The organism is Flavobacterium sp. AK-301, from assembly GCF_058310215.1.
On the sequence record NZ_JBZEES010000003.1, the window covers coordinates 173015 to 230685 of the forward strand.

The 57671-nt window shown below is 33.8% G+C and carries 46 protein-coding genes and 1 riboswitch (2 of these 47 running past the window's edge); of the genes, 25 read left to right on the forward strand and 21 right to left on the reverse strand.

What is annotated here, in order from left to right:
* The 5 genes from AC4FQX_RS06650 to metG all read right to left on the reverse strand — a co-directional run.
* Nucleotides 1-185, reverse strand: partial view of a hypothetical protein gene (locus AC4FQX_RS06650; RefSeq protein ID WP_491166898.1) — the start only. The gene continues 1288 nt to the left of window position 1, outside the view; only the first 185 of its 1473 coding nucleotides appear in the window; its start codon is at nt 183-185; its stop codon lies off the left edge, out of view.
* Between the two features lie 208 nt (nt 186-393).
* Entirely contained in the window at nt 394-1866 is a 1473-nt protein-coding gene (locus tag AC4FQX_RS06655) for a hypothetical protein (protein ID WP_491166899.1), read from the reverse strand.
* 483 nt (nt 1867-2349) lie between these two features.
* Nucleotides 2350-2979, reverse strand: coding sequence for a CatA-like O-acetyltransferase (locus AC4FQX_RS06660; RefSeq protein ID WP_491166900.1), 630 nt, complete (start codon nt 2977-2979; stop codon nt 2350-2352).
* Nucleotides 2976-3665: an HAD family hydrolase gene (locus AC4FQX_RS06665; RefSeq protein ID WP_491166901.1), complete on the reverse strand. Its 690-nt coding sequence runs from the start codon at nt 3663-3665 to the stop codon at nt 2976-2978. Before AC4FQX_RS06665 ends, AC4FQX_RS06660 begins: the two co-directional genes overlap by 4 nt.
* Before the next feature lie 57 nt (nt 3666-3722).
* Nucleotides 3723-5783 carry a methionine--tRNA ligase gene (metG, locus tag AC4FQX_RS06670; protein WP_491166902.1) on the reverse strand — a complete coding sequence of 687 codons (2061 nt, stop codon included), beginning with the start codon at nt 5781-5783 and terminating at the stop codon, nt 3723-3725.
* Nucleotides 5784-5913: 130 nt separating this feature from the next.
* Here metG and AC4FQX_RS06675 point away from each other — a divergent pair, with 130 nt between their 5' ends.
* The 3 genes from AC4FQX_RS06675 to AC4FQX_RS06685 all read left to right on the forward strand — a co-directional run bounded on the left by AC4FQX_RS06675 (nt 5914) and on the right by AC4FQX_RS06685 (nt 8021).
* Complete coding sequence (locus AC4FQX_RS06675) at nt 5914-6924, forward strand: S66 peptidase family protein (RefSeq protein WP_491166903.1); 1011 nt, start codon at nt 5914-5916, stop codon at nt 6922-6924.
* Between the two features lie 2 nt (nt 6925-6926).
* On the forward strand, nt 6927-7286 hold the full coding sequence (locus AC4FQX_RS06680) for a YraN family protein (RefSeq protein WP_491166904.1): 360 nt from the start codon (nt 6927-6929) through the stop codon (nt 7284-7286).
* A gap of 75 nt (nt 7287-7361) precedes the next feature.
* A complete protein-coding gene (locus AC4FQX_RS06685; RefSeq protein WP_491166905.1) occupies nt 7362-8021 on the forward strand; it encodes an aspartate kinase in 660 nt (219 codons plus the stop codon).
* Between the two features lie 63 nt (nt 8022-8084).
* Here the strand turns inward: AC4FQX_RS06685 and mfd are convergent, their stop codons facing one another.
* Together mfd and AC4FQX_RS06695 are read right to left on the reverse strand one after the other, a co-directional pair.
* Nucleotides 8085-11402 carry a transcription-repair coupling factor gene (mfd, locus tag AC4FQX_RS06690; protein WP_491167151.1) on the reverse strand — a complete coding sequence of 1106 codons (3318 nt, stop codon included), beginning with the start codon at nt 11400-11402 and terminating at the stop codon, nt 8085-8087.
* Nucleotides 11403-11675: 273 nt separating this feature from the next.
* The gene (locus AC4FQX_RS06695) at nt 11676-12248 is read right to left on the reverse strand and encodes a hypothetical protein (protein ID WP_491166906.1); all 573 of its coding nucleotides are present in this window, start codon (nt 12246-12248) and stop codon (nt 11676-11678) included.
* A 245-nt stretch (nt 12249-12493) separates the two neighbouring features.
* Between AC4FQX_RS06695 and AC4FQX_RS06700 the strand changes: the two genes are divergently transcribed.
* From AC4FQX_RS06700 to AC4FQX_RS06730, 7 genes are all read left to right on the forward strand, one after another.
* Nucleotides 12494-12844 (forward strand): hypothetical protein, encoded by a 351-nt coding sequence (locus AC4FQX_RS06700; RefSeq protein ID WP_491166907.1) that lies wholly within the window; start codon nt 12494-12496, stop codon nt 12842-12844.
* Nucleotides 12845-12913: 69 nt separating this feature from the next.
* Nucleotides 12914-13228, forward strand: a complete 315-nt coding sequence (locus tag AC4FQX_RS06705; protein WP_491166908.1) for a hypothetical protein — start codon at nt 12914-12916, stop codon at nt 13226-13228.
* Between the two features lie 200 nt (nt 13229-13428).
* Nucleotides 13429-14370 carry an L-threonine 3-dehydrogenase gene (locus AC4FQX_RS06710; RefSeq protein ID WP_491166909.1) on the forward strand — a complete coding sequence of 314 codons (942 nt, stop codon included), beginning with the start codon at nt 13429-13431 and terminating at the stop codon, nt 14368-14370.
* A gap of 89 nt (nt 14371-14459) precedes the next feature.
* Nucleotides 14460-14667: riboswitch (cobalamin riboswitch) on the forward strand.
* A 145-nt stretch (nt 14668-14812) separates the two neighbouring features.
* Complete coding sequence (locus AC4FQX_RS06715; RefSeq protein ID WP_491166910.1) at nt 14813-16876, forward strand: TonB-dependent receptor plug domain-containing protein; 2064 nt, start codon at nt 14813-14815, stop codon at nt 16874-16876.
* Nucleotides 16877-16879: 3 nt separating this feature from the next.
* Nucleotides 16880-17995, forward strand: coding sequence for a DUF5074 domain-containing protein (locus AC4FQX_RS06720; protein WP_491166911.1), 1116 nt, complete (start codon nt 16880-16882; stop codon nt 17993-17995).
* A 20-nt stretch (nt 17996-18015) separates the two neighbouring features.
* Nucleotides 18016-18945: a PKD domain-containing protein gene (locus tag AC4FQX_RS06725; protein WP_491166912.1), complete on the forward strand. Its 930-nt coding sequence runs from the start codon at nt 18016-18018 to the stop codon at nt 18943-18945.
* Nucleotides 18946-18973: 28 nt separating this feature from the next.
* Nucleotides 18974-20377 carry a DUF5074 domain-containing protein gene (locus tag AC4FQX_RS06730; RefSeq protein ID WP_491166913.1) on the forward strand — a complete coding sequence of 468 codons (1404 nt, stop codon included), beginning with the start codon at nt 18974-18976 and terminating at the stop codon, nt 20375-20377.
* Nucleotides 20378-20668: 291 nt separating this feature from the next.
* On the opposite strand, the gene AC4FQX_RS06735 is transcribed toward AC4FQX_RS06730, so the two are convergent.
* Both AC4FQX_RS06735 and AC4FQX_RS06740 read right to left on the reverse strand, forming a co-directional pair.
* The gene (locus AC4FQX_RS06735) at nt 20669-23119 is read right to left on the reverse strand and encodes an AsmA family protein (RefSeq protein ID WP_491166914.1); all 2451 of its coding nucleotides are present in this window, start codon (nt 23117-23119) and stop codon (nt 20669-20671) included.
* A gap of 77 nt (nt 23120-23196) precedes the next feature.
* Nucleotides 23197-23664, reverse strand: coding sequence for a copper resistance protein NlpE (locus tag AC4FQX_RS06740; protein WP_491166915.1), 468 nt, complete (start codon nt 23662-23664; stop codon nt 23197-23199).
* Nucleotides 23665-24220: 556 nt separating this feature from the next.
* Between AC4FQX_RS06740 and AC4FQX_RS06745 the strand changes: the two genes are divergently transcribed.
* The 4 genes from AC4FQX_RS06745 to AC4FQX_RS06760 are packed head-to-tail and all read left to right on the forward strand — an operon-like array spanning nt 24221 to nt 30477.
* Complete coding sequence (locus tag AC4FQX_RS06745) at nt 24221-24709, forward strand: GbsR/MarR family transcriptional regulator (RefSeq protein ID WP_491166916.1); 489 nt, start codon at nt 24221-24223, stop codon at nt 24707-24709.
* Nucleotides 24710-24752: 43 nt separating this feature from the next.
* Nucleotides 24753-25877 carry an efflux RND transporter periplasmic adaptor subunit gene (locus AC4FQX_RS06750; RefSeq protein WP_491166917.1) on the forward strand — a complete coding sequence of 375 codons (1125 nt, stop codon included), beginning with the start codon at nt 24753-24755 and terminating at the stop codon, nt 25875-25877.
* Nucleotides 25878-25880: 3 nt separating this feature from the next.
* Nucleotides 25881-29069 carry an efflux RND transporter permease subunit gene (locus AC4FQX_RS06755; RefSeq protein ID WP_491166918.1) on the forward strand — a complete coding sequence of 1063 codons (3189 nt, stop codon included), beginning with the start codon at nt 25881-25883 and terminating at the stop codon, nt 29067-29069.
* 10 nt (nt 29070-29079) lie between these two features.
* Entirely contained in the window at nt 29080-30477 is a 1398-nt protein-coding gene (locus AC4FQX_RS06760; RefSeq protein ID WP_491166919.1) for an efflux transporter outer membrane subunit, read from the forward strand.
* A 207-nt stretch (nt 30478-30684) separates the two neighbouring features.
* Here AC4FQX_RS06760 and AC4FQX_RS06765 read toward each other — a convergent pair whose 3' ends face one another.
* On the reverse strand, nt 30685-31164 hold the full coding sequence (locus tag AC4FQX_RS06765) for a CYTH domain-containing protein (RefSeq protein WP_491166920.1): 480 nt from the start codon (nt 31162-31164) through the stop codon (nt 30685-30687).
* Nucleotides 31165-31255: 91 nt separating this feature from the next.
* Here AC4FQX_RS06765 and AC4FQX_RS06770 point away from each other — a divergent pair, with 91 nt between their 5' ends.
* The gene (locus AC4FQX_RS06770) at nt 31256-33313 is read left to right on the forward strand and encodes a site-specific recombinase (RefSeq protein ID WP_491166921.1); all 2058 of its coding nucleotides are present in this window, start codon (nt 31256-31258) and stop codon (nt 33311-33313) included.
* Here AC4FQX_RS06770 and AC4FQX_RS06775 read toward each other — a convergent pair.
* Nucleotides 33310-33975 carry an NAD(P)H-binding protein gene (locus AC4FQX_RS06775; RefSeq protein WP_491166922.1) on the reverse strand — a complete coding sequence of 222 codons (666 nt, stop codon included), beginning with the start codon at nt 33973-33975 and terminating at the stop codon, nt 33310-33312. The two genes, AC4FQX_RS06770 and AC4FQX_RS06775, sit on opposite strands and share 4 nt — an antisense overlap.
* A gap of 41 nt (nt 33976-34016) precedes the next feature.
* On the opposite strand from AC4FQX_RS06775, the gene dinB reads away from it, so the two are divergent.
* Nucleotides 34017-35099, forward strand: coding sequence for a DNA polymerase IV (gene dinB / locus AC4FQX_RS06780; RefSeq protein ID WP_491166923.1), 1083 nt, complete (start codon nt 34017-34019; stop codon nt 35097-35099).
* An 81-nt stretch (nt 35100-35180) separates the two neighbouring features.
* On the opposite strand, the gene AC4FQX_RS06785 is transcribed toward dinB, so the two are convergent.
* The 6 genes from AC4FQX_RS06785 to AC4FQX_RS06810 form a co-directional block, all read right to left on the reverse strand.
* Entirely contained in the window at nt 35181-35951 is a 771-nt protein-coding gene (locus tag AC4FQX_RS06785; RefSeq protein ID WP_491166924.1) for a Bax inhibitor-1/YccA family protein, read from the reverse strand.
* 127 nt (nt 35952-36078) lie between these two features.
* Nucleotides 36079-37509, reverse strand: a complete 1431-nt coding sequence (gene pyk / locus AC4FQX_RS06790; protein WP_491166925.1) for a pyruvate kinase — start codon at nt 37507-37509, stop codon at nt 36079-36081.
* 5 nt (nt 37510-37514) lie between these two features.
* Entirely contained in the window at nt 37515-38003 is a 489-nt protein-coding gene (locus AC4FQX_RS06795; protein WP_491166926.1) for an IPExxxVDY family protein, read from the reverse strand.
* A gap of 112 nt (nt 38004-38115) precedes the next feature.
* A complete protein-coding gene (gene rnc, locus AC4FQX_RS06800) occupies nt 38116-38856 on the reverse strand; it encodes a ribonuclease III (protein WP_491166927.1) in 741 nt (246 codons plus the stop codon).
* Nucleotides 38857-38863: 7 nt separating this feature from the next.
* Nucleotides 38864-40117 carry a beta-ketoacyl-ACP synthase II gene (gene fabF, locus AC4FQX_RS06805; RefSeq protein WP_491166928.1) on the reverse strand — a complete coding sequence of 418 codons (1254 nt, stop codon included), beginning with the start codon at nt 40115-40117 and terminating at the stop codon, nt 38864-38866.
* 217 nt (nt 40118-40334) lie between these two features.
* Nucleotides 40335-40571: an acyl carrier protein gene (locus tag AC4FQX_RS06810; RefSeq protein WP_491166929.1), complete on the reverse strand. Its 237-nt coding sequence runs from the start codon at nt 40569-40571 to the stop codon at nt 40335-40337.
* A 175-nt stretch (nt 40572-40746) separates the two neighbouring features.
* On the opposite strand from AC4FQX_RS06810, the gene purN reads away from it, so the two are divergent.
* The 4 genes from purN to AC4FQX_RS06830 all read left to right on the forward strand — a co-directional run bounded on the left by purN (nt 40747) and on the right by AC4FQX_RS06830 (nt 44831).
* Nucleotides 40747-41325, forward strand: coding sequence for a phosphoribosylglycinamide formyltransferase (purN, locus tag AC4FQX_RS06815; RefSeq protein WP_491166930.1), 579 nt, complete (start codon nt 40747-40749; stop codon nt 41323-41325).
* On the forward strand, nt 41315-41794 hold the full coding sequence (rnhA, locus tag AC4FQX_RS06820; protein WP_491166931.1) for a ribonuclease HI: 480 nt from the start codon (nt 41315-41317) through the stop codon (nt 41792-41794). The genes purN and rnhA overlap by 11 nt, the downstream gene beginning before the upstream one ends.
* 140 nt (nt 41795-41934) lie before the next feature.
* Entirely contained in the window at nt 41935-42864 is a 930-nt protein-coding gene (locus AC4FQX_RS06825) for a PfkB family carbohydrate kinase (RefSeq protein WP_491166932.1), read from the forward strand.
* A 68-nt stretch (nt 42865-42932) separates the two neighbouring features.
* Nucleotides 42933-44831: an amidophosphoribosyltransferase gene (locus AC4FQX_RS06830; protein ID WP_491166933.1), complete on the forward strand. Its 1899-nt coding sequence runs from the start codon at nt 42933-42935 to the stop codon at nt 44829-44831.
* A 150-nt stretch (nt 44832-44981) separates the two neighbouring features.
* On the opposite strand, the gene AC4FQX_RS06835 is transcribed toward AC4FQX_RS06830, so the two are convergent.
* Nucleotides 44982-45590: a superoxide dismutase gene (locus tag AC4FQX_RS06835; RefSeq protein ID WP_491166934.1), complete on the reverse strand. Its 609-nt coding sequence runs from the start codon at nt 45588-45590 to the stop codon at nt 44982-44984.
* A gap of 194 nt (nt 45591-45784) precedes the next feature.
* Here AC4FQX_RS06835 and AC4FQX_RS06840 point away from each other — a divergent pair, with 194 nt between their 5' ends.
* The 4 genes from AC4FQX_RS06840 (at nt 45785) to AC4FQX_RS06855 (ending at nt 54535) form a co-directional block, all read left to right on the forward strand.
* Entirely contained in the window at nt 45785-48937 is a 3153-nt protein-coding gene (locus tag AC4FQX_RS06840) for a UvrD-helicase domain-containing protein (RefSeq protein WP_491166935.1), read from the forward strand.
* A 59-nt stretch (nt 48938-48996) separates the two neighbouring features.
* Entirely contained in the window at nt 48997-50196 is a 1200-nt protein-coding gene (kbl, locus tag AC4FQX_RS06845) for a glycine C-acetyltransferase (protein WP_491166936.1), read from the forward strand.
* A 105-nt stretch (nt 50197-50301) separates the two neighbouring features.
* Nucleotides 50302-51702 (forward strand): OmpA family protein, encoded by a 1401-nt coding sequence (locus AC4FQX_RS06850; protein ID WP_491166937.1) that lies wholly within the window; start codon nt 50302-50304, stop codon nt 51700-51702.
* Nucleotides 51703-51766: 64 nt separating this feature from the next.
* Nucleotides 51767-54535: a PD-(D/E)XK nuclease family protein gene (locus AC4FQX_RS06855; protein ID WP_491166938.1), complete on the forward strand. Its 2769-nt coding sequence runs from the start codon at nt 51767-51769 to the stop codon at nt 54533-54535.
* Here AC4FQX_RS06855 and AC4FQX_RS06860 read toward each other — a convergent pair.
* Entirely contained in the window at nt 54528-55313 is a 786-nt protein-coding gene (locus AC4FQX_RS06860) for an alpha/beta fold hydrolase (RefSeq protein ID WP_491166939.1), read from the reverse strand. The genes AC4FQX_RS06855 and AC4FQX_RS06860 overlap by 8 nt on opposite strands.
* Nucleotides 55314-55403: 90 nt before the next feature.
* Here AC4FQX_RS06860 and AC4FQX_RS06865 point away from each other — a divergent pair, with 90 nt between their 5' ends.
* Nucleotides 55404-56024 (forward strand): Type 1 glutamine amidotransferase-like domain-containing protein, encoded by a 621-nt coding sequence (locus tag AC4FQX_RS06865; RefSeq protein WP_491166940.1) that lies wholly within the window; start codon nt 55404-55406, stop codon nt 56022-56024.
* Nucleotides 56025-56180: 156 nt separating this feature from the next.
* Here the strand turns inward: AC4FQX_RS06865 and AC4FQX_RS06870 are convergent, their stop codons facing one another.
* Nucleotides 56181-57473 (reverse strand): aminopeptidase P family protein, encoded by a 1293-nt coding sequence (locus AC4FQX_RS06870; RefSeq protein WP_491166941.1) that lies wholly within the window; start codon nt 57471-57473, stop codon nt 56181-56183.
* Nucleotides 57474-57502: 29 nt separating this feature from the next.
* Nucleotides 57503-57671 carry the 3' end of a hydroxymethylglutaryl-CoA synthase family protein gene (locus AC4FQX_RS06875; protein WP_491166942.1) on the reverse strand. It continues 1193 nt past the right edge of the window, so only the last 169 of its 1362 coding nucleotides appear in the window; its start codon lies off the right edge, out of view; its stop codon occupies nt 57503-57505.

The following is a 57671-nucleotide window of genomic DNA, read 5'->3' on the forward strand; positions in this document are numbered from 1 at the left end:
ATAAAGCTATTCTCATTACCAATTAATAAAGCTGTTTCTGAAGTTGTTTCATTAACAAGAGGGAAAGCCTCCTGGTAAGTTTTCCATTTCGATTTTAATAGAACTGAATGAGTGTTTAAAATTTCTTGTGAATAAGAAGAGATACAGAACACTAAGAATAATAAAAGGGAAATATTCTTTCTCATAATCACGGGATTGTTTTTCAATTATAAAAGTAAGTTATTTTCTTTATTCTTTTGAGAAAGGATAGAACTATTTAAAAAGTTAGATTTATAGGTTTCTTTGTCATCATTCCATTCCTAAAAGAGGCTGCCTTTTTTAGACAGCCTCTAAGGATAAACGTAGATTTGTATACATTAGTCAACTTAATTTGGAACCAGACAGAATAAAATTTTAATCCATAAACTTTCTTAAAATATATTTTTCATCATAGGTGTCATAGTAACCTATTACAAAAGTATCATTATGTTTAAAAATCGTTTTAGCAGAAATCAGAGATTTTTCATTTCGATAAAACTGATTAATTTTATCAAAAGCAATAGGCTTTATTTCAGTAGGTTTATGATTCATGTTTTTATCAAATAAACAGTCAATGTAAACACTTTTTTTATTAATATAAGATTTGTAGTTATGAGAAGGGGTATTAAAATTAGAGCTGACAGGCGCATTTATAATTGCTTTTGCTGATTTGGATCCCGTCATTCCTAATGCTTTTCCTGTAGAGGAGATAGATGCAGAAGGGGTTCGTGTACTGCCAATTTTCACAATAATATCTTGAGGAGTTTCATAAACAGTAACGGCAACATTTAGTGTGATAATCTTTTTTAAAAACTGATTAGTTGTTTTTAAATTTCTATTAGAGCTAAGAAAACCATTTTTCTGTATTATATCAGAGTTTTTAAAATTTATAGTGTCGTTTTTCCCAATATAATATTCTTTAAGGATTGTTTCCTCATTGTAGTCTTTTACAGAAAAAACTAAATCTTCTTTACTGGAGATGATTTGATAGAGTTTGTTTTTAGATAAAAAAGAATTAGATTTTATAGAAGTTTCCGTTCCGGTTGTTTTTAATTTAGGTTGTATGAATTTTTTTTCAGTAACAGAGTAGGTGTTTAAATTTATAACAAAAGCTTGCGTATAGTCTGGAGAATAATCAAAAGTAAGAATTAGTTGATTATCTATGGAATACATTTTTTTTGTTTTGGCAGCTTTAGAAAGAGAATTAGGACTTTGAAGATTCATTTTTTCAATGCTTAAAGTAGGAGTAGTTCCCATATTGAAGACCTGATCTAATGAAATTTGTTGATGTTTTGAATTAACAAAAGAGAAAGAAGAAAAATCTAAGGGATGTTCTGTATAATGACCTGTATCATCAAAAGAATATAGTTTCATCTGATTTTTGTTTTTTAAAAGGCTCAATAAATAAAAATTATTGTTTTGATTGAAACTTTGTAAAATGTTTTCTTCTTTTAATGGTAGTTTTATTGTTACCGAAGAGGTTTTCTTTGTTTTGAAATTAAATGTTTCAGAATGTATTTCGGAATAATTAGAGGTGGCAGAATAAACACTATAATTAGCATTAGCATCACTTATTGCACTGCCAATAAGGCTAAATCTTTTAGAAGGCTTTTCGATGAACATAGAATCAATAATTTTGAAATTTGGTAGATACTTGTAAATCGTATACTTCTTTTTATCACCTATCAATAAGACAATCTTTTGATTTTCTTCATTAACAATAGGAAAGACTTCTTTGTAATTATTCCATCTTGAGTTTAATGAAAAAGAATGGGCGTTTAGAATATTTTGTGAAAAAGAATTTGTGCAGAATAATAGAAAGAGTAAAGAGAGGATGTTTTTTTTCATAATTATAGATAAAGAATTATTTCTGTGTTTATTTTGAGTCTGCTAAGTTATGTTAATTTATGTTTTATTTTAAATTTTTTACTACAAATAACACAATAAACCTGTCTTATTTACAATACACACAACTCATAGTTCAATTTATTGCACTTGTATTAAAAAAAAATAAAAAACTAAATATGGAGAATAGCAGGTTTCCCTGATCTGAGGAAATTCAATTAAAAAAAGAAGTAATTATACAAAACAAATAACTTTTTTAATGTATTTTTCATTAATAAGTATACAGAAGCATTTTGGCCTGTAAAAACAGAAACAGAATAATAATAATTAGCTTATTTATGCTCTGTAAAAGATACAGAATATCGAAAGTTCAGAAAGAACCTTTTGCTAAATTTATTTTTTAGCGGAAAACATAATGTTGTTTGTATGTGGAGAATTGTTTAACGGATCATTTATTTGAGTCTTAAATTTAAAAGTACGAATATATTATGAATTCATCAGTTTTTGAAAATACTCTATAAATTGTCCCAGATGATACCCATCCATTAAAGCATGATGCACATGAACAGAGATAGGGAACTGTTTATTTCCGTTTTCATCTGTAATCATTTTTCCAAAAGAGATTTTTGGACAGCTATCCGGAAAAGAAAAGTTTCTTGCGTGTGACAGGGAGGTAAAATGAACCCATGGCACAGAAGAAAAATGAATATGATTAATAGCACTAAAATCTCTTGTAATAAGTCCGGGTGTATTGCGAACTCGTTCAATTTCTTTTTGAGTTGCTTCTGCAAATATTTTGATGTCTTCCGAGTATTCAATTAAAGAAAATCCAAAAGTAGTATCCTCTCTCAAGATGGTTGAAGAAACATCAATTCGGTCAAAAATAAGAATATCTTCTCCACTGATGCGATAACGAAAAGGTTCAATGGCATGTACTGCAACTAAGGTCTTATGCATATAATAAGTGAAGAAAGAAACTCCCTGTTCTTTTGAAGCAACATAAGCTTTAGTACAGTCAATATTTGCAGCCATTCCGAAAAAAGGCTCATCAAATTTTCTGAAAAACTCAAAATGTTCTTTTCTATTCCAGTTTGAAATATCTAATTTTTGTATCATCTTAGTAAAAGAGGCAATATATTATTGATTTTTTCTATCATTTTAAATTTAGGATGTTCCACTTTATGATTGATACGTTCATGTTCCCAAGTAGTGTGAAAAGGAATATGTACAGCATAACCACCTATTTCCAGAACCGGTAAAATATCAGATTTCAGTGAATTTCCGATCATAAAAAATTCTTCTGGTCTAATGTCCAGTCGGTTAATTAGTTTTTTATAATCGATTTCCTGTTTATCAGACATCACTTCAATATGATGAAAATAATGACCTAAGCCAGAATCATGTAGTTTTCTGTGTTGGTCTTTCAAATCTCCTTTAGTAGCAACGACTAAACGATATTCTCCTTTTAATATTTCCAGAGTTTCTTCTACACCGTCCAGTAGTTCAATAGGTTTTTCCAGTAGTTCTTTTCCAAGCTGAATGATCTTCTCAATACACTCAATATTCAGCGTATTATTAGAGATTTTCATAGCAGCTTCAATCATGGAAAGAATATATCCTTTGATTCCGTAGCCATATAATGGCAGATTCTCAATTTCAATTTTAAATAGTTCCTGTGATAACCCCTGATGAGATAAATAATCCTCCATTAAAACACAGAATTTTTCTTCTGTTTCCTGAAAATAAGGTTCATTAACCCAAAGGGTGTCATCTGCATCAAATGCAATAACTTTTATATTCATTGTACTATATATATTATAACACCCAAAGTTTTAAACTTTGGGTGTTATTAAAAAAATCTAATTTATAGTTTCCCCGTTTCCGACATTTTCTGCATCCGGATTAACGAAGACCAGTTTACCTTCTGCATTTTGCGTCATTAATATCATTCCCTGACTTTCTGTTCCACGTAAGTTTCTTGGTGCCAGATTAGCTAAAACCGTTACTCTTTTACCAATGATCTCCTCTGGGGTAAAACTTTCTGCAATACCTGAAACAATAGTACGAACATCAATACCGGTGTCAATTTTCAGAACAAGCAGTTTATTTGCTTTTGGCATTTTTTCCGCTTCTATGATGGTTCCTACTCTCAGATCCAGTTTTGAGAAATCTTCAAAAGTAGTTGTTTCCTTTTGAGGAGTTACGATTCTGTTTTCTGCACTATTTGATTTTTTTGTTGCTTCCAGTTTGTCTATTTGTCTCTGTACCTCTTCATCTTCGATTTTTGCAAACAATAATTCAGCTTCACCGATCTGGTGTTTAGCTGGAATCAGATCAGAAGTATTTGAAATACTGTTCCATGAAACAGAATTATCCTGTTTCAAAATATTTTTCAGTTTAGCGGTAGTAAAAGGCAAGAAAGGTTCTGCAAGAACACTTAAAGCACCCGCTATCTGTAATGCCACATACATTTGTGTTTTTACTCTTTCTGGGTTATCTTTAATTACTTTCCACGGCTCTTCATCTGCCAGATATTTATTTCCTAATCTGGCTACATTCATTACTTCACCTAAAGCCTCTCTGAATCGGTAACGTTCCAGTGAACTTGCAATTACAGTAGGATAAGCTTTTAATTCAGTTAAAGTTGCTTCGTCTACTTCATTGAATTCATTGGGTTGTGGTACAACACCTTCATAATATTTGTTTGTTAAAACCACAACACGGTTAATGAAGTTGCCAAAAATAGCAACCAGTTCATTGTTATTTCTTGCCTGAAAATCTTTCCAGGTAAAGTCATTATCTTTTGTTTCCGGAGCATTAGCCGTTAAAGCATAACGCAAAACATCCTGTTTTCCCGGGAATTCTTCTAAATATTCATGCAGCCATACTGCCCAGTTTTTTGAAGTGGACAGTTTATTTCCTTCTAAATTAAGGAATTCATTAGCAGGAACATTATCCGGTAATATATAGCTTCCCTCCGCCTTTAACATTGCTGGGAAGATAACACAGTGAAAAACAATATTATCTTTACCTATAAAATGTACCAGTTTGGTTTCTGGGTCTTTCCAGTAAGGAGTCCAGTCTTTTCCTTCTCTTTTTGCCCATTCCTTAGTAGAAGAAATATAACCGATAGGAGCATCAAACCATACATACAATACTTTTCCTTCAGCACCTTTAACCGGTACAGGGATTCCCCAATCCAGATCTCTGGTTACTGCACGAGGTTTTAGACCATCATCCAGCCATGATTTTACCTGACCGTATACATTTGGTTTCCAGTCGTTTTTATGACCCTCCAGGATCCACTCTCTTAAAAAAACATCATACTGATCCAGAGGTAAGAACCAGTGTTTTGTTGATTTTAAAGTAGGAATACTGCCTGTTATAGTCGATTTAGGGTTGATTAAATCTGTTGCATTCAGGGAAGAACCACATTTTTCACACTGATCCCCATAAGCCTCTTCATTACCGCATTTTGGACAAGTTCCGATTACGAAACGATCTGCCAGAAACTGGTTTGCTTTTTCATCATATAGCTGTTCTGTCACCTCTTCGATGAATTTCCCATCGTTGTATAATTTCAGAAAAAACTCAGAAGCAGTGTCATAATGGATCTTTTCAGATGTCCGGGAATAATTGTCAAAAGAAACCCCAAAATCTTCAAAAGATTTTTTTATGATCGCATGGTATTTATCAATGATTTCCCTTGGAGTAATACCTTCTTTTTTCGCTTTCATCGAAATAGCTACACCATGTTCATCACTTCCACCGATAAAAGCAACATCTTTACCTTGTAATCTCAAGTAACGTGCATAAATGTCTGCAGGAACATAAACACCTGCTAAATGACCAATGTGTATCGGACCATTTGTATAAGGCAAAGCTGCCGTAATCGTGTATCTTTTTGGATTTTGTAACATTTGATTTCTTTATATATAGTGCAAAAATAAGGAATAGGATTGATAATGAGATAAAAATTGAGAATTCGTTGATTTATTAAAGATTTAAATGATTAAATTTGTTTACACTAATATTTCTAGAAAAGAATTGATGAAAAAAGAAGTATTTATATTGTTTTTTTTCAAAAAACTTTTAGAAAAGAAGGTAGTTTTCTTTTTTATTATTATTTTACATTTCAATACCACCATTGCACAGGAAAAAATGATCATACCAAATTATTTACATAAAGGAGACTCTGTCGCTATTGTAGCAACTGCCAGAAAATACGTACTGGAAGATTTACAGCCTGCCATGGAATTATTAGAAAACTGGGGGTTGAAAGTAATCATAGGAAAAACGATAGGATTAGAAAATAATCAGTTGGGCGGAACCGATATAGAACGAGCAGCCGATTTTCAGCAAATGATTGATAATCCTGAGATCAAAGCAATTTGGTGTGTCAGAGGTGGATATGGAACTGTAAAAATGATTGATCTTGTCGATTTTACACATTTTAAAAAGCAACCTAAATGGATTATTGGTTTTAGTGATATAACCGTTTTACACAATCATGTTCACAATATAGGAGTAGCTTCAATACATGCAATCATGCCTATAAATGTGATGAGTACTTGTGAAGATTCAAAAGAGACTTTGAAAAAAGCATTATTCGGAGAACCTCTGAAATATGAGTTCTTTTATAGCAGTTATAATCGTCTAGGGAAAGCAGAAGGAGAAATTGTAGGAGGGAATTTATCTGTGCTATACAGTTTATTGGGTTCAAAATCAGAAATAGACTGTCGAGGTAAAATTCTGTTTATTGAAGACTTAGATGAATATCTGTATCATGTGGATCGAATGATGATGAATCTGAAACGGAATGGTTGTTTTAATGGTTTGAAAGGTCTCATTGTAGGCGGAATGACAGATATGCACGATAATGAAATCCCATGGGGGAAAAACGCGATGGAAATTATACAGGAGATCACAGCAGAGTATGATTTTCCAATTGGTTTTGATTTCCCTGCAGGACATATAAAAGATAACAGAGCAATACCACTTGGAAAAGAAGTAGTGCTGGAAGTAAATGAAACCGGAAGTATTCTGAAAATAAAAGAATAAATATGGCTGAACATAATGATCTGGGAAAATTAGGAGAAAAATTGGCAGCAGATTATTTACAGGAGCGAGGATATACTATTGTAGAAAAGAATTGGGTTTTCCGGAAAGCAGAAATTGACATAATAGCTCAGAAAGAAGGAATATTAGCAGTTGTAGAAGTAAAGACCCGCTCATCACTGGATTTTGGTAACCCACAGGATTTTGTAAATCCCAAGAAAATAAAGCTTTTAGTAAAAGCAGTCAATCAATATGTAAATCAGAAAAATTTAGAAATAGAAGTGCGATTTGACATTATTGCTATACATAAAGAAGGCAGAAAATACAAAATAGAACATTTAACAGATGCATTCTATCATTTTTAACAATGTTACACATGTAACATTTTGTTTATTTAATTAAATTCGTGTTATTTTAACGAGTTATAAAAATCATTATTTATGAAAACGATTTCATCAGTAGTAGAACATTACATCAAAACAAAGCCTTTCTTACTAAGTGCGTTGTCACAGGGAATCATTAATCTAACCTCTTTGTCACGCAATATGATACCTGAATTAGAACAGGAATTAGGTAAAGAAGTAAAACAGGGCGCTATTGTAATGGCATTGAAACGGCTTTCAGAAGATTTGGATTTTAGATTGAATCATAAAATTTTAAAAGTTTTAAAGAATATAGGAGAAATAACCGTTCGCTCCTCTTTGATAGACTATACGTACGGAGTTTCGGATACTATATTGAATTCTCAAGCTGATTTGATTTCTGAGATTAACGATCATTCTGATATCTTTTATACTTCCTCAAGAGGAGTAGGAGAGACGAATATTGTAGTAAGTGAATCAGTAAGTCATTTGGTAGATAAACATTTCAAAAACGAAAAATTGATACAGAGGCTGGATGATCTGGCTTCCATTACAGTAAAACTCCCAAAAGAAAACATTTCGGTTCCGGGAATCTATTATTTTATCTTTCAGCGTCTGGCGTGGGAAGGAATTATAATTAACGAAGTTATCTCTACCTCTAATGAGTTTACCATTTTAGTGAGTGAAGAAGAAGTAGATATTGCTTTCAGAGTTATTAAGGATATGAAAAGTTTATAGATAATATTTAAAACAATCTTTTAGTAGAGCCGCACAGCTGTGCGGCTCTACTAAAAGATTGTTTTAAATATTTTTCATCATTTCCATTAACTCCAGTGCTTTTTTGATTGATTTTACATTTTCGAAGGTCAGCAGAAGACGCAGTCCTTTCTTTGTTTGTTTCTCTTTCATTTTACAGATGTTCGGATATTTCTGAACGAACTGTAACACTTTATGGAAAGTACCGGACTGATAATATTCAGATTGCTGATCCGCTACAAAATACCCAACCATTTTATGATGCTTGAATACCAGTTTTTCAATTCCCATCTGTATAGCGATCCATTTGATATGAATACTGTCCAGTAAAGCAATGGCGGGTTTTGGTAAAGCTCCAAAACGGTCGATTAGTTTCTTTTCATAAGAAAGTAAATTCTCTTCATTTTTAATAGAGCTCAGTTCATTATAGAGGTTCAGTCTTTCCGAGATATTGTTGATATAATCATCTGGGAATAATAGTTCAAAGTCAGAATCAATCTGTATCTCTTTTACATATTCCTTCGATGTACCATTTTTCTCTTCAGCATAAAGATCCTTAAACTCATTTTCCTTTAGTTCCTCGATTGCTTCATTCATGATCTTCTGATAAGTATCAAAACCAATTTCGTTGATAAATCCACTTTGTTCACCACCCAGCAGATCTCCGGCACCGCGGATTTCAAGATCCTTCATGGCAATATTAAATCCACTTCCCAATTCACTGAACTGTTCTAGTGCCTGAATACGTTTTCGGGCATCATCAGTCATTACAGAATGAGGAGGTGTAATAAAATAACAGAATGCTTTTTTGTTACTTCGCCCTACACGTCCGCGCATCTGATGTAGATCGGATAGACCAAAATTATTTGCATTATTAATGAAGATTGTGTTGGCATTAGGTACATCCAGTCCGCTTTCAATAATAGTTGTTGCAACCAGTACATCAAAATCTCCGTTCATAAAGGCAAGCATCAGTTCTTCCAGTTTTTTACCATCCATTTGCCCATGGCCGATACCTATTCTTGCACCTGGAACCAGTCGTTGGATCATTCCTGCTACTTCCTTAATATTTTCAATTCGGTTATTGATAAAGAATACTTGTCCACCACGCTGAATTTCATACGAAACAGCATCACGGATCGTTTCTTCATTAAAGCCGATTACATTAGTCTCTATCGGGTAACGATTGGGCGGAGGAGTTGTAATAACCGATAAGTCACGTGCAGCCATCAGAGAGAACTGTAGTGTTCTCGGGATAGGAGTAGCCGTTAAAGTCAGCGTATCCACATTTTGGGCTATTGTTTTCAGTTTGTCCTTAACATTGACCCCAAATTTTTGCTCCTCATCAACGATCAGTAATCCCAGATCTTTGAAAACAACATTTTTATTGACCAGCTGATGCGTACCAATAACAATATCCAGTTTTCCTTCCGCAAGATTCTTTATGGTTTCAGCTTTTTGTTTTGCCGTTCTGAAACGATTGAGGTAACCGATGGTTACCGGCATATCTTTTAAACGTTCCGTAAATGTTTTATGATGTTGAAAAGCCAGAATGGTGGTAGGAACCAGAACAGCAACCTGTTTTCCGTTATCGACAGCCTTAAATGCTGCACGAATAGCAACTTCTGTTTTTCCAAAACCAACATCACCGCAAACCAGACGATCCATTGGTCTGTTGCTTTCCATATCTGCTTTTACTTCCTGAGTGGATTTTATCTGATCCGGAGTATCTTCATAAATAAAAGAAGATTCCAGTTCATTCTGTAAATAACTATCCGGAGCATATTGAAATCCTTTTTCCAGTCTTCTCTTGGCATATAGCTGGATCAGGTTAAAGGCAATATGTTTAACCCTTGCCTTTGTTTTTTGTTTTAACGCTTTCCAGGCATTAGAACCTAGTTTGTAAATCTTAGGCGGAGTACCATCTTTACCATTATATTTAGAGATTTTATGTAAGGAATGGATACTTACATATACAATATCATTATCGGCATAAACCAGCTTGATGGCTTCTTGCATTTTACCTTCTACCTCGATTTTCTGTAAGCCACCGAATTTCCCGATGCCATGGTCAATATGAGTAACATAATCCCCAACGGACAGGGTGGTCAATTCCTTTAAGGTTATAGTTTGCTTTTTTGAATATCCATTTTTAACATTGAATTTATGATAACGTTCAAAGATCTGATGATCTGTATAAAAGGCAATCTGAAGTTCTTCATCAATAAATCCCTGATAAAGAGGAAAAACAATTGTTTTATATTGTTTGCTAACATCTTCCTCTTTTTCTTCATCCAGAGATTCGAAAATATCAGTGAAACGTTTTGCCTGCTGGTCATTAGAACAGAATAGATAGTTCTTTATATTGTCCAGACGGTTTTCCTTTAAGTTATTAAGCAACAGATCGAACTGTTTATTAAAAGAGGGTTGAGGTAATATATAAAATTCAAATGTTTTTTGAGTAGAGTAAAGATTCTTGGTGCTTAATTCAACAATTGAAAAGTCCAGTGATTTTTTTATAAATGCTTTCTGATTTAAAAACAATTCTTCCGGTGTAGCATGTTTGATTTCTTTAGATAATTTATCAAAGGCTTCATATGCTTTTTCGAAGAGTTTGTCTAACTGATTGAATAAAAGATCACTGTTCTGAATAAAGAGAATTGTATTTTCACTGATATAATCTAAAAAACTTTCTCTATTAGTTTGTAGGAGCTTATGTTCCACATTAGGAATAATTGTTATTTTTTTTTGTTTATCCAGTGACAATTGTGTTTCCACATCAAAATCTCGGATAGAATCTACCTCATTACCAAAAAACTCAATACGATAAGGATTATCATTAGAAAAAGAAAATACATCTATAATTCCTCCACGAACAGAAAATTCTCCTGGTTCCGAAACAAAATCAACTCTTTTGAACTGATATTCAAATAATACTTCATTGATAAAATCGATTGAAATAGCATCGCCAACCGCTACTTTCAATGTGTTTTTGTCCAGTTCTTTTCGGGTCACTACCTTTTCAAAAAGAGCTTCCGGGTAGGTAACAATAATTGCCGGTTTTTTTCTGGAATTGATTCGGTTCAGAACCTCAGCACGAAGCAGAACATTAGCATTATCCGTTTCTTCTATCTGATAAGGACGACGATAAGAACCCGGATAGAATAATACATCCTGTTCACCGATCATTTGTTCCAGATCATTCAGATAATAAGCCGCTTCCTCTTTATCCTGAAGGATTAGCAGAAAAGGTTTTTCCGTTTTCTTAAAAAGTGATTGTACAATAAATGAAAAGGAGGAACCAACAAGTCCTTTAATATGGATTTTCTGCTCTTGTTTTTCCAGACTTTCAGCAATCTGAATAACTTTTGAAGACCGATCGTATTGATTAAGGATAACTGACTTACTCAAGATTTTGTTTTTTTTTACAAATATAAGTTTTTAGAAGATTAAAGCCTTAAAGTTATTTTAGTTGATCGTTTTTGTAAAATGTAAAAAGTGAAATGACGATAAATTCCCCTCTTGAGGGGTCCCTGAAAGGCGAGGTGGTATTTTAGCTTTGGATAGTTGATAGTTTTGAATACTGTGTACTGAATATTGGGAACTGATTACTGTGTACTAATCACTGAGAACTCTTTACTTTCCTTTCTGAGCTAAAGTATCCGCCAATGATTTCAGCATTTCAGCCTCACCTTCTTCAAGATGAGAGTTTGCTCTCATGGTTGTGATTTGCATTTGTTCCTGTAAAGCTACAATTTCAGTATTAATATCAGATATCAGCGTAATTATTTTTTTATCAGGGATATTATCCAGGCTGATAAAGGTTTCCAGTGCTTTTATTTTAGTTACCAATGCTGTTATTCTGCTTCTGATTGGAGGTATATTAAAGGTTTCCGGAATATTTTTATTCAGTTGATCTGCCTTAATCGCAATTGCTTTTGCTTTCTGCTGAAAAGCACTGATCGTACTTTTTGGCTTCTGAACTAATTCAGACTGAAAACTTTTCCAATCATTCCAGTTATTGACAATAGACTGAGTTGTAGGATTAAAAGGCTTGTTGGAAAACTGCCATGCAGTATTAATATTGTTAAAAATAGAATCCTGTTTCTGACTAGCTCTTAAATTCTCTGCCTCTTTTTCTTTTGAATTATCTTTACAGGAGATCAATAGTCCCAAAAAAGCAGTAAAATATAGTAGTTTCAGTTTCATTTCAGTTTCATTTAGTGCCACAAAGTTACAAAGGAATATTTTTAATATTGTAAAATGTTTTAAATGAGAGGTAAAATGTATTGCGAAATATAAATCAGGAGCTATAAGTAAAAGGATTTTTTTATCTAAAAATATCTATATAAGATATGTTTTAAATATAAAATTATATCAATACATCTTTAAATTGGTATAGAAGTTGGTAAGAGAAAGAAAAATACATTATTTTACATCTTACCTAAAAACAAATGGAGCATTTAGAAAAAGAGCAGAATAAAGAAACAGAGACATGGAAGTATATCAGTGTTCGGTTAGGCAGTTTGCTGGTTGGAGTTTTCTTCTTTTCAATCTGTGTACCCTTTCTGATTGATCTGATAAAAAAAACAGGAAAACTATCCGGTATATTTAATGCCTATAGTTTATTTCTCACATTAAATATTGTATCTTTTATAGGGTTTGTTTTTCTTCTTTGCTGGTTTGCCTTTATGATAACCGAGTCAGTACTTTATATAACCAATCGAAAAATGCCGTTTTTCTATTTAAACTCTCTTTTAATACTGGTAGTTTCAGTAGGTTGTTATTATTTTTATTCTGATTAATAAAAAAGAATAGAGATATAAAAACCGGATTAAAATACTTTTCACCTCTTTTAAAACTTTTATTTAAACATGATAGATAAAATAAAATACGGGAAATATATAGGTCTCCGACTAGGGATTCTTATTATAGCAATTATAGTTGTTAATTCTATTGTAGAAGCAACACAGACTCCTGTTAGAGGTCCCTCAAGTGGAATGGCAAATTTGACAAACTGGATATTTTATGTGGGAGGGACTTTTTTAATTTGGCTGTTATATCTGACAACAGAATTAGTATATTATAAAATAAAAGGTAAAAAAGTATATTTTAAAATAAATGTCATTTTAATCTTATTACCCGTAATAATATTAGCAACTTGGTTGTACAGTATCTGGTCGTTTTAGCATTTAATTGATCGTTAATTTCAATGAAATATCTTTAATTATAAGACTAATAAAGATTTTTAATAATATTGTATAATTTTTTATTTTTTAACTCTTGGTTCTTTCTTCTAAATATGGTGTATCATAATTTTTTTACACTGTTAAAGTAACACTATTTAAAGGGTGAAAGTACTATATTTGTGCATCTAAAATCCCGTTAAATGAATACCACTATTTTGATTATCGGAGCCTGTGGTCAGATTGGAACAGAGCTGACCATGAAATTGCGAAGTGTATATGGTTCCGATGCTGTAATAGCATCAGATATAAGAGAAGGAAATGCAAAAATGATGGCTTCCGGACCCTTTGAAGTTGTCAACGCAATGGATTATAATCAAATTGAAAAAATAGTGGATAAATATAAAGTAGATGAGATTTATTTAATGGCAGCGATGCTATCCGCTACTGCAGAAAAAAATCCGGCAATGGCATGGGATTTAAATATGAACTCCCTTTTTCATGTACTGAACTTAGCCAAAGAAAAAAAGATAAAAAAAGTCTTCTGGCCTTCAAGTATTGCTGTTTTCGGACCAACAACTCCCCGTATAGATACTCCGCAGTATACCGTAATGGAACCCTCAACCGTATATGGAATTAGTAAACAGACCGGAGAAAGATGGTGTGAATACTATTTTAAAAATTATGGAGTAGACGTAAGAAGTATCCGGTATCCCGGTTTAATAAGCTGGTCTACCCCTCCCGGAGGAGGAACGACAGATTATGCTGTGGATATTTATTATAAAGCATTACAGGATAAAAAATATGAATGTTTCTTATCTGAAAACACAGGACTTCCTATGATGTATATGGATGATGCTATCAAAGCGACCATTTCCATTATGCAGGCTCCCGCTGAAAAAATAAAGATCAGATCCTCCTATAATTTATCCGGAATGAGCTTCACTCCCGATGATATTGCAAAAGAAATCAAAAAACATATTCCCGAATTTACTATTAGTTATTCTCCCGATTTCAGACAAAAAATAGCAGACAGCTGGCCGCAGAGTATTGATGACTCATCAGCAAGAAAAGACTGGCAGTGGCATCACGATTTTGACCTGGCTTTAATGACTACAGATATGCTGGAACATCTTAATCGTTAGTTTTCAGTATTCAAAACTGAAAACTGCGACTGAGTACTGAAAATCGAATACTTCTCTCTTTAAAAAGACCTTTATCTAAAAAAATATGTATTTTTGCCAGTGATTATGGTATTGCAAATTATCAGAATATATTTTGATAATTTGCAATAAAAGGGAATCAGGTGAGAATCCTGAACAGACCCGCTGCTGTATGCTCATAAAATGATTTTGAACAATTCTTTTGCCACTGTTTTATAAAATGGGAAGGCCGTTCAAAGTTGAGTAAGTCAGAATACCTGCCATAATGAAGGATTCCGTTTCAGTTTTAACGGAGATCCAGCAATAAGTTTAAAGCTTTCGAGGAATGGAGCTTAAGCATAACATAGATAGAGAGATTTCTTTATTTCTGCTGTATATTTATTCTAACAAAAGCTTTTTGATTTTTTAATATCAAAATGGCACAATGTATTTTAGTAGTTCAAAAATTTATTACAGTATTGTTCTGAGTATTCTTTCCGTTGCTTGTTTTTCACAAAACAAAACAGACAGTATTCATCAGATGAAAGAAGTAATAATAAAAAAGTATGCAGAAGAGAGAGCAGCCCGCTCAACAACTCCGATGCAGATACTTACATCTGATGCTATTGAGAAGTTAAATGTATTGCAGTTATCCGATGCCGTTAAGTATTTTTCCGGAGTTACGATAAAAGATTATGGAGGAATCGGAGGACTTAAAACAATTTCAGTACGAAGCCTTGGAGCAAATCATACCGCAGTCAGTTACGACGGGATTACAATAAGCGATGCTCAGACCGGGCAGATTGATCTGGGGAAATTCTCTCTGGACAATGTTGAAAGTATTTCGTTAAATGCTGGGCAAAGCGATAATATATTCCAGACCGCACGATTATTTGCTTCTGCAGGAGTATTAAACGTACAGACCTTATCTCCACAATTCAGAAAAAACGAAAAATATACTATTCGAACTACACTTAAAGGAGGTTCATTCGGTCTGATAAACCCCCGTTTTCTGGTTGAAAACCATATTACTAAAAAGATGTCCACATCAGTTAATGCAGAATATATGTATTCTGACGGAAGATATCCTTACACGACTCATTTTGGAAACGCCGGAGACCTAACTTCAAAAGGCAAACGAACCAATTCCGATGTAGAAGTATTTCGTGCAGAAACAGGATTGTTCTACAATATTAATGAACACAGTAAGTTTCGTGCAAAAGCTTATTACTATCAGTCAGAAAGAGGATTGCCCGGAGCAGATATCTGGTATAACGAAAGCGAACCGATTCAGCGATTATGGGATAAAACATTCTTTGTACAAGGACATTATGAAAATGATCTGAACGAAAAATGGTCCGTTCAGGCTAATTCCAAATTTAACTGGGCTTATCAGCGTTATTTGGATTCCGGTTATCGCGGTACAGGAGGCAAAGAAGAGAACAATTATTATCAATGGGAATATTACCTTTCAGGAACCCTGTTATATAACCCGATTAAGAACCTTTCCTTATCCATTGCTTCCGACGCTTCTATTAATACAATGAATGCCGACCTGAAAGTTTTTGCTTATCCGACTCGTTATTCCTTTCTGAATGTCTTTGCTGCCAAATATACCACAGAACGATTTTCCGTATTAGGAAATGTTTTGTCCACTATCGTAGAAGAGCAGGTAAACTATGATAAGAATGTAGGGGACAATCACAGTATTAATTATGGCAAAAGCGGTAAGAATCAGAACCGTTTATCTCCCTCTCTGAGTTTTTCATATAAACTGTTCCGTAAAGAAGATCTGCGTTTACGACTGATGTATAAAAGTATTTTCAGAGTCCCCACCTTTAATGATCTGTACTATTCAGAAGTAGGAAATCCCGATCTGAAACCGGAATTTACAAAACAATATAATGCAGGGATTACCTGGGTAAAAAGTATTGGAAAATATATTCCTTTTATTTCCGTAAGTATTGATTCCTATTATAATAACGTAAACGATAAGATTGTTGCCAGACCCTCAGCCAATATATTCAAATGGTCAATTGTCAATGTAGGAAAAGTAGATATATACGGCACCGATATCACGTTTGACGCACAGATAAAACCGTCCGATAAATACAGTATTACGTTCTCTGGAACCTATACGCTTCAAAAAGCATGGGATGTGACTTCAAAAACGGATGAAGTAGAGAAATTGCAGTACAAACATCAAATAGCCTATACCCCCGAACATTCCGGTTCCGGACGTATCAGCTTTGATAATCCTTTCGTTACCGTTTCCTATGCAGCCGTTTATTCCGGAAGTCGTTACAAACTCGGAGAGAATATCCCCGAAAACTATGTTGGAAAATATTCAGATCACAGTGTTTCGTTCAATAAAAAATTCAGATGGGACAAGGTTGATATTTCCTCAAGTGTAGAAATACTGAATCTGTTTGATTCCCAGTATGAAGTAGTTAAATCCTATCCGATGCCCGGACGTTCCGTTCGAGGCACACTTATAATTAAAATATAAAAAATGAAGTATATTTCCGGTAAAATAATAGTATTCCTTCTCTTCATCAGCCTGTTTTTTGTTGCAGCCTGTGATGACAGTGATAAATATGTAGGTCCCCCAAGTGTGGTCAATCCTCCCGGAACAGAAAATGAAGCTACTGCACTTTATATCTGTAGTGAAGGACTGTTTAGTATGAATAATAGCAGTATTGCTTATTATTCCTTTAAAGAAGCGGTCCTTAAAAAGAATTATTTTTTAGAAAAAAATCAGAGAGGATTAGGAGATACAGCTAATGATTTACAGTTATATAGAGATAAATTATACTGTATTATCAATGTTTCAAATATCATCGATGTTATTGATGCCAGAACCGGTTTATCCATACGACAAATTCCTATGGTCGATGAGAACCACATTGGCAGACAGCCCCGTTATATTGATTTTCTTGATGGTAAAGCCTATATCTGTTCCTTTGACGGAACCGTTGCCAGATTAGATACCACAACCCTGGAAATAGAAGCATTCGTTAAAGTAGGACGTAATCCGGATGGACTATGTATTGCAAATGGAAAGATTTATGTATCCAATTCCGGAGGACTCGATTTTCCCAATTATGACAATACCGTTTCAGTTATTGATACTAAAACATTCAAAGAAATAAAACGAATTGAAGTACAGAAAAATCCATCCAGAATTCATGCCGACAGTCAGGGAGATGTTTATGTAATATCAAGAGGGAACTATACAACAATCCCTTATGTGTTGCAGAAGATAGATAGTAAAATCGATGAACTGGTAACTACTTTTAGTGACATTAAAGCACTGAATTTTACAATCCATAAAGATATAGCCTATGTCTATAACTATGACTTCGATACTAAGAAATCATGGATTAAAGTATTTGACTGTATCTCAGAATCCATTATCAAAGAGAATTTTATTGCCGATGATACAAAGATCAACACCCCCTATGGGATTAATGTAAATCCCGTAAACGGAGATGTTTATATCACGGAAGCACTGGATTTTACCAAACAGGGAAGTGTGTTTTGCTTTGATAGCAAAGGATTCTTCAAATTTAAATTAAATCAAATTGGATTAAACCCAAATACAGTTGTATTTATAAAAACTGAATAAAACCTAACACTTAAATAAATATGAAAACGTTCAGAATCCAGAATTATTTAATAAAAGCAGTATTTGCTTTAGCGGTTGGCAACATTATTATAGGGTGTTCCAGCAGTGATGACAGTCAGGAGTTTATTACTCCTCCCGGATCAAAAGATTATTCAAAATACGTGACCAAAGTAATTGAGTTTATGCCGGCTCCCGGACAATTTGTAAACGAGCTGCCACAATATGTTAAAGGAGACGATGCAGTAGCGATGATCCGTAAAGTAGAAGCACAGGTAGCAGGACGAACTGACGGAGTGATTTCTCTGGGTGGTTATGGTGGTTACATTGTAGTAGGCTTTGATCATACCATACAAAATATTGTAGGAGAAAAAGATTTTAAAGTATACGGAAATGCATTTCCAAATAACAGTGAACCGGGGATCGTAATGGTTGCTTACGATAAGAACAAAAACGGAAAACCCGATGCAGATGAATGGTATGAACTGGCAGGAAGCGAATACAGTAAATCCGTTAAAAAATATACAATCACATATACACGTCCTAATCCGTTAAGCGGAGATTGTACATGGAAAGACAGCCAAGGAAATTCAGGTGCAGTATATCGTAATAAATTTCATGATCAGGGCAGTTACTTTCCTTTATGGTATACCGGAAATGAGTTAACCTTTACCGGAACTCTTTTGCCTAAAAATGTAATAGACAAAAGTGTTGGCGAAGATGAGTATTGGTCACTTCCCGCTTATGGCTGGGGATATGCGGACAATCAGGTAAACAGTAGTACTCTATCTAACTTTGATATTGATTGGGCGGTAGACAGTACTGGTCAAAAAGTAACACTTCCAGGTGTTGACTTTATTAAAATATACACAGGGATAAACCAGAATGCGGGCTGGTTAGGAGAAACCTCTACCGAGTTTTCAGGAATTGAAGATCTCCATATAATCAAATAAACTAACTATAATAACTAATTAAAATCAAATGAAATCAGTAAAACAGAAGTGTTTTTTAACAATAGCAGTAGTTTTTAGTATCGGACTTACAGGTTGTTCCGGTAATGATGATGATATTACATTAGCAGGAGATTCAAGAACAGAATCGTCAGGGATTTATTTTGTAAATGAAGGATGGTTTGGTCATGAGAACGGGTCTGTTAACAGACTGACTAAAGAAGGAAGTTTTATTTATAATGCATATCAGAAAGCAAATCCAGGAGAAGATCTTGGGATAACGACACAGTATGGTACGATCTACGGAGATAATTTCTATATTCTTTCAAAACAAGGAAAGAGAATAGTTATTGCTGATGCTAAAACATTAAGATTTAAAATAGGAATTGATAATATAGGAGGGGAAGATGCAAGAGCCTTTCTTGGAATAGACGAAAAAACAGCCTATATCAGTACCACAGATGGAATTGTACTATTCAATATTCAGGGATTTACTGTAGGAGATAAAATAACAGGAACAAGCGGGCAAGTAGGAACCATGGTTCACGTAGAAGATTACGTATTTGCAGTTCAGTCAGATAAAATTATTATTATTGATGCAGTAACACATACCATAAAAGAAACAATCAATGATAAAGGATTAAGTTCTATTGTGCAAAGTAAAGACGGCTCCGTATGGGTAGGAGGAACTTCTAAATTGATAAAGATCAATCCCTATACTTTAGAAAGAAAAGAAATAGCACTTACAGATCAGGCTATTAATACAGCATGGGGAGCATGGAATGCAGGTTCTTTTTCAGCAAGTATTAAACACAATGTTTTATATTGGGCAAAATCGAATTCATGGGGAGTAGGAAACATTATTATCCGTTATGATATTGACAGTAATACCTTCAATAATACTTTCTATACTTTACCAAAAACAGACGATGGAAGTACAAATCAGGTCTTTTACGGAGCAGGTTTAAGAGTTAATCCTGTGACCGATAATTTAGTAATTACTTCCCGAAAAAGCGGTTACGGAGAAAGTTACAAACAAAACTGGGTACATATCATAGACGGAACAACAGGAGCATTGATTACAACGAAACAAGTTAAAAACGATGCAGGAGAAGATCATTACTGGTTTCCGGCATTACCCGTTTTTGAGGACAATAATGTACCGAGTATCTCCAATACATTATCCATAATAACAGTAGGTAAAAATAGCAGAAGAGCTATTTATCTAAGAGACAAAGTAACTGACATCGATAATTTAGATGCTGCTATTATTAAAAAAGCAAATACAACTTACAAAGATATGCTAGATGTGTCTGTAAAATCAGATTCATTAATAATAGTAACTAAAGGAGTAGCAGGAAAAGCAGCGATTAATCTGAGTTGTAACTCTAATGGAAAAATAGTTTCAAAAGAAATCCCTACAATTATAAAATAAGGCAACAGAGGATCGATGGTTTAAGAAAATTGTATGCTGTAAAGCATATTCCTCCATATCTTTTAAAAAGAGTGTTATTCGATATAGCGCTCTTTTTGTTTTTATAAACCCCAGGAATTAAAAAACACAAACAACAAAATATATTTATACTCTTTCATCAGATGATTATGAAATGTGCTGAAAATGCATCATGCGATAATCGTATGTGAAACAATACTATTCTTTTAATAATCGAAATTTAGGTTTATTTTCAAATTATCACATCTTTAAATTTCCAAATTCTTCATAATACTATTTCTTCCTTTTCGTATTAAGCTTGATTTTAACCTTATCATTATTAGTATCATCCGTAGCGATTAAGTGCAGAACGACTCCCCGGTTTCTCCTTTTCTCTATTTCCTCAGGATCCGTTAGGTCTACATCCTTTTTAGGATTGCGCAAAGGAATATCCATAGCAATATTAGTCCCCTTAGAAAAAGAATAAATCCCCGAAATATCCATGTTTAGTATACTTGAGTTGATCTGCATGGGTTGGATAATAACCTTTTCACCCATAATATTAAACTCCCCTTTTAGATCACTAAAAGTAATATTTTTTATATTTCGAAAAGGAAAAGCTAGTTTTCCGATTGTTTTTATAGGTTCAAAATTCACAAGAGCTCCTTTCTCCATATTAAACGAAATAGTACCATTAATAGATTTTGGTACGATTTTTCCTTGGTCCGTGATATTTCCCGCAATATTCATTTTAGAAGAAACATTCCCCTCAATATTATCAGAAGTAAGTGATTTCAGACCAAAGTTTTCAAAAGAGTAAAAGAACTTTTTAACATCAATATTCTTTATTGTAGTGTTGAGTGTAAATCGATCCGTTGTACTTTTCTGAGAAAGAGTTCCATTCAGTTGTACCGTTCCATTCGCATAATTTATACTGGAATTTTTGATTATAATACCCGATTCTGACAAAGCTGTATTCATTTTAGCATTAGTAGCCATAAACTTATTATAATAGAGTTTGTCCACCAGAAGCTGCATATTTACATTACTTTTCTCAAATAAAAAATTCAGATGGTCTGTTGTATTGCTTTTATTCGTTTTCTGAGCAATTCGGTTCGTTTTACGAGTGCCTAAAAAACCAAGAAATTCACCCAGATATAATTGAGGACTGTGAATTTTCCAGTTTAGTACAATCTTTTCAGGAGTAGTGTAATACAAGTTTAGAAAGTTATCAATAGTACCCTCCATATATACAATACTTTTTCCACTTTGCAGTCGGATGTTATTGATTAAAAGATGATCCTCCGTAAAATTCAGAGCAACAGCCGTATTTTTAAAATTCAGATTTCTAGGAACATAATTGATATCCGCATCCGTAATAATAACAGTTCCCGTAACCATTGGTTTTGTCAGTCGAAATTCCTTAACATCCGCTTTGTAGTTCAGTTTCACATCCGCAGAACCCTTTTTGAATTCCAGCAGATCCTTAGTCACTATAGAATTGAGTTTAGCAATATCAAACTGAGAAGTTATTACACCCGTTGCAACAGGATGATCAAGATTATTGATAATAGTGCTGTCCATTACAAAAGGAATCTGTTTATATTGTCCCGAAAAATGAAACAGTTTTATAGCAGAATTGGCATCCTCAATTCCGCTGTCTTTTATATATTCATTTGTGAATTCACCATCAAAAGAACAATTTTCGATTACTCCTCCCGGAACACTTAATACGTTATTCTTTATCTTTGCTGTAACATGAATATACGGATCCCCTTCCACATTAAAATCCCCTACTATATCACATTTTACAGCAATAGGTTTCTCTATGGTGAACAAATTTAATTTACTGCTGATATTATTAGATAACAGATTAGAAGCATTTCTCCATATAATATCCGTTTCGATATTTAAAGTAAAAACAGAAGATTCTTTAGAAACATTAAATTTCCCTCCGATAACAAAAGTATCTGTTCCTATTTTCAGCTTATTTGGGTCAATGATAATAGTTCCTTCCTTTTCATTATAATGAGCCGATAATATTCCTTTAATCATTTTGTTCTTTACAAAACTTCCGTGAGCAGTATTAAAAGCTAAACTTTCAGCTAGTACTGTTAACTGCACATTAGCATTCCATCCCTTAAAAGTACGGTCTATTTTCCCATTCAATTTCTTAGCATCAAACCGGAAAAATTTATCTCTATTTTCATTTTCAGAAGTAAAAAGAACATTCTGGAGTACAATATGTTTAATTTCCGCAGAAGAATTATTTTTCTTTTTTTCCGTATCTTTTTTGTTTCCGAATACAGAAGTATTACTGTAACCACCTTTATTTACATATAAATAAAGAGAAGCATTATTAATCTCCACTTTTTTGATTTGAACTGTTCCCTTTAGTAGAGCCAGGGTATTTACAGAAACAAAAATATCTTTTGCATTCAGTAAAGAATGTCGATGCTCTTTCCAGAGACTGTCCCGTAGAACGATATTTTTAAGATGTATCGAAACACGGGGGAAACTTTGCAATAAACTGGGCTCCATGCTTTCTATTGACAATGTACCATTCAGGTTTTCATTTAGTTTGTTCGTAATAGAAGTAAGAACTTTTTCTTTATGAGTTGTAATATAAATTGAAATAGAGACATAAACAATAGAGAGGAACAGAAGCAAACCGGCAGGAATCCAAAGTAAAACTCTGATCCGGTGGGGTATTTTCAGATTCTTTATTGAATTGATACAGCCCATAATACGTTCAATATAATAATATATTTATAAAAGAAGCGCATTAAATGCGCTTCTTTATATTTTGAAATATTACTTTTTTATTTTTTAAGAATATAGAGGTCTGCAAATTCACCTTCAATTTTATTTCCATCCATATCCAGTTGAGTCAAAGTATTTTCACCAACAAAATATTTTTGAGGAGAAGTTTCGTTACCACTAAAAATAATAGTAGATCCGTCTTTATCCCAGATAAAAGTTCCTTTATTTTCAAAAATAGGCTCCTTAGCCTTACCCAGATATTTCATTTTTACAGTATAAGTAAGATCTTTTTTCAGTTCGATCTCCGTTTCAATACCATCGCAATCCGCACATGGAGTTGTTCCTTTATAGACACCATCCCAATCTAAGGAGTTTTCTGCATTATGTATATTATCGATTGTAATAGTATCTTCAGTTATTTCTGAGACTGTTTCATCAGGAGTAGTTTCAGCTGGTATTTTTGTTTGGTTATTGCAACTCCATAAAAGTACAGAGACTAATGCAAAAGAGAATATTGATTTTTTCATTTCTATATTGTTTAGTTGGTTACTATTATTCAAAACGTATACCATTTTGTATAAATGAAATAGAATAATTATTATAAAATTAAATAAAATAAATTAGAAATACTGAATTTTAAATCTTTTAAGAAGCAAAATATTTTACAATAAATCCTATTAAAAAAGAATTATTATTATTTCTTTTTTAATTGAACAGAAGAATTAACTTTCTGTAAATTATTATTTTACGATAATATTTCAATTTAAAAAAGTAAAAAGAATTAAATTTACATTTTGTTTTCAGTTAGAGATTTATCATTCCGTTTTATGATTTATTTATGTTTATGATAGATTAAACAAAGTTAGAGTTATATAATAAATTTCGATTTTGTCTTTAGAGTAAAAATTAATGATGTCAAAATAGGTAGGAAACTGATATTCAGATTTTTGGTTGAAGATCGTTGAAATAAGGCTTTCAGTATTAAAAAACATTAATTTTTTTTTAACACTTAAATCGGTTCGGTTAGTTTGGTTGTTTCCGAACTAATTGTATATTTGCGGGAAATTATTTAAAAATTAATCAATGGATAAGCAACAAAAAGAAAAGAATGAGTTGATTGAGTTGTTTGGTATTCACTTTGAAACATATTATAATCTACCTCCATGCGCATCAAGAATATTAGGAGTTTTGATTTTGAACTGTAGAACAAAGGGGATGACTTTTGAAGAATTGGTAGAAAATGGTAATGCCAGTAAGAGTACTATTTCAACCAGTATCAATTTATTATTAAAGCTTGAAAAGATTAATTATTACACTTTATCCGGAGATCGAAAAAAGTATTTCAGACCATCTCCCCCAAGTGAAAGAATTCTGAATCATTTAAGATTTATAGATTCAGAAAAAAAAATGATTGAAAGAGTAAAAGAGTATGAAATGAAATACCCACTAGACGATGAATATTCAAAAAATATGAGAAATACGATTGATACTTATATGAAGTATCTGGTAGAATTTGAAGATTTACTAAACAGATCAATTAAAGAGAAAGACCTTAATGAAAATAAATTTTAATAGAGAACCCAAAAAAAATTATTATAATAAATATTTAGATCCGATGAAAAATAAATTAGTATTGAGTATGCTGGGAGCAGCACTTGTTTTATCATCTTGTGGTGACAAGCAGCCACAACAACAAATGGGAGGACCAGTTCCTTATCCTGTTCAGAAAGTAGTTAAAGGAGACGCAATAGTCTATCAGGAATATTCAGCAAATTTAGAAGGACAACAAAACGTTGAAATCAGACCAAAAGTTACCGGTTTTATTGAAAAAATATATGTTGACGAAGGTCAGGCTGTAAAAAAAGGACAGATTTTGTTCAAACTTGAAGCTGAAACCGCTACTCAACAGGCAGATGCAGCTAAAGCAGCAGTAAATGTAGCCCAAGTAGAAGTAAACAGACTTGTTCCTCTTGTAGAGAGAAAAATCATAAGTAATGTAACTCTTGAAACAGCTAAAGCAAATTTAGCTCAGGCTAAAGCAAATTATAACAGTATTTATTCCAACATTGATTTTGCTACCGTAACAAGTCCTGTAGATGGCGTTATAGGAAGTATTCCTTATAAAGTAGGTAGTTTAGTAGGACCAACTATAGCTGATCCTTTATCTACAGTTTCAGATATTCGTAACATCCGTGCTTATTTTACAATGAATGAGAAACAGATGCTGAATTTTGACAAAACATTTCCCGGAGCTACTATGGCACAGAAAATTAAAATATTGCCACAAGTAGAATTAACACTAGCTGATAATTCTGTTTATGACCAAAAAGGGAAAATAGAAACGATCGACGGTTTAATGAATGCAAGAACCGGTAGTACAAGATTCAGAGCACAGTTTGCTAATCCACAATTGTTGTTGAGAAGTGGAGCTAGTGGTACTATCCGTTTTCCAATAGAAGAAAAAAACGTGATCTTATTACCACAACAGGCTGTGTATGAGGTGCAAGGTAAATATATGGCGTATACTGTTGGAAAAGAAAATAAGGTGGAATCTAAAATGATCCAGGTAAGCGGAGTCTCAGGATTAAATTATATTGTAAGCGGAGGTATTGAAGCGGGTGAGATAGTTGTAGTTGAAGGAGTAACAAAATTAAAACCGGGACAGGAGATAATTCCTCAGGAAGCAGGTAAAAAACAAGCAGAAGGAGCAACTCCTGCTAAACCACAAGAAAAAAAGTAAATCATGATTAAAACATTTATAAACAGGCCGGTTTTATCAACCGTAATCTCAATTTTAATAACCATTTTAGGGATATTGGGATTAATATCTTTGCCTATTGAGCAGTACCCGGAAATCGCACCGCCTACCGTTCAGGTAAGTGCTACCTATACGGGAGCTAATGCTGAAACGGTGTTGAATAGCGTGGTAACTCCAATAGAGGAAGAAATCAACGGTGTAGAAGGAATGACCTATATGACTTCTACATCTGCAAACGACGGTTCAGCAAATATCAGTGTATTTTTCGAATTAGGTATCGATCCGGATATTGCTGCAGTAAACGTTCAGAACCGTGTAGCAAGAGCAACAAGTAAATTACCTCAGGTAGTTGTTAATACAGGAGTAACCACAATAAAAAGCCAGACAGGAGCATTAATGTTCTTTGCTTTATTTTCTAAAGATGGAGCATATAATGAAACCGATGTTCAGAACTATGCAAAGATTAACTTAGTACCAAAGTTACAACGTGTTAAAGGAGTTGGACAAGTAAATGTATTCGGAGCAAAAGATTACTCTATGCGTATCTGGATTGATCCTGAAAAAATGGCAAACTATAAAGTAGTGCCTTCAGAAATTCAGGCAGCATTAAGAGAGCAGAATCTTGAAGCAGCACCAGGTAAATTTGGTGAAAATGCAGAAGGGATTTATGAATATGTAATGAAGTACAAAGGACGTTTATCTCAGGTTGAAGAATATGAGAATATTGTAATTAAATCAATTGGTAACGGAAATTTTTTACGTTTAAAAGATGTTGCAACAGTAGAATTAGGAGCATTTAGTTATGCTGCTAGAAACATAGCAATGGGACATCAGGGGGTTGCTGTAGGTATTTTCCAAACATCAGGATCTAATGCTCAGGACATTATGACTGAAGTAATGAAGATTTTGGAAGAGAATAAACAGGATTTTCAATTAAAAGGAATGGATTATGTTATTCCATATAACTCAAAAACATTTCTTGATGCATCCATTGATAAAGTTATTTCTACTTTATTAGAAGCATTCCTTTTGGTATTTATCGTAGTATATGTATTCTTACAGGATTTCAGATCGACCTTAATCCCTGCTATCGCAGTACCAGTAGCTATTATAGGTACTTTTTTCTTTCTTCAGATGTTTGGATTCTCAATTAATATGTTGACCTTATTTGCGATGATCCTTGCTATTGGTATTGTCGTCGATGATGCGATTGTTGTCGTTGAGGCGGTTCATGCAAAATTTGATGAAGGAGTCAAGGATGCCAAGGTAGCAACAATATCCGCAATGGATGAAATTACAGGAGCGATCGTTTCCATTACATTAGTAATGTCGGCAGTATTCGTACCGGTATCTTTCTTACAAGGACCTTCAGGGGTGTTTTACAGACAGTTTGCTATTACATTAGCAATTGCAATTGTAATTTCAGCGATAAACGCATTGACACTGAGTCCGGCTTTATGTGCGTTGTTCCTAAAACCTCATGATGATTCCGAACATGCTAAAAAAGGATTTAAAGATAGATTCTTTACTTCTTTTAATACAGGATTTGAATCATTGACCAATAAATATACCAAATCATTAAACTTTTTGGTAAAAAGAAAATGGTTAACAGGACTGGGATTAGCAGTTGTAGTAGGAATCATTTTATTATTATTCCAAACAACCCCTTCCGGATTTATTCCAAATGAGGATCGTGGAATCATAATGTCAGATCTTACATTGCCTCCGGGAACTACTTTAGAGAAAACACAATTAGCAGTGAATGAGTTGGATTCTATTTTAGCTTCTATGGACATTGTAGAATCCCGTATGAGTGTTGTTGGTTTCAGTTTGTTAAATAACGTGAGCGGTGGTTCTTATGCCTTTACTGTTATTAAATTAAAAGACTGGTCTCAACGTAAAGAGAAAAGTCAGTCCATTGATGCCGTAGTAGGAGAGTTGTTTATGAGAACCGCACACTTTAAAGATGCAAGAGCCTTATTCTTTACTCCTCCGAGTGTACAAGGATTTGGTACTGCTGACGGTTTTGAATTTAAACTGCAGGATAAAGGAGATGATGATTGGGCTACAATTGGTAAAGTAAGTGGAGAGTTTTTAGGAGCATTAAATGCAAGACCGGAAATTAATGGAGGCCTTGGCCTTGGTGGTTATGCTATGACTAACTTTAATCCTACTTTCCCTCAGTATCAGCTGGATATTAATATTGAAAAAACAAAAGATGCCGGAATTTCCGTAGCAGAGATATTCAATACACTTCAGGGATATTACGGAGGTTTATATACAACAGACTTTAATAAGTTTGGTAAACAATACCGTGTTATGATTCAGGCAAAACCGGAAGACAGAGCGACAGAAGAAAGTTTGAATAATATTTATGTCAAAAACGCAAATGATGAGTTGGTGTCAATCAGTCAGTTTATCTCTATTAAAAAAGCTTATGGACCAGAGTCGGTAACTCGTTTTAACTTATTGAAATCTGTTAATATTAATGGTAAAGCGAATGCAGGATATAGTTCCGGAGATGCAATTGCTGCTATTAGAGAAGTAGCGGCAGAGCATTTGCCAAAATCATATACCTATGAATTCTCAGGTATGACTCGTGAGGAGATCGCATCCGGTAATCAGGCAGCAGCGGTATTCTTACTTAGTTTAATATTTGTTTATTTCTTATTAAGTGCACAATACGAAAGTTATTTATTACCATTATCTGTAATTTTCTCATTGCCGGTAGGTATCGCAGGAGCAATTGCTTTTGTGAAACTTGCAGGACTGGAAAATAATATTTATTTCCAGATTGCATTAATCATGTTGATTGGGCTTCTCGCCAAGAACGCCATTTTGATTGTCGAATATGCCATACAGCGTAGACGACACGGTATGACTCTGTTTGAATCAGCAATCGATGGTGCCCGAGCTCGTTTACGTCCGATTTTGATGACTTCTTTCGCTTTCATTTTTGGTTTAATGCCTTTAGCATTATCATCAGGTATTGGCGCAGTAGGAAACAGATCAATCGGTATGGGAGCAGTAGGAGGGATGTTAATAGGAACACTTTTAGGAGTATTCGTTATTCCTGTATTATTCGTTATTTTCCAGGGATTACAGGAGCGTATCAGTGGAAAACCTGTCGTTGAGCCGATAAGAGAAGATAACTCAGATAATGTTACATTATAAAATTATGAAAATGAAGTATCAAAAATCATATAGAATATTGGTTCTCGTTGCAGTAACATTCTTGATGCACTCATGTTTTGTCGCTAAAAAATACGAAAGACCAGAAGTAGAAACCGATAATCTGTACAGAACAGAAGAAGTTTCTAAAGATAGTATATCACTAGCAGGTGTTTCCTGGGAAACACTCTTTAGTGACCCGATTTTGCAGAACCACATCAGAACCGGACTGCAGAATAACTATGATATCAGAATTGCAATTCAGTCTATTGCTGCTGCTGAAGCAAATATGAAACAAGGTAAAGCAGGTTATTTACCTACGTTTAGTGTAGGAGGAAACTGGACACACCAGGAACTGGCTAAAAACAGTCAGTTCGGTTCATTCTTTAACGGATCTTTAGACCAGTACCAGCTTGCGGGAAATTTATCCTGGGAAGCAGATATCTGGGGGAAGATCAGAAGTAATAAAAGAGCAGCAAATGCTGTTTATTTACAATCTGTTGCAGCAAATCAGGCTGTTAAAACACAATTGTTGTCAAGTATTGCTTCTACCTATTACCAGTTATTAGCTCTTGATGCACAATTAAAAGTGGCAGAAGAATCATTGCTGAATCGTGAAAGCAGTGTTGAAACCATCAAAGCATTAAAAGAAGCCGGTAATGTAAATGAAGTTGCTGTTAAACAGACAGAAGCTCAGAAATATGGTACTGAAGTAATTATAGCAGATTTGAAAACGAATATTACAGTGTTTGAAAACACAATGAGCATTCTTTTAGGACAAGCACCTGCTAAAATTCAGAGAAGTAAATTAGAAGATCAAAAGATCAATGTTGATGTTAACTTAGGTGTACCGGCAGAATTGTTAAGTAAAAGACCTGATGTTATTGCAGCAGAATATAATCTGATCAGTAATTTTGAGTTAACAAATGTTGCAAGAAGTAACTTCTATCCGTCTTTCACAGTAACGGCTTCCGGTGGATTCCAAGCTTTAAAGTTAAAAGACTGGTTCAGTTCAAATTCCCTTTTTGCTAATATTGTAACAGGGCTGACACAACCGATCTTTAATAAAAGACAAATCAAAACGCAGTATGAAATAGCAAAAGCAAATCAGGAAACAGCGTATTTACAATTTGAACAGTCTTTATTAAATGCAGGAAAAGAAGTTTCAGATGCATTAGCACAATATCAGAATGAAACGTATAAGATAACCGTTAGAGAAAAACAAGTTGATGCTTTACGTAAAGCAGCCAGTTATTCAGATGAGTTATTAACCTATGGTTTAGCAACATATTTAGAAGTATTGACTGCTAAAGATGCTGCTTTAAATACTGAATTGGATTTAATTAACAATAAATATCAACAGTTTAATTCAGTTATTACATTATACAAAGCCTTAGGAGGTGGATGGTAATATCTAAAATTAAAGGTTAATTCAAAAAGAGCCCAACAAAGATTATTTGTCGGGCTCTTTTTATATATAATGAGGTAATCTAAATTCTATCTTTGTGCCACAATAGCACAAGCTAACCCAATTGGACCTCCGCCAATAATGATAAGGTCATATTCCTTATTTGTCATACCACAAAGTTAAGAACAGAAATTAAAAAACAGTAGAAAACTATATTGTCTTTTTCCATTTTTTATAAGGAAACCGACTCAGATAAGAATTGTAATATCTTTTATCTCCTGTTACTTCCGATGCGAGCCAGTCCGGTTTTTCAAAAGATTCATCTTCAGAAGCCAGTTCTATTTCAGCAATAATAAGCCCTTCATTATCTCCTCTGAATTCATCCACTTCATAAATATGTTTTCCTTTTTTTATTTCATATCGAATCTTATCAATCTCCCCTTTTTCGCATAATTGTAAAAGAGATTCAGCTTCTGCCAGAGGAATTGTTTTTTCCCATTCAAATCGTGTAGTGCCGGATAAATTTCCTTTCCCTTTGACCGTTAAATACCCTTTATCCCCTTTTATACGTACCCGAACAGTACGTTCCGGAGCTGAATTCAGATATCCCTGAACAATTCGGGTTTGTCTATAAGCTTCATCTTTAAAGTGGTCTGAAGCAATTAAAAATTTTCTTTCAATCTCTGTCATGAGTAAGATTAATAAATTAAAGGCAAGTTAGCGAAATAACATTAACATATTTGTATTTTTGCAGACTAATGAAGAAGAATAGAAAATTGATATGAAGTTACTAAGATTTAGATCCAGAATAACATTGGTAGGTTTTTTTCAGGAAAATTTTGATGAAAAACAACACTGGAAATATAAAACAGACGATCTGGAGTTAATGGTAAAGCTGATCAATATAATCAGACCCAAAAATCCTCAAAACAAGAACACTGTTGATCTGCATGAATTAGTTTATATACTTGAAAAAAACCCTCTTTATAAAGAAAACTTAGCAGAATATATCAAACAGGTTCTGATAAATAAGAAATTCAATACTATTTTATCTGATGCAGGGATTTTACAAGATGCAGACTTTTTTCACGAAGTCAGAAAAAGAGTTTTTGCAAAACTAATTCCCGATCAGCCCCAAAAAGACACCTTAGGATATGTTCTAAACCAGGTATTCTTTGTTGATACAGACCCGATATGGTTAAAAAAGATTCCGGCAGAACAGGTAATGGAGATCTTCAGATTACTTGATTTTGATATAATTTACAGTTCCAATTCATCCGATTCGCCATTGTCAGAATTGTTTTTTGCAATGGGCGTTCTTTCCTATCGTATTTGCGGAAGAGCAATGGAAAGTGAAGTGATTAAAATGGTTCCTGAATACCAGAACTTTGAAAGTCCGTTTATAGCATTTCAGAGAGAATTGACTCTGATGGGTAAAAAGTTGATGGAATCACAGCAAAACTATATTTCTTCCGATGATTTAGATTATAAACAGCTGGTGATTTTACACAAACAATGTACTGATTATGTTACCACAGCTTTCAGTAATAGTGAAAAGTACGGGATTTCCTTACGAGTAAATCAAAACCTGTTAAGAATCAGGCAGCAATTAGTCCGATTGGGAACTTTGATTCCTTTACTGGTTCTTGATAAAGAAGAAGAAGCTGTTAAAAACACGATTTTCTTATCTTATAAATTAGTAGAATACAATTGCGATAAAAATAATATCAAAAAACTGATTAATGAAAGTACAGAATTACTTTCCTATGAAGTTACCCAGCATACAGCAAAAACAGGAGAACATTATATTACAGAAAGCAGAAGTGAATATTTTAAAATGTTCAGAACCGCTGCAGGTGGAGGATTCATTGTTTCAATCCTCTGTATTATAAAGTTACTCCTAGGAACCGTACAATCAAGCGATTTCGGACATGCCTTTTTATATAGTATGAACTATTCCATTGGTTTTATTATTATATATATGTTAGGCTTTACGTTAGCAACAAAACAACCAGCAATGACCGCATCCGCATTAGTGAGAGCTTTACAAGAAGGTATGAAAACGCCCGGAGAAAGTAGAGATAAACACAAAGCTTTTGCTGTCTTTTTTGCCCGTGTATTCCGTTCCCAGTTCATTGCTTTCGTAGGTAACGTACTGATTGCTTTCCCGATGGCTTTATTAGGAATATGGCTGATAGATATTATTTTTGATTATAATATAGCCAGTGAAAAGTGGCCTAAATTAATCAATGACATAAGTCCCGTTGCATCACCCGCTATTTTTCATGCCGCTATAGCAGGAGTATTTTTATTCCTGTCAGGAATTATAGCAGGAAGTATAGCAAATAGAGATAAACACGATCATGTTTACTACAGAATTCAGGAACACCCGTTACTAAAGTTAAGTTTAGGAAAAAAAGCCACTAAAAAAATAGCCGATTTTTATGAAAAAAGATGGGCAGGTATTATTTCTAACTTTTGGTTTGGGGTTTTCATGGGAAGCACAGCCTCAGTAGGTGTCTTTTTAGGCTTAAATTTAGATATCCGACATATTACTTTTGTTAGTGGGAACTTAGCTTTAGGTTTATATGGTGCAGATTTTCACATTTCAAACTGGATGCTGTTCTGGGGGATATTCGGGATTGGGATTATCGGTCTCGTTAACTTTACAGTTAGTTTTGGTTTATCATTAGGATTAGCCTTCAGATCCAGAAATATTCCTTTATCAGAATTAAAATCAGTAACCAGATCAATCTGGGAGCATTTCAAAGAAAAACCAAAAGAATTTTTCTTTCCGTTAAAGAAAAAACCTCAGACAGAAGAAGAGAAGACAGACTAATTAGTACTGCCGATCTTCTGTAGTATATCAGACTGTATTTTCGAGGTGTTATAAGAATTATTAGCCAACCATAGCATTGCCTTTGCAATAGTTTCCGGTGTGATGCTTCTGTATTTTTTTATTTTACCAAGAAGAATAGGATTTATTACTTTCATCAAGATACCCGCTAATTTTTCGATTGTTCGTTGTTCCTTACGAGCACCAGTAGTAATTAGAGAAGGTTGTAGAATAAAAGTATTCGCTATTTTCTGACTGAGAATGTTTTCTTCCATTTCTCCTTTAGTCCGATTATAGAAAACAGAACTGTTTTTATCTGCTCCCATTGCTGATATTACAATAAAAGTATTAATACCATTTTCTTTGCTGAGCTGAGCAGCAGTCACAGGAATACCGAAGTCGATGTTGTGATACATTGTTTTATTAGGAGTTTTGGCTTTAGTCGTTCCGATACAACAATATACTTCATCCGCAGTAAAATCATTCCTATGTTTTTCCAGTTCAAACAGATCTATGATAAACTCCTCTGTTTTTGGATCAAAAACGGCATTTTTACTCCTTGAAAAAAGTTTAATCTTTTCATAGCGATCATCTTTTATTAGTAATTGTAGAAGAGCATTGCCGGTTACACCCGATGCCCCCAAAATTATAGCAGTCTTCCCCATGGTTAGATTGTTTTTATCTAAAGATACAGTAATTTTACAGAATGGAAACACCTGAGATTTCGAGAAAAATAATTCATATTGATATGGATGCATTTTATGCCTCCGTAGAACAAATGGATCTCCCTGAACTCAGAGGCAAACCGATTGCTGTAGGAGGAGGAGAAAACCGAGGAGTAGTAGCGGCAGCAAGTTATGAAGCCAGAAAATTTGGTGTTCGAAGTGCTATGAGTGGTTATTTAGCAAAGAAGAACTGCCCTGAGTTGATCTTTGTCAGACCTCGTTTTGACAGGTATAAAGAGATCTCAGACAAGATTAGAAAGATATTTCATGAATATACAGATTTGGTAGAACCTCTTTCGTTAGATGAAGCTTATTTAGATGTTACCTATAATAAAAAAGGAAACCCAAGTGCTTCCTTAATAGCAGAAGAGATCAGGAAGAAGATTTTTGAAGAAGTAGGTCTAACAGCATCAGCAGGGATCTCAATTAATAAATTTATAGCTAAAGTTGCCAGTGATTATAATAAACCAAACGGTCAGAAAACCGTAAACCCGGAAGAAGTAATTTCTTTTCTGGAAGAATTACCCATTCGAAAATTCTATGGAGTAGGAAAAGTAACAACTGAAAAGATGTATAGTCTCGGGATTTTTACCGGTTTAGACCTAAAGATGAAGTCAGTAGATTTTTTAATACAACATTTCGGAAAATCAGGAGCTTATTATTATGATGTTGTTCGCGGAATTCACAAAAGTGAGGTCAGACCAGACAGAATAACAAAATCAGTAGGTGCAGAACGTACATTTGACAGTAATATATCATCCGAAATTTTCATGAAAGAAAAACTGGAAAATATTGCCGGAGAACTGGAAAGAAGATTACAAAAGAGTAAAATTTCTGGTAAAACAATCACGTTGAAAATAAAATACAGTGATTTCACACAGCAGACCAGAAGTAAAACACTACCTTATTTTATTGCGGATAAAAATTTAATTCAGGAAACAACATTGGAATTGTTATATCAGGAAAAATTAAAAGAATCCGTTCGGTTATTAGGGATATCCTTAAGTAATTTAAATACCGAAATTCGAAAAACAGTAGTGGTACAACTCAAGTTTGATTTTTAGCGATTCAGAAGATTATTCATTATAAACAGAAAACCCTTATTGAGATCAATAAGGGTTTTCTGTTTATTTGAAGAAGTAAGTTTAATTTCTGCTGGCTAGTTTAGATAATAGGCGTAAAAACTCTATATAAAGCCATACCAGAGTTATCATTAACCCCATGGCGCTAAACCATTCCATGTATTTTGGAGCCCTCACAGCTTCTCCTTGTTCGATTTGATCAAAATCAAGAAATAAGTTCAGAGCAGCAATAATGATTACAAATACACTAATTCCGATACTCATAAGAGAATTTCCATAATGTACCGGTACAAAACTGGTGAATAGTGATAAAAGCCAGGAGATGATATAATAAGTTGCAATTGCTAAAGTAGCAGCAATTACAATTCCTTTAAATTTTTCAGTAACCTTTACGATTTTGTATTTATATAATCCAAAACAAACAATAAAGGTTACAAAAGTAGCACCCACTGCCTGAATTACGATTCCCGGATACATCATTTCAAAAAGAGCAGAAACACCACCAATGAAAAACCCTTCAAAGATAGCATATCCCGGAGCCAGATAACCCGAATACTGAGGTTTAAAAGAAGCGATCAGTACCGTAATCAGACCAACAACAGCACCGCCAATAATAAAGGTCATGGGATTCATGCCACTATAAGTCATCCACCAAGTTACAGAAGCAGTTGCAACCAATAAAACAAGTAGAATGAAACTTTTATTAATAGCACCTGAAACAGTCATTGTTTCAATATACTCAGATGTGCGGTTTGCAGTAGCATCATTGTTATAAGCAGATACTTTTTGGAAAGATTTACTACCTAAAAAAGGGTTGTTTGATTTTAAACTCATAATGATTAATATTAGAAAGCCAAATGTAAAGATTTTTTATTTAGTACTAAATAATTTAGTTTTACTAAAAATAAAAATCCGCAGTTTAATAAAAACGCGGATTTTTTATTCAGGAATGAAAATCTGATTATTCTATTTCAGAAACTCTCAGTGTATTTACCATTCCCTTATTAGCTACAGGCATTGCAGCAAGATTAATAAGCATGTCTCCTTTATTAACATATCCTTTTTCTTTTGCGATCAAGTTAACATCATCAACAGTATCATCAGTACTTACAAACTTATCATAATACAGAGAAGTTACTCCCCATAATAAACTCATTTGAGTAAGTATTCTTCTATTCGAACTGAAAACTAAAATATGTGCCGAAGGTCTCCAGGCAGATATCTGAAAAGCAGTATAACCACTGTTAGTCAGCGTACAGATTGCTTTTGCTTTAATATCGTTAGCCATAACAGAAGCATGATAACAAATTGATTTAGTAATAAATCGATTTGTTCTTATCTGTGGAGTGTTCTGAGGAACCTGAATAAGAGGTGATTCTTCCACCGCTTCAATGATTTGGGTCATTTTTTCAATAACCTGAACAGGATAGTTTCCTACTGAAGTCTCTCCGGATAACATCACAGCATCAGCACCATCCATTACAGAGTTAGCAACATCATTCACTTCCGCACGGGTCGGAGTAAGGCTGGTAATCATTGTTTCCATCATTTGTGTAGCAATAATTACAGGAATACGAGCCGTTTTAGCTCTGTGAACCAGTTTTTTCTGAATAAGAGGAACCTCATGAGCAGGAACTTCAACACCAAGATCACCACGGGCAACCATTAGTCCGTCACAGTAAGCAACAATTTTATCAATATTATCTACCGCTTCCGGTTTTTCAATCTTAGCGATAATTGGAATTTTATAGCTCGAATGTTTAGCAATAAGATTTTGTAATTCGATAAGATCTTCAGGAGTTCTTACAAAAGAAAGAGCCATCCAGTCTACTTCATTTTCAATAGCAAACAAAGCATCTTTAATATCTTTTTTAGTTAGAGCAGGTAATGAAACTTTTGTCTGAGGTAAATTAACCCCTTTTTTAGATTTCAACGGCCCCCCCTGAATTACTTTAGCAACAACCTCATCAATTTTGTTGGTTTCAACAACTTCAAAGATTAGTTTTCCATCATCCAGTAATATTCTTTCACCCGCATTAACATCCTTTGGGAATTCTTTATAGTTCATGTAGACTCTTTGAGCAGTTCCAGGAATATCCTCAGCAGTAGTAAACGTGATGATATCTCCGGGATTTACTACTACATCTTCTTTCATCACACCTACACGAAGTTTTGGTCCCTGTAAGTCAGCCAGTATTGAAGTAGTATATCCGAACTCATTATTTAAACCTCGTATAATATCTATTTTAGATTTTACATCATCATAGTCAGCATGTGAAAAGTTAATTCTAAAGACATTAACACCAGCGTCAATCATGTCCTTAATCACGTTCTTTGTGCTGCATGCAGGTCCTAATGTAGCTACAATTTTAGTTTTTTTCTTTGTTAACATTGTAATTAAAAAATTAAATTGTTTTTAGATTTTATCTGACTGATTTCAACTTTATATACAGCTGACACCCAATCAATTTTGTTTATTGTATTGATAATATTATTTGCATTAAAAAATATATCTATATTTTCAATTTTCAAAAAATAATCTACTTTTTTCAGTTCAGGAAGGAGATATACTTTTTTTGAAATTTCAAAAGGTAAATCATAAAACAGGTTATTTGATTTTTCGGATTCATTGATTGAAATTGCTTTTTTATTCTGAACTAAATTCCAAAAAATGTCTTTCCTTAAATCTTCATATGTAAATCTTGAAAAGTGAGTTTCACCTTCATTTATATTTATATGCACTTCATTTCTATTTTTACTTAATAAGATCGGTAGTTCCTGATTAATTAAAAAAGCTAAACGATAATCTTCTAATGAGGTATGAATAGCGATAAGGCTATAATCAACCTCATCAAAATCATCAAAGCTTAATTTATGAATCGCCATCTAAATAAAAATATTATGTAAATATAGCATTTCTAAAACAGAAAAGACAGGAAGAATTGTATCTTAACTATATTTTTACAACGAAAACGATGTAGTTTTTACTAACGTTGTTTTATTTTGTGTTAATTTTTTCCTGAAACGCAAAATAGGCTCTTTGAGAAGCTTTCTCTTCCGCTTTTTTCTTTGAAGTAGCTCTGGCTTTCGCTACCACTTTATTGTCAATACTTAATTTAACACCAAAATATTTTTGAGAATCGATTCCGTTATCTTCAAAAACATCATAATGAAAAGATTTTTTCTCCTTTTGACACCATTCGATTAAAAGGCTTTTATAGCTGATAACCTTACCTTCTAGTCTTGATATATTAACATAGGGCAGGACAACCCTTCTATTAATGAATTTTTCACAATAAGTATACCCTTTGTCTAAATAGATAGCCCCGACCAATGCTTCAAAAATATTACCATGAATATTTTCACCAAAATGTTGTGGAGAAACTTTGCTTTCCACCATTTTTATTAATTGCAGATCTCTGCCTAATTCATTTAAATGTTCCCTACTTACAATTTTTGAACGCATTTTGGTCAGATATCCCTCATCTCCAAGAGGGGCTTCATTGAATAGATAAGCCGCAATAACACTGCTTAACATAGCGTCTCCAAGAAACTCTAAACGCTCATAATTGATAGGTGTACCATCCTTATCCTGTTTGTTTGAAGATCGATGTGTAAAAGCACTTTTATAGAATAAAATATTACTAGGTGTAAAACCAACAATTTTTTTAATATTATCAAAAAAAATCCCGTCTTCTGGAGAACGGGAATTTGAAAATATTTTTTTAAGGATGCTCATTTCTAAATTATAAACCTAATTTTTTAACTAATACGCAAGCATTGTGTCCGCCAAATCCAAAAGTATTACTCATTACCACTTTCATATCTCTTTTCTGAGCAGTATTAAAAGTGAAATTTAATTTCGGATCGATATTTTCATCATCAGTAAAATGATTAATAGTTGGAGGAACTATTCCATATTTTATAGATAAAATAGAAGCAATAGTTTCAATAGCACCTGCAGCACCTAATAAATGTCCTGTCATTGATTTTGTTGAATTCAGGTTCAGATTGTATGCATGTTCACCAAATACAGCCTGAATAGCTTTAGATTCTGCAATATCTCCAAGAGGAGTTGAAGTACCATGCATATTAACACCATCAACATCTTCCGGTTTTAATCCGGCATCTCTTAAACAGTTAATCATTACGTTTTTAGCACCTAATCCTTCCGGATGTGGGGCTGTTATATGATAAGCATCAGCAGACATACCACCACCACTTACTTCACAATAGATAGTTGCGCCACGAGCAACAGCATGTTCATATTCTTCAAGTACAAGAGCTCCTGCACCTTCACCCAGAACAAAACCTTCACGATCTTTATCCATTGGTCTTGATGCTGTTTTCGGATCATCATTTCTGGTTGATAATGCATGCATAGCATTAAATCCTCCAATACCGGCAATAGTTACAGCAGCTTCAGAACCTCCTGTTACCATTACATCAGCATAACCGATACGGATATAATTAAAAGCATCAATTATAGCATTTGTAGAAGTAGCACAAGCAGAAACAGTAGCGAAATTAGGACCTCTGAAACCGTATTTTATCGAAATATGACCTGAAGCAATATCAGAAATCATTTTTGGGATAAAGAAAGGATTGAATTTTGGAGTACCATCGCCTGCTGCAAAATTAAGAACCTCATTTTGGAAAGTTTCTAAACCCCCAATACCGGATCCCCATATCACACCTACTCTGTCTTTATCTAATTTATCCAAATCGAATTTAGCATCGTTAACAGCCTCTTCAGAAGAAACCATGGCATATTGGGCATAACGGTCTAATTTTCTTGCTTCTTTTCTGTCAATGAAATTGTGGATATCAAAGTTTTTCAATTCGCAAGCAAACTGAGTTTTAAATTTGGAAGCATCAAAATAGGTAATTGGAGCAGCTCCACTAACACCATTTATAAGTGCATCCCAATATTCTTGGATATTATTCCCAATAGGAGTAAGAGCGCCTAAACCTGTAACTACAACTCGCCTTAATTTCATACTTAAAAATTTATTTTAATTCTTGTTTTAATAAATAATACCCATGCAGTTCTCATTATGGAAATCAGAAAGAAACATGGGTATTAGATAGTAAATTATCTTAATGATTGAAATACAATCTATTTTCTAATTACTTACCTTTAAAATATTAACATTTAAAGTTTAATAAATAATGACATCCATGTGCTTTTGAAAACACATGGATGCATATTATTTATTATTTTCTTGCCTCTTCTATATATGAGATAGCTTGACCAACAGTAGCAATGTTTTCTGCTTGATCATCCGGAATTTGAATATCAAATTCTTTTTCAAACTCCATAATAAGCTCTACCGTGTCTAATGAATCAGCTCCTAAATCATTTGTGAAGCTTGCTTCTGTTACAACTTCGTTTTCGTCAACACCTAATTTGTCTACGATAATCGCTTTTACTCTTGATGCAATGTCTGACATAATCTTTAATTTTAGAATTTAAATTGATGGCAAAAATAAAAAACTTTATTTGAAAACAATAGATTACCTGAAAAATGTGGCACTAATTTATGAAATAATTTTCAGAAAGAAGTTAATTTACTTTCGTTTTGTGGTTTATTATTCCGTTTTTTGCAGTATAAAAAGTATAGAATTTATGAGGAAAATTGTAATATTCGCTTCGGGGGCAGGCTCTAACGCAGAAAGGATTATTTTGTATTTTGGTAAAAGTGAAAAGGTAAAAGTTGAAGCTGTATTTTGTAATAATAAAAAGGCCGATGTGATCAAAAAGTCAGAAAAATTGGATGTGCCGGTCGTTATTTTTGCAAAAGAGGACCTTTTTGGAGGTCAGGTTTTGGAAAAACTGAATAATTTTGAACCTGATCTGATTATTTTAGCCGGATTTCTATTAAAATTTCCAAAAGAGATTGTAGAAGCTTATCCAGATAAAATTATTAATATCCACCCTTCATTATTACCTAAATATGGAGGAAAAGGTATGTATGGAATGAATATTCATCAGACAGTAATAGAGAATAAAGAAACCGAAACAGGAATAACAATACATTATGTAAATGAAGAATACGATGATGGAAACATCATTTTTCAGAAGAAGATTACCGTTTCAGAAAACGATACCCCCGAAATGGTCGCAGAGAATATACATACATTAGAGTATGAGTTCTTCCCAAAAGTAATAGAACAATTAATTCAAAAACAGAATTTTGACAAATAACCACGAAGTACATATATATACAGATGGAGCAGCCAAAGGAAATCCGGGACCCGGAGGATATGGAGTGGTCATGGAATGGGTTGATAAACCCTATAAAAAAGAAGTTTTTGAAGGATTTCAGTTAACTACAAATAATCGTATGGAATTATTAGCCGTTATTGTTGGTTTAGAAATGCTGAAGATCGCAAATACAAAAGTTCTGGTTATTTCAGATTCCAAATATGTTGTGGATTCCGTTTTAAAACGCTGGGTTTTTCAATGGGAGAAAAAAGGATATGCCGGGAAAAAGAATCCCGATTTGTGGGAGAGATTTTTAAAGATATACAGAAAACATCAGGTAGATTTTAAGTGGATAAAAGGGCATAATAACCATCCCCAGAATGAAAGATGCGATCAGTTAGCCGTTATGGCATCACAAAGCAGTCCGCTTTCAATCGATGTTTTTTATGAAAAAGAAGCAGGGAAATAATATAAATGAAGATAATTTATTGAAAACGATTATTTTACAGATTGTCTTTCAGTCTAATTTTTAGAATAATCTTAATGTAGAATTCATTTAATCATACAAAACTATATCTTATATTTGCATTTTAATTTTTTAATATACTTATGAATAAATTATTGATTGTTGGAACTGTTGCTTTTGATGCTATTGAGAGTCCTTTTGGAAAAACGGATAAGATCTTAGGAGGAGCAGGAACGTATATTGGTCTTTCAGCTTCTTTTTTTGATGTTCAATCAGCTATTGTTTCGGTTATAGGAGATGACTTTCCACAAGAGTACATAGATGTATTAAAAAACAGAAATATAGACCTGTCCGGATTAGAAGTAGTAAAAGGAGGGAAAACATTTTTTTGGAGCGGAAGATATCACAATGATCTGAATTTAAGAGATACTCTGGACACACAACTGAATGTTTTAGCTGATTTTCAGCCGAAAGTCCCTGAAAATTATAAAAAAGCCGACATATTAATGTTAGGTAATTTACATCCTTTAGTTCAGATAAGCGTTTTAGATCAAATGGAAGTAAAACCAAAATTAGTAGTGCTGGATACTATGAATTTCTGGATGGACTGTGCATTGCCGGAATTACTGGAAGTAATCAAGCGTGTAGATGTTATCACAGTAAATGATGAAGAAGCAAGACAACTAACAGGAGAATATTCATTAGTAAAAGCAGCTGCAAAAATTCAGGAATTAGGTCCTAAATATGTAGTAATCAAAAAAGGAGAACACGGAGCATTATTGTTCCATAAAGAACACGTTTTCTTTGCACCGGCATTGCCCCTTGAAGAGGTTTTTGATCCAACAGGAGCAGGAGATACATTTGCAGGAGGTTTCGTAGGATATTTGGCACAAAGTGAAAACATATCTTTCAAGAACATGAAAAATGCCATTATATATGCATCTAATTTAGCTTCTTTCTGCGTTGAGAAATTCGGAACAGAAAGAATGGAAGAGCTCACAAAAAAAGAAGTTTTAGAAAGGCTTCAGCAGTTTAGATCCCTGACACAGTTTGACATATCATTATCAGAATAACGGGTAATAACCCGAAGCCTCGTTAACGAGGCTTTTTTTATCAACATAACTACAACTAAATAACTACAATGAGTGATGCTTTAAAACATGAATGCGGTATAGCCCTTCTAAGACTATTAAAGCCTTTAGAATATTATAAAGAAAAATATGGTTCCGCTTTTTATGGAATAGAAAAAATGTATCTCCTGATGGAGAAACAACATAATCGCGGACAGGATGGAGCAGGATTAGCCAGTATAAAATTGGATGTTAATCCCGGAGAGCGATATATTAGCAGAGTTCGTTCAAACCATGCACAACCCATTCAGGATGTTTTCTCTCAGATCAATGAAAGAATTAATGAAGAATTAATTTCAAATCCGGAATATAAAGACAATGTAGCCCTACAAAAATCAAATATACCTTATATAGGAGAATTATTTCTGGGGCATGTACGTTACGGAACATTTGGAAAAAATAGTATTGAAAGCGTTCATCCGTTCCTGAGACAGAATAACTGGATGCATCGTAATCTTATTGTTGCCGGAAATTTCAATATGACTAATGTTAAAGAACTTTTCAATAGTCTGATCGAATTGGGACAGCATCCAAAAGAGATGGCGGATACCGTTACAGTAATGGAGAAGATTGGTCATTTTCTGGATGGAGAAGTAACCCATTTATATCAGGATTGCAAAAAAGAAGGGCTGAATAAACAACAAGCCTCTCCTGTAATTGCAGAAAGACTAGATCTTGCCAAAATTTTAAGAAGAGCTTCAAAGAACTGGGATGGAGGATATGCAATGGCAGGTTTGTTAGGTCATGGAGACGCTTTTGTTTTTAGAGACCCCGCAGGAATTAGACCAGCATACTATTATCAGGATGATGAAATAGTAGTTGTCACCTCAGAACGACCGGTTATACAAACAGCCTTCAACATTCCTTTTGACAAAATAAAAGAAATCGAGCCAGGACATGCTCTTATTGTTAAGAAAAACGGAACCGTTTCAGACGAAGAGATTTTACCAATGCTTCCAAAAAAAGCCTGTTCCTTCGAAAGAATCTATTTCTCAAGAGGAAGTGACGCCGAAATCTATCAGGAGCGTAAAGACCTTGGAAAGCTGATTCTTCCGGCAGTTCTCAAAGCAATAGACAATGATACCGATAATACCGTTTTCTCCTATATTCCGAATACTGCCGAAACTTCCTTTTATGGATTAGTAGAAGCAGCACAGGATTTTTTAAACCAGAGAAAAATAAAAGATATTCTCGATAAAAAAGAACAGTTAAGCGAAGAAAAACTACAGGAAATCTTATCCGTAAAACTAAGAACAGAAAAAGTAGCGATCAAAGATGCAAAACTAAGAACCTTTATAACCGAAGACAGCAGTAGAGACGATCTTGTAGCTCACGTCTATGATGTTACTTACGGAGTGATAAAACCAACCGATAATCTGGTAATCATCGATGACAGCATCGTTCGTGGAACAACGCTGAAAAAGAGTATTATCAAAATGATGGATCGTTTATTACCAAAACGTATTGTAGTAGTCTCTTCCGCTCCACAGATAAGATATCCCGATTGTTACGGGATTGATATGGCAAAACTCGAAGGACTGGTAGCTTTCAGAGCAGCACTCGAGCTTTTAAAAGAAAGAGGGTTATATCATACAGTAGATCAGGTATATGAAAAATGTAAAACACAGGAAAATTTTCAGGATAAAGAAGTTATTAATTATGTAACAGAAATATATGCGCCTTTTTCAGATCAGGAAATTTCAGATAAAATAGGGCAAATGTTATGTTCAGAAGAAATTCAGGCAGAAGTAAAAGTAATATTCCAAACCGTAGAAAATTTACATATTGCCTGTCCTAAAAACTTGGGAGATTGGTATTTCACCGGAAATTATCCAACACCAGGAGGAAACAGAGTAGTGAACCGAGCCTTTATGAATTTCTATGAAGGAAAAGATGCCCGTGCTTATTAAGAAAAAAATCAATGTGTAAGTATCCTAACAGGTTTCTTTTAAACTGTTATGTATTGTATTTAAAACAGTATCTTTTCTCTTGGTTCTTTCTTCTTTTCTCTAAGGTATTGTATATAAAAAACCTCCTGAATTTCAGGAGGTTTTTTATTCTTATTTTTCAGAAGCATATCTGCTTGCTACTTCATCCCAGTTAATTACATTAAAGAAAGCTTCAATATAATCCGGTCTTCTGTTTTGATAATTTAAATAGTAAGCGTGTTCCCAAACGTCCATTCCTAAGATAGGAGTTCCGCCACAACCTACTTCCGGCATTAAAGGGTTGTCCTGATTTGGTGTTCCGCACACATCCAGTTTTCCACCTTTATGTACACATAACCAAGCCCATCCTGAACCAAACTGAGTTGCACCCGCTTTAGAGAATTTAGCTTTAAATTCTTCAAAAGAGCCAAATGCAGCATCAATAGCATTAGCCAAATCCCCTTTAGGAAGTCCGCCACCATTTGGAGACATTACTTTCCAGAATAAATTGTGGTTGTAAAACCCACCACCATTATTTCTTACGGCAGCGTTTGATTTGTCTAGGTTGATTAAAATGTTTTCAATAGATTTACCTTCTAAATCTGTTCCGGCTATAGCAGCATTTAAGTTGTTAGTATAAGCAGCGTGATGTTTAGAATGGTGAATTTCCATTGTACGAGCATCAATATGTGGTTCTAATGCATCATATGCATAAGGTAATTTTGGTAATTCAAAAGCCATGATATGTTTGTTTTTGGGTTAAAAATATTTAATCCCAAATTTAATCATTTAACTTTGGAATAGAAAATTAATATTTTCTATTCTGAAATAAATATAAATTATCAATTACAGATAAGAAAACAGTGGGTTGGTTACATTAATTGAATTTCCAGAAACAGTAAATTAGGTCTCAGACCTTCAATCATTACATTAAAGTGAACAGACACTCTTTTTCAATATATGATGCTTCCGCAGGTTCAGGTAAAACTTTTACTCTTGTAAAAGAATATCTGAAGATCTTACTGAAGGCAAAACAAGATGATGCATACCGCAATATACTTGCCATAACTTTTACCAATAAAGCAGTAGGAGAAATGAAAAGCAGAATTGTGACCAGCCTGTCAGAGTTCACAAAAGAAAGTCCGGATAAAAAAGCATCTGATCTGATGGATGTACTGGTTCAGGAAACAGGACTGACTCATACTGAGATTAAGAAGAAGGCTCAGAGTATAATTAAGAATATCATTCATAATTATGCTTCCTTTGATATTTCGACTATTGATAAATTTACACACAAAGTAATTCGTGCCTTTGCACATGATCTGAATCTTCCCATAACCTTTGATGTTTCTCTTGAAACCGAAAACCTGTTAATGGAAGCTGTAGACGCAATTATTGCTAAAGCCGGAGAAGAACAGACATTGACTCAGTTGCTTGTTGATTTTACAATGGAAAAAACCGATGATGATAAAAGCTGGGATATTACCAGAGAAATTTTTGATACATCAAGACTGCTGGTAAATGAAAACAACCGAAATGAAGTTGTTCATTTTCAAGATAAATCCATAGCCGAATTCATAGGCATAAAAAAGAAACTGATTGAGATTTGTCAGTCTCTGGAAAAAGAGATCGTTGGTCAGTCCGGAGAAACTTTACAATTAATAGAAAGTAACGCTATAGAACACAGCACTTTTAACAGAGGATTGATCCCAAATTATCTGGTTACTCTTGCAGACGGCAGAATTGAAAAGAGAGAACATCTTTTAAAATATCTGGAAGAAGGGAATCGTTATGCTAAAACAAAACCTGTAGTTCAGCAACAGGCTGTAGATACCATTGCAGGAGAATTGAATTCTTGTTTTCTGAGAATATTTCAGAGTATAGAAAAGTATTCATTTTATAAAGCATTTCTAAAAAATATTACCCCTTTATCTTTATTAAATACCGTTAGTCAGGAGCTTTCCAAAATTCAGACAGAGCAGAACATTCTTTCAATATCAGAATTTAATGCTATAATTTATCGGGAAATTCAGAATCAGCCTGCTCCTTTTATTTATGAACGTTTAGGAGAACGATATAAACATTTCTTTATTGATGAATTTCAGGATACATCCGAAATGCAGTGGTTAAATCTGATTCCGTTAATTGATAATGCGCTTTCCAGTGAAGATCTCACAGGAGACAGAGGTTCTCTGATGATCGTAGGAGACCCAAAACAGTCTATCTACAGATGGAGAGGCGGAAAAGCAGAACAGTTTATCGAATTAAGTAAAGAGTACAATCCATTCAATAACCCCGATAAAGTTATCCAGCATCTGGATAAAAATTACCGAAGTTATTCACAGATTATAGAATTTAATAATGATCTGTTTCAGTTGTTGTCCAATGAATTTGTGAATCCCGATTATCAGGATTTATATGCAAATCACAGCAGGCAAAAAACAAACGATAAAACAGGAGGGTATGTAAATCTTTCCTTTATCCCAAATACAGACAGTGAAGAAGAAGGACTAGATAAAACCGCACAGTATCTTTTGTCGACATTAGTAACAATAGAAAAAGTAAGAGAAAAAGGATTTGAATATAAAGACATTGTTATTCTTACCCGAAAAAAAGATCAGGGAATTGCAGTAGCCAACTATCTGACAGAAGCACGAATACCTATTTTGTCTTCCGAAACATTAATGATCCATAACGCAACAGAAGTTCGGTTAATAATCAATATTCTCCGATATCTGAAAAACAGTATTGATCTGGAAGCAAAAGCAAATTTCTTACAATATATAGGAGAATATATTCAGGATCAATTACCCGTTCATGATTTTATTGCCTCAGGAATGGAACTTATCAATGAGAAGAAATTTGAAGAATGGTTAAGAACATTTGACATAGCATTATCTTTTCAGAATGTGCGAAAAAAATCGTTGTATGAATCAGTAGAGATCATTATTTCAAAGTTTCTGAAACCCGAGCAGAATAATGCTTATGTTCAGTATTTCCTGGATTTGGTTTTAGAAAGAGATATTAAAAATCAGGCAGGAATAACCGATTTCCTGGAATACTGGGATAAAAACGGACATAAATTCAGTGTTCCTTCCCCCGAGGGTAATAATGCTGTCCGGATTATGACCATTCATAAATCAAAAGGATTGGAGTTCCCCGTTGTAATTATTCCCTTTGCAGAAGAAGATTATTCCAGAAAGCCAAAAGATAAATTATGGCTGGATATAGAAGAGTCTGTTTTTGGATTACCAAAAGTTTTAATTGACAATAACAGTTCCATAGAAGGCTTTGGAGAAGAAGCAACAATCGTTTATCAGCAAAAAAGAGAAGAAGAGTTACTGGACAATATAAACGTTCTATATGTAGCGCTTACCCGTGCGGAAGAACAATTGTATATTATTTCATCCATGAATTTAAGCCGTAAAGGAGAAGTGCCAAAAAACAATATGTCCGCCTTTTTTATAAAATATCTTGAAGAGTTAGGTTGGTTTGACAAAGACAAGTTAGAGTATTCCTGGGGGAGTTCAGATAAAGTCTCTTCAGAAGGAAAAGTAACAGATCCTGTAAAAACAATCCCTTTAGTTCAGAAAACATTAGATCCAAAAGCTATTAAAATCGCTCAGAAAGAAGCGCTGATGTGGGGAACTCATCAACAAAAAGCAATAGAGTACGGAAATGTAGTCCATGAAATCTTGTCTTTTGTGAAAACAAGTGATGATATTGATCTCGCAATTACAAAAGCGATAGAAAACGGATTGATTCTGTATGAACAAAAAGAAGAAGTAAATCATACTCTACAACAGGTGGTTACACATCCTGAACTGGTATATTATTTTAGTCAGGGAGTTAAAGTCCTGAATGAGCAGGCAATAATACAACATGACGGACGGACTATAAAACCGGATCGAATTGTTCTGAATAATAATAAAGAAGCTTATTTATTGGATTATAAAACCGGAGAACACGATAAAAAATATGTACAGCAACTAGCAACCTATCAGCAGGCTCTGGAAAAAATGGGTTATTTAGTAGTTAAAAAAGCTCTGGTCTATATTAGTGATGTTGTGAAAGTTGTAGATTTGTAAAAGAAAATATATTGGTGACGTGCCATTTTTGATATGAAACAATTATTAAATATAAAATAATGTACGGAAAAATTAAAGAACATTTACAAGCAGAATTAGATACTATAGAAGAAAACGGTATTTTTAAAAAAGAAAGAATAATTACCTCGCCTCAAGGAGCAGAAATAACCATTTCAACAGGAGAGACCGTTTTAAATTTTTGTGCTAATAATTATTTAGGATTATCCTCTCATCCGGAAGTAGTACAGGCAGCTAAAGACGCTCTAGATACACATGGTTTTGGGATGTCATCCGTGAGATTTATTTGCGGGACTCAGGATATTCATAAAACACTGGAACAAAAGATAGCAAATTTCTATGGTACAGAAGACACTATTCTTTACGCAGCAGCTTTTGATGCCAATGGAGGTGTTTTTGAACCGCTTTTAGGAGAGCAGGACGCTATTATTTCCGATTCTTTAAATCATGCCTCTATTATTGACGGTGTTCGTTTATGTAAAGCAGCACGTTACCGTTATGAGAACAGCAACATGGAAGATTTAGAACAACAACTTATAAAAGCAAAAGAAGAAGGAAGACGCTTTAAAATAATTGTGACTGACGGCGTGTTCTCTATGGATGGGGTTGTTGCTCCATTAGATAAAATCTGTGATCTTGCAGATAAATATGATGCACTGGTGATGGTTGATGAATGCCATGCAGCCGGATTTATTGGAGCAACAGGCAAAGGGACTATGGAAGCAAAAGGAGTAATGGGAAGAGTAGATATTATTACCGGAACATTAGGGAAAGCTCTAGGAGGAGCAATGGGAGGATATACTACTGCCAAAAAAGAAATAATTGAATTATTACGTCAGAGGTCAAGACCCTATTTATTTTCTAATTCATTAGCACCGTCTATTGTAGGAGCTTCAATTAAAGTTTTTGAATTACTGGAAAAAGATACTGCTTTGAGAGACAAATTAGAGTGGAATACCAATTATTTCAAAGTCGGAATGAAGAAAGCCGGATTTGATATCATTGACGGAGATTCTGCAATTGTTCCTGTAATGTTATATGATGCAAAACTTTCTCAGACTATGGCAAATGAGTTATTGAAGAAAGGAATTTATGTAATCGGGTTTTTCTATCCGGTAGTTCCAAAAGATAAGGCAAGAATAAGAGTTCAATTATCGGCTGCACATACCCAAGAACACCTTGATAAAGCGATAAAAGCATTCACAGAGGTTGGAATTAGTCTAAATATCATCTCAAAATAGCCTTTTTTAACTTTAAAACTGTTTTTTTTAATATTAAACTTTGTAATTAATTTATAAGACATTACTTTTGTCTGTATAACGTATTTTAATCAAATAAAATCAAGTATGAAAAATCTTAACAAACTTTTTGCTGCTGTTTTGTTGGTAATGGGAATTAGTTCTTATGCCCAAGATAGTGACAATCCATGGGCTATAAGCTTTGGGGTCAACGCTGTTGACACTAAAACTAGTGCTAGTCAGGCTTCTTTCGAGGGTCACTTCTCGGAATTTTTTAATGCTGGTGATAACTGGAATATTCTTCCTTCAGTATCTTACTTAAATGTAACGAGATACGTTGGACAAGGATTCTCTTTCGGTATTACTGGTTCTGTTAACAAAATTGACAAATTAGTTCAAAAAGCAAATGATGGTACTAAAACGGGTACTTATGTAATGAATCCTGGTGATTTAACTTACTACGGTATCGACGGGTTAATTAAATATAGCTTTAAAGATTTGATTAAATCTAAAGTTATTGATCCATCTTTACATGTTGGTGGGGGTTATACTTGGATTGGATCTGATATGCACGCGGCTACTTTAAATGGTGGTGCAGGTATTACTTTCTGGTTTACACAAAACATTGGTCTTTCATTACAGTCTAGCTACAAAAAATCGTTTGAAGACAGAGTTGATATGCCTTCTCACTTCCAACACTTAGCTGGTCTTACTTTCAAATTTGGTGGAAAAGACACTGACGGAGATGGTATCTATGATAAAGATGACGAATGTCCAGAAGTTGCAGGTTTAAAAGAATTCAACGGATGTCCTGATACAGACGGAGATGGTATTCCAGACAAAGATGACGAATGTCCGGAAGTTGCAGGTCTAAAAGAATTCAACGGATGTCCTGATACAGACGGAGATGGTATTGCTGATAAAGATGATGCTTGTCCAGAAGTTGCAGGTCCAAAAGAATTCAACGGATGTCCTGATACAGACGGAGACGGTGTTGCTGATAACTTAGACAAATGTCCAGAAGTTAAAGGTCCAAAAGAAAACAACGGTTGTCCTTGGCCAGACAGAGACGGAGACGGTGTTGCTGATAAAGATGACAAATGTCCAGATGTTAAAGGAACTGTAGCTAATAACGGTTGTCCTGAGGTTGATGAAGTAGTTATGAAAAAATTAAACGACTTCTCTAAAACAATCTTATTCGATACAGGTAAAGCTACTATCAAAAAACAATCTTTAGAGGTATTACATTCTATGGCGAAAATTATGGAAGAGTATCCAAATTCTAACTTTAGAATAGAAGGTCATACAGATATTACGGGTAGTAAAGCTGTTAATACCAGAATTTCTAAAGAAAGAGCTGCTGCAGTAAAAGATTACCTTATTTCACATAGTGTTAGTGCAGGAAGATTAACTTCTGAAGGATTCGGTCCAGATAAACCAATCGCTACTAACAAAACAGCTGCCGGTAGAGCGCAAAACAGAAGAGTTGAAGTTATTTTAGTAAAATAATTTCTTTCTAAAATATTTATTGAAACGCCCTGATTTATCAGGGCGTTTTTTTTATTTTTACCCTATGACGAATATTTCTTTTTTAAATAAACTTAGTCAGGAATTAATAGAAAATTATGGAGATGATTTATCTAAGTCTGTAATAATTCTGCCTAATAAAAGAGCAAAAATATTTTTAATAGAAGCTCTTAAAAAAAATATTGATACAATTATTTTTGCTCCTCATATTATTAGTATTGAAGAGTTTATTCAGGATGTTGCTAGTGTAAGAACAATTGACAGCGTAGAGTTATTATTTGAATTCTACAGAGTTTATTTAAGTGTAACAACAGAGGAAGAACAACAACCTTTCGAACAGTTCGCAAACTGGGGTAAGACTTTATTACAGGATTTTAATGAAATTGATCGCTATTTACTCAAGCCGGACCATGTTTTTTCTTATTTAAAAGATATTGAAGATATTAAGCACTGGTCTCTTGATCCGGAGAAAAAAACAGATATGATTGAAAAGTATTTGGAATTCTGGAAGTTGCTACCGAATTATTATTTGTCATTATACAATCATTTACTTCAAAAAGGAATAGGGTATCAGGGATTAATATACAGAGAAGCAGTTGAGAATTTAGATCACTTTTCGAATAGTTTAAAAGAAGAATTTTTCATTTTCGCAGGTTTTAATGCACTTAACGCCGCAGAAGAACGAATTATCCAGCATTTAATTGCAATTGGAAAAGCAGCCGTATACTGGGATATAGACAGAGTTTTTATCGAAGACCCGTTTCACGATGCAGGATATTTTGTCAGAAGTTTTAAAGAAAACTGGAAGCATTATAAAAGTCATCCGTTTCAATGGATTGTAGACGATTTCAGCCAGGAAAAAAACATTCAGATCATTGGCACACCAAAAACAGTTGGTCAGGCAAAGATCGTAGGAAATATTATAGAAAAGGAGATTGAGAAATCTGCCGGAGCTAATTTAGAAAATATAGCAGTCGTTCTGGGAGAAGAAAATTTACTGATACCTCTTTTGTATTCCCTTCCGTCAGGCGTTGGAAGTCTTAACGTTACAATGGGCTATTCCAGTAAGAATAACCCGGTTCAGATATTAATAAACAAACTGTTTAGGTTGCATATTCATGCAAAAACAAGGAATGAAAAAAGTTATGTTTTCTATTATAAAGACCTTTTAGATATACTGACCCATCCTTTAATAGAACCTTTTATTGAAGCGTCAGATTTGATTAATATTATCAATGTCAATAATTTCACCTTTATCACCTATCAGAAACTGATAGAGCTAAGTTCAAATTCCAATGCGTTTTTTGATCTTCTGTTCAATAAATGGGGAGATAGCTCAAAAGAAATTTTAAGTAATCTGGCTTCTTTATTATTGCTAATTAAAGATAAACTCGATAATGATAATGAAGAAGAGAAGATTACAAAAGCATTTATATATGCAGTTTATAAAGTAATAAATAAATTAATAAACTACTTTTCAAAATACCCGTATATTGATAAAATAGACACGTTATATGCTATCTATAAGCAGGTAATTGATTTAGAAGAGGTGTCTTTTGAAGGAGAACCTCTCACAGGTTTACAGATTATGGGAGTTCTGGAGTCGCGTGTTCTGGATTTTGAAACCGTTATAATTACATCCGTTAACGAAGGGAAATTTCCGGCGGGAAAATCGCAGAATTCGTTCATTCCCTATGATGTAAAAAGAGAATTGGGTTTACCTACTTACAAAGAAAAGGATGCCATTTATACCTATCACTTTTACCATTTACTACAACGGGCAAAAAACATTTATCTGCTGTATAATACAGAAAGCGAAGGACTGGATGCCGGAGAAAAAAGTAGATTCATTACCCAGCTGGAAGTAGAAAAAAGACCAAAACATACTATTACAACCAGTATTTATAATGCTTATTTACCAGAAAAAGCCTATCAGCCGATCGTTATTCCAAAGTCAGAAACCGTAATGACCCGATTACAGGAAATTGCTCAGGTAGGATTTTCTCCGTCTGCATTGACTTCTTATATACGGAATCCGCTTCAGTTTTATTTTCAGAAAATATTGCGATTAAAAGAAGCAGAAGAAGTGGAGGAAAACGTAGCAGTCAATACATTAGGAACCATTATTCATGAGACGTTATATACACTGTACCTGCCTTATATCAATACTTTTTTAAAAGGATCAGACCTGGATCAGATGATGAAGTTAGTAAACGACGAGGTACTGAATCAGTTTCAGCAGGTATATAAATTTGGAGAAATAAAAAAAGGAAGAAATCTATTAGCTTTTGAAGTTGCCAAGCGTAATATTTTTAATTTTTTAAACAAAGAGAAAGAAGCAATAGAAAGCGGTGATGCTATAAAAATTCTGGCTCTGGAAAAAACATACGAACGGATACTGGAACACCCAAAGCTTCCTTTTCCGGTAACTATAAAAGGTAATGTTGACCGAATTGAACAACGAAACGGAAAGATCCGAATTATTGATTATAAAACAGGAAAAGTAGAACAAAGAGATGTTACGATTAATAAATGGGATGATCTCTGTTTAGATATAAAAAACGATAAGATTATTCAGGTATTAGCTTACGCTTATATGTATTTGCCTAACGTATCGGATAATCAAGAAATAGAAGTAGGGATTATATCGTTCAAGAATTTAAAGAATGGATTTTTGCCTTTCAGATCATTTAAAGAAAAAGAAGAAATAACGGTAATCTCTTCTGAGATTTTGGATTTTTATATTGAAGAGTTGGTAATTCTTTTGAATGAAATTTTGGATAAGGATATTCCTTTTGCAGAAAAGATCAATTGATTGTTTTAATAAAATCGATCAGAACTTCCGCTAAAGCCTCTTTATTTTCAATATGACTCATATGTCCGTCCGGAAAATGAACCAGTTGTACAGCAGTATCCTTTATTTGCTCAATAGTTTCATCATAATTCAGAACTGGGTCTTTTTTGCCTAATATAAGCAGAATAGGACAAGTGGCAAGGTGTAATATTGCTTCTCTGTTCTTTCGGATTTTCATTCCTTCTAATGCCGCAACGATGCCTTGAAGTGGTGTTTTCAGAGCCTCTTTTTTTACCTGTTCTATCTCTGTTTGTAACTTTTCTCTGTTATCGGGACTGAAAAGATTCCCTATAGATAGACTGATGAAATTAGTATAATTGTGTTTTACGGCTTTTACCGCGCGATCGCGATTCAGTTTTCGCTCATCACTGTCTTCGATGGCAGTAGAGTTTAGCAATACCAGTCCTTTTACACTTTTCGGATAGAACTCGGCAAACGATAAAGCAACATAACCACCCATAGAATGCCCTATAAGAACAGCCTTTCTAATATGTAGTTCCTGTAAAACCGAATGTACAGCATCCGCCATATCTTCCATAGTATGAATATAACCCAGACAATTTGTAGCACCATGACCTAACAGGTCAATTGTGATGATTCTATTTTTTTTGGATAAAACAGGTATAAAATAATCCCACATCGTATGATTTTCCAGAAAACCATGAAGCAGAACAATTGTAGTTCCTTTTCCGGTATCTGTAAAATTAATTTTAGTATTCTTATAAAGGACTTGTTTCAAGGTTTTATATTAGGATTTTATAAGACAAAATTAATATATATAAAACGAAAACAGTATATTTAGAGATAAAATATTTTAAAGAAATATAAAATGGAAAAGATTTTTTTGACTTCATCATTTATTGACGTTGCTAATTATTTAGAGTCATTTATAGGAGAAAGTAGTAAAGGAAAGACGGTGACTTTTATTCCTACGGCAGGCAAAGTAGAAGAATATACAGGCTATATTGATGATGACAGGAAAGCATTGAGAGAATTAGATTTAGTAATAGATGAATTAGATATAAGTTCAGAGAATTACGAACGGATTGCAGAAAAGATTCTACAGAATGATTATATATTTGTTTCCGGAGGTAATACCTTTTATCTATTACAAGAACTGAAAAATAGTGGTGCCGATCAGCTTATTATAGATCATATTGCTAAAGGAAAGTTATATATAGGAGCTTCTGCAGGTGTCATTGTATTATCCCCGAATATTGAATATGTGACATTAATGGATGATCCGGATAAAGCCAACAAATTAAATGATTTTACAGGTTTGAATATGCTTGATTTTTATCCGTTACCACATTATACAAACGAACCTTTTCGAGAAGCTGTTGAGGAGATTATTTCCCAAAAGAAAGACGTGCTTAATCTTGTGCCAATAAGTAACACACAAGCTATTGAGGTTGAAGGCAAAAACTGCACTGTTATTGGTAATCAATGATGAATTTTCGTAAATCTTTTTTAGGTTTGCATAATGAATTATTCTAACAATTAAACAGATGAAAGTATAAATACGAATAGTTTTGATACCCACATATTACCTAACAGGTTTCCAAAACCTGTTAGGATAAATATATAAACCTGAATTTTATATTAATTAAGAATTCATTAAATGCTCAATTTCATCCGCTTCAATAGGGATGTTACGCATTAAGTTGAACGGTTCCCCTGTTTTTTGTACGACAACGTTATCTTCCAGACGAATACCAAATTTTTCTTCCGGAATATAAATACCCGGTTCTACAGTAAACACCATGTTTTCTTTTATAGGTTCAGTCAGAATACCATAATCATGCGTATCTAATCCCATGTGGTGAGAGGTTCCGTGCATATAATATTTTTTATAAGCAGGCCATTCCGGATTTTCATTTTGAACATCCGCTTTGTCAAGCAATCCCAGACCTAATAATTCAGAAGTCATGATTTTACCTACTTCAAAATGATATTCTTTCCATAATGCACCTGGAACCAATAGTTTTGTAGCTTCATTTTTTACTCTTAAAACGGCTTCATAAACCTTTCTCTGGCGTGGGTTAAAACGACCTGAAACGGGAATTGTACGGGACATATCACTAGAGTAATTAGCATATTCGGCAGCTACATCAAACAAGATCAGATCACCTTCCTTACACTGTTGATTGTTTTCGATATAATGTAAAACGTTTGCATTGTTTCCGGAAGCGATAATAGGCGTATAAGCAAACCCTTTTGAACGATTACGAATGAATTCATGAATGAACTCCGCTTCGATCTCATATTCCGTTACATTAGGTTTAACGAAAGGTAAAACACGTCTGAATCCTTTTTCTGTAATATCACAAGCCTGTTGTATTAATTCGATCTCTTCAGATTCTTTTACAGAGCGTAATCTTTGTAGTATAGGGTTGCTCTTTGCAACCTGATGTGCAGGATATTTTTCTTTCCACCATTTTATAAAACGAGCCTCACGTGTTTCTGTTTCTACAGAAGCTCTGTAATGTTCATTGGTATTAATATATATCGTATCACAATAGGTCATTAATTCATATAATATTTTTTCAAAATCCTGTAACCATTGTATATTTTTGATTCCTGAAACTTCAAAGGCGCGTTCTTTTGTTAGTTTTTCTCCTTCCCAGATAGCAATATGCTCGTTTGTTTCTCTCAGGAAAAGAATTTCTCTTTGATGCTCATAAGGAGCATCAGGAAACAAGACGAGAATACTTTCTTCCTGATCAGCACCACTCAGATAAAAAATATCGCGATGTTGCTGAAAAGGCATTGTGCTATCTGCACTAATAGGATAAATATCGTTAGAATTAAAAACCGCAAGGCTTTTAGGTTTCATTTCTGCAGCAAACTTTTTACGGTTTTTAATAAAAAGATGTCTATCAATTTGGTGATACTTCATAATAGTAGTTATTTATAGTATTTGAAAAATTAGTTAATCCATTTATAATATCGTGCACCTAATAAGGGAGGTATTTCGGTTTCTGTTTTTTCCAAAATCCATTCACAAGATGGTTTCATAATGCTTTCTTTTCGTTCTTTTTTGTGTAACTGAGTATAAGCATTCATATCAACAGGAGTGCTTTGTTCAATAGTTTCA

Coding starts and splice junctions, on each gene's coding strand:
- AC4FQX_RS06710 (WP_491166909.1), top strand. CDS start 13,429: ATGAATACCACTATTTTGATTATCGGAGCCTGTGGTCAGATTGGAACA.
- rnc (WP_491166927.1), bottom strand. CDS start 38,856: ATGAGCATCCTTAAAAAAATATTTTCAAATTCCCGTTCTCCAGAAGAC.
- AC4FQX_RS06660 (WP_491166900.1), bottom strand. CDS start 2,979: ATGATACAAAAATTAGATATTTCAAACTGGAATAGAAAAGAACATTTT.
- AC4FQX_RS06865 (WP_491166940.1), top strand. CDS start 55,404: ATGGAAAAGATTTTTTTGACTTCATCATTTATTGACGTTGCTAATTAT.
- kbl (WP_491166936.1), top strand. CDS start 48,997: ATGTACGGAAAAATTAAAGAACATTTACAAGCAGAATTAGATACTATA.
- AC4FQX_RS06775 (WP_491166922.1), bottom strand. CDS start 33,975: ATGGGGAAGACTGCTATAATTTTGGGGGCATCGGGTGTAACCGGCAAT.
- AC4FQX_RS06760 (WP_491166919.1), top strand. CDS start 29,080: ATGAAGTATCAAAAATCATATAGAATATTGGTTCTCGTTGCAGTAACA.
- AC4FQX_RS06755 (WP_491166918.1), top strand. CDS start 25,881: ATGATTAAAACATTTATAAACAGGCCGGTTTTATCAACCGTAATCTCA.
- AC4FQX_RS06685 (WP_491166905.1), top strand. CDS start 7,362: ATGAAAACGATTTCATCAGTAGTAGAACATTACATCAAAACAAAGCCT.
- AC4FQX_RS06825 (WP_491166932.1), top strand. CDS start 41,935: ATGAATAAATTATTGATTGTTGGAACTGTTGCTTTTGATGCTATTGAG.
- AC4FQX_RS06785 (WP_491166924.1), bottom strand. CDS start 35,951: ATGAGTTTAAAATCAAACAACCCTTTTTTAGGTAGTAAATCTTTCCAA.
- AC4FQX_RS06675 (WP_491166903.1), top strand. CDS start 5,914: ATGAAAAAAGAAGTATTTATATTGTTTTTTTTCAAAAAACTTTTAGAA.
- AC4FQX_RS06680 (WP_491166904.1), top strand. CDS start 6,927: ATGGCTGAACATAATGATCTGGGAAAATTAGGAGAAAAATTGGCAGCA.
- AC4FQX_RS06655 (WP_491166899.1), bottom strand. CDS start 1,866: ATGAAAAAAAACATCCTCTCTTTACTCTTTCTATTATTCTGCACAAAT.
- AC4FQX_RS06705 (WP_491166908.1), top strand. CDS start 12,914: ATGATAGATAAAATAAAATACGGGAAATATATAGGTCTCCGACTAGGG.
- AC4FQX_RS06745 (WP_491166916.1), top strand. CDS start 24,221: ATGGATAAGCAACAAAAAGAAAAGAATGAGTTGATTGAGTTGTTTGGT.
- AC4FQX_RS06700 (WP_491166907.1), top strand. CDS start 12,494: ATGGAGCATTTAGAAAAAGAGCAGAATAAAGAAACAGAGACATGGAAG.
- AC4FQX_RS06770 (WP_491166921.1), top strand. CDS start 31,256: ATGAAGTTACTAAGATTTAGATCCAGAATAACATTGGTAGGTTTTTTT.
- AC4FQX_RS06795 (WP_491166926.1), bottom strand. CDS start 38,003: ATGGCGATTCATAAATTAAGCTTTGATGATTTTGATGAGGTTGATTAT.
- AC4FQX_RS06715 (WP_491166910.1), top strand. CDS start 14,813: ATGTATTTTAGTAGTTCAAAAATTTATTACAGTATTGTTCTGAGTATT.
- AC4FQX_RS06835 (WP_491166934.1), bottom strand. CDS start 45,590: ATGGCTTTTGAATTACCAAAATTACCTTATGCATATGATGCATTAGAA.
- AC4FQX_RS06830 (WP_491166933.1), top strand. CDS start 42,933: ATGAGTGATGCTTTAAAACATGAATGCGGTATAGCCCTTCTAAGACTA.
- AC4FQX_RS06850 (WP_491166937.1), top strand. CDS start 50,302: ATGAAAAATCTTAACAAACTTTTTGCTGCTGTTTTGTTGGTAATGGGA.
- AC4FQX_RS06765 (WP_491166920.1), bottom strand. CDS start 31,164: ATGACAGAGATTGAAAGAAAATTTTTAATTGCTTCAGACCACTTTAAA.
- purN (WP_491166930.1), top strand. CDS start 40,747: ATGAGGAAAATTGTAATATTCGCTTCGGGGGCAGGCTCTAACGCAGAA.
- AC4FQX_RS06735 (WP_491166914.1), bottom strand. CDS start 23,119: ATGGGCTGTATCAATTCAATAAAGAATCTGAAAATACCCCACCGGATC.
- AC4FQX_RS06720 (WP_491166911.1), top strand. CDS start 16,880: ATGAAGTATATTTCCGGTAAAATAATAGTATTCCTTCTCTTCATCAGC.
- AC4FQX_RS06730 (WP_491166913.1), top strand. CDS start 18,974: ATGAAATCAGTAAAACAGAAGTGTTTTTTAACAATAGCAGTAGTTTTT.
- AC4FQX_RS06740 (WP_491166915.1), bottom strand. CDS start 23,664: ATGAAAAAATCAATATTCTCTTTTGCATTAGTCTCTGTACTTTTATGG.
- AC4FQX_RS06870 (WP_491166941.1), bottom strand. CDS start 57,473: ATGAAGTATCACCAAATTGATAGACATCTTTTTATTAAAAACCGTAAA.
- AC4FQX_RS06665 (WP_491166901.1), bottom strand. CDS start 3,665: ATGAATATAAAAGTTATTGCATTTGATGCAGATGACACCCTTTGGGTT.
- AC4FQX_RS06750 (WP_491166917.1), top strand. CDS start 24,753: ATGAAAAATAAATTAGTATTGAGTATGCTGGGAGCAGCACTTGTTTTA.
- metG (WP_491166902.1), bottom strand. CDS start 5,783: ATGTTACAAAATCCAAAAAGATACACGATTACGGCAGCTTTGCCTTAT.
- AC4FQX_RS06810 (WP_491166929.1), bottom strand. CDS start 40,571: ATGTCAGACATTGCATCAAGAGTAAAAGCGATTATCGTAGACAAATTA.
- AC4FQX_RS06855 (WP_491166938.1), top strand. CDS start 51,767: ATGACGAATATTTCTTTTTTAAATAAACTTAGTCAGGAATTAATAGAA.
- AC4FQX_RS06725 (WP_491166912.1), top strand. CDS start 18,016: ATGAAAACGTTCAGAATCCAGAATTATTTAATAAAAGCAGTATTTGCT.
- AC4FQX_RS06695 (WP_491166906.1), bottom strand. CDS start 12,248: ATGAAACTGAAACTACTATATTTTACTGCTTTTTTGGGACTATTGATC.
- dinB (WP_491166923.1), top strand. CDS start 34,017: ATGGAAACACCTGAGATTTCGAGAAAAATAATTCATATTGATATGGAT.
- pyk (WP_491166925.1), bottom strand. CDS start 37,509: ATGTTAACAAAGAAAAAAACTAAAATTGTAGCTACATTAGGACCTGCA.
- fabF (WP_491166928.1), bottom strand. CDS start 40,117: ATGAAATTAAGGCGAGTTGTAGTTACAGGTTTAGGCGCTCTTACTCCT.